This window comes from Paenibacillus sp. KS1 (assembly GCF_001680695.1).
Lineage (GTDB): Bacteria > Bacillota > Bacilli > Paenibacillales > Paenibacillaceae > Paenibacillus_B > Paenibacillus_B suaedae.
In genome coordinates this window covers 1-57,671 of record NZ_MAIS01000018.1, presented here as the reverse complement: position 1 = coordinate 57,671, position 57,671 = coordinate 1, and the positions used below count along the sequence as shown (strand labels likewise).

The following is a 57,671-nucleotide window of genomic DNA, read 5'->3' as shown; positions in this document are numbered from 1 at the left end:
GACCGCAGCTAAGCTGCGGCCTACTTCCATTACTATGATTAGCTTGTTAATCAGGCTTCACTATAATCACATCTGCCTAACTTTATTTCACAGACTGTTGTCCTGCAATACGGCCGAATGTAATGGCGTCCGCAACTGCGTTGCCGCCGAGACGGTTCTTGCCGTGGATGACACCGGTTACTTCACCTGCTGCGAACAAGCCTGGGATCGGTTGTCCCTTCTCATTCAATACTTGAGTCGTCTTGTTGATCACCACGCCACCCATTGTATGGTGAACGGATGGAACTGCTTTTTCAATATAATAAGGGCCCTTGCTCATGTCCTTCAGGCCAGCACGATGATGGAAGTCCTTATCATCTCCTGCTTTTGCGAAGCCGTTGACCCGCTCAATTGTTGCCTTCAATGCAGCCGGATCGATGTTGAAGAACTTTGCAGCGTCTTCAAGCGTGTCCGCTTTATACAGCATGCCTTCTTTCACGAGTGCGTCGTATTCGTCCTTATGCACCTCGTGCGTCTTACTAATATTCGCAATATCTTCGTTCCACAGTTGGTAAGCGTATTTTCCCTCTTGCGCCAAAATTGCCTTGGAAATTACGTCGCGGCGTTCAAGCTCTTCAACAAACCGCTTACCGCTTTGGTTTACAAGGATTGCGCCATCGAAGCGGCTGTCCGCTACGAGCGAAATAACACCTGTTACTGGATCGCAGACCGGATACGTCTGAATGCTGTCCATGTTCGTTAATGCTGCCCCTACATCCTGAGCCATCACGATACCGTCGCCTGTAGAGCCAGGAGCATCTGTTGTCATGTATTTCTCGTCATACTCCGGATTATATTTCTTACGCATTTCTACATTGGAGCCAAAGCCGCCGGATGCAATGATAACGCCCTTGTTTGCATGGAACGTCAGCTTGCTTCCTTTAGCACCTGTTGCTTCTACGCCGATTACTTTGCCAGAGCTGTCTGTGAGCAGCTTTTCCACTTTCGTATCTGTCTTCAGCGGAATGCCAGCCCCATCCAAATGCTTCTTCAGCTTCGTAATCAGCTCTGCTCCTGTATGTCCCTGTGGAATAAGCGCGCGCTTCACGGAGTGTCCACCGAATTGGAAGAGATGATCCGGCAAAAATTCAACCTTGATTTCATCCTTCAGCCATTCTGCTGCCTTGGTCGCATTTTCGGCCATCGCGCGCACCATCTCAGGATCACCGACGTTGTCACCGCCTTTTAGTGTATCCTTAATAAACAATTCGACATCATCTTTGATGCCAAGCTTCTGTTGAACCCATGTGTTCGCCGCATTCATTTCCCCGCCGGAAATCAACGTGTTGCCGCCAACGGTTGGCATCTTCTCCAATAGTACGACAGAAGCCCCTGCCTTCTTCGCTTCAATTGCCGCACTGAATCCTGCTCCGCCTGCACCAACCACAACGATGTCATAGGTTTGTTCCGCAGGCTCCTCGGATTTGTTGGAGGAATCGGCCTTCTTCGCGATGAGCGTAATTCCTGCTTTAGATACAGCATCTTTGACTGCGTCAATGAAGCCATGGCTTGTCATGCTGGAGCCGCTGATTGCATCTACTTCAGCCGTATTCGTGCTGATCATATTTTCTTTCAATTGTTTATATACAGGCTCGGCCAGAACTTCATTCTCCTTCTGTTCGAGTACCTTAATGTCCGTAATTTCATTGTTGTCAAATGTAACCTCTACCTTGATCGCACCGTGCTTGCCATCACCTTCCCCGACAGATGTAATGGTATTTCCTTGTTCCTGCTGTGCGGTTCCTTGCGATTCCTTGCTACTTCCATTGCCACAAGCTGCTACCATTACAATAAGACATAAAATGAGCAGCCAAGTTCCGGCCTTACGAATGCTCTTCATGTTGTTATACCCCTCGTTTGTATATACTGGTGATCCGCTGCGCATGCGAAAGATGTACCGTACATGGATAATAGTAGCATATATTTTGATTGTTAAAAGTGAAAGTTATCACTTTCACCTAGTATATCTTTTATTTTCATATTTTCGCTGTAGACTTTACTTCATGTACTCGGATTGCAGCAGTCCCATATGGATAATATCGTGCCAAGCTCCATTGCGGAATAAGGCCTCTTTTATAACCCCCTCTTGCTTGAAGCCTATTTTCGAGTACAGCCTAATCGCTCTCTCGTTAAAATCGAACACCCGTAAGGACAATCGATGCAAATTCAACTCATTGAAGGCATAGTACAGTAAAATCTGCAATGCTTCCTGACCGTACCCTTTCCCCCAATAATTCGGTTCTCCGATATCGATAATCAGCTCCGCATTGCGATTTTTGTAATCGATTGAAATGAGCGACATGATTCCGATGGGCGTATCCGTGTCTGCGTCACCAATGATATACGATTTCGAACTCGAAGATCCAAGTATAACAGTGCGAACAAAAGCATCAGTATCCTCAGGAGCATATAAATCCATATGCGGATTCGTTGTCTCCATCACCCTTGCATCGTTTCTCCAGCTATGATACACCTGTGCATCCTGCTCCGTCATTTTGCGCAATCGGATTCTTTGTGTTGTGAACATAGGAATGCCTCCCTGCTTCTCTCTTGTTTAGAAAACTAATAATAATTGCTTTATCCCTATTATCAGCCTTGCAAAAAGAGGGAAAAAGGGTATAATTCTTGCTTACATGTCCCCTTTTAGTGAGGTGAGTCAATTGCTTCAACTGGATTATTTATCATTGCGCGCCTATCTCTACGAGCGTGAACATGAGCATACCGCAATGCTGCGGCTGCAAGAACTGGAGAATGTATGGCATTGCAGCCGGAAAAATGCTAAACGAAAGCTACATAAGCTGGTATCTGAGTATGATTGTACTTACATTCCCGGACGCGGCAGAGGAAATCAATCGGAGATTTGCTTCGCTACGGATTTTTATGAGGATCTGCTTGATTTCATCCAGCTCTGTCTTCAGCAACAGGACATGGAGCAGCTGCTTCAAGTGCTTCAGCTTCCTTTTCCAAGGCAGTGGATCGGTGATTTGCAAAAGCCTATACAAGAGCAGTTGGGGCTACAGTCTACAACATTAGGCAAGGATGTGTTACATGCAATTACGACCTTTCCGGTAACGAATCTTGATCCTGCGTTTGTATCGATCACCTATGATTCAATGCTTTCCGCGTTGATCGGGGATACACTGCTCCGTTATGATGCCGATCAGAATGAGCTTGTGCCTCATTTAGCTATTGGGTGGGAGGTCGATGAACAGGGGCTAACATGGACGATATATTTGCGCAAGCAGGTATGGTTCCATCACCATCGCGCTTTGACGAGTCGGGACGTCAAGTTCAGCATGGAGAGGCTCATGCATTCAGCCTCTCCCAATCACTGGCTTGCCCGGGATATCGCATCTATAGATTGTCCTTCGCCACTCGTGGCTCGCATTATACTACATCACTCGAATCCTTTGTTTGGACGCTATCTGGCGTCAACACCGATGATCATCCTGCCCGAGGATGGTGAGAATACGGACAGCTTCTTTATCGGCACAGGGCCATATCGAATTGTATCCTGCCAGCAGAATCGAGTTGTACTGCATGCATTTGATTCGCATTTTCGCGAGCGCGCTTATATGGATGAGATCCATTGTTGGCAAATGCCCCCGGAACGGGCACATCTTATTCAATATGACATCCCTAGCACTGGAACAGTTCCTTTCAATGCGGCATATGATCGCCCTACGGAACTTGGATATCGGTTTGCTATGTTTAATACGAAGCACTCTTCTACCATGCGGGATCGCATGCTGCGGAAAGCGTTGAACGAATTGCTGGACATGGAAACCATGTGGAAGGAGTTAGGCAGAACTGGGCTTATCCCAGCCTCTCATTTTTTCCCGTGGAGAAGCACACTGGTCAGGAAAAGTCTAACAGACGCAAAAAGATGGCTAGCCTCCAGCTCCTATAGCGGCGAAAAGCTGCGGTTATATATGCTGGATATCCCAGAGGCATGGGAGGAAGCAGGATGGATTCAACAAAGGGCGCTCTGTATCGGGATCCATATCGAACTTCATCCCTACTCCTTTAAAGATGTCCATGATTCGACGAACGATCCGCACATGGATATCATCCTGTCCGGTGAGGTATCATCACTAGATCCACATCTGTCAGTGCTTGCTGCTTTCCGCAGCGATGCATTGGCTTTCCGTCGTTATTTGTGCGATGAACAGCTCGAATGGATTGATTCCCAATTCGTTTTGTTCCAGCATGAAAATGCGGAGGAGAGAGAAAGACGAATTGATCGCATCGTTCAATACGTAGTTGATGAAGCCTGCATTGGTTTCATGCATCATCCGCAGCACGTGCGCCCCATTCATCCTATGCTGCAGCCTGTTCAATATGATTCATTTGGATTTGCTGACCTGTATAAATTATGGACTCCACCGTTGAAAAATTAATATATACCCAACAGGAGCGCAGTGTGCATTGTCTTATTTTGTGCATACATGCTCCTGTTTTTTTATTTGCTTGCGTATTGCCTCAAAAATGACAAGGATTGCTCCAATGCCTTCATTCCAGACTCGGTATCTAACTTAAATTGGAATTCATGCTCGGTAATCGCCTCATTCTGCTAGAAAAAGAGCGAATGAACCGGGGCATTCACTGCCTCCAGCCTTGCAGCCAGCTCTCTTCCGTGCTCCTCAAATGAATTTTTGTTGCCATCGGTAATAAAGGTTGGCGGATAATCCTTCGTCACAAAGTTCACAACCGAAGCTAATTTCACCTTCTCCACTTCATGCCAATTCTTCTCTCCGATGTAGCTCCAAGCTACTTGATTCAAGAAAAATTGCACAGGCAGCGAATACTTCGTACTGTGGAACAGTTGAAGATCGAATGGGCCGCAATACAGCAGCATTCCCTTTATTGTGCCTCGTGGCACTGCTTGCTCCATACCCATTTGACGTGCTAAATCTGAGTTCGTCTGAATGGCAGTATAATTGCTGGCAATCTGTGCTCCTGCCGAATCTCCGGCAAAGAACAGCCGATTCGTATCAATTGGGAAGCGATCTGGATTCGCCTTCACATATTGATAACATTCATCCAACTGCAAAATAGGTGTTGGATATTTGGCTTCTGGTGCGCGCTCATAATTCATCGCCAATACCACATAACCTTGACTTGCTAACATGGTGGAAAAAATCGCAAGATCCTTCTTATCCCCTCCAACATACGCACCGCCATGCACCCAGATAATAGTCGGATAGGATTTCGCTTCTTCGGCGCTTGATGATTGTGGCAAGTATATATCGAATTGGTTGTCCTTATACCTCGATGGATAGGTCAAATCATGCTGAACCTGCACTTGGCTGCTATACGATGCGTACCCTGCTGGCTGGGTCGCGATTGGAGTCTCAAATAGTTTTCTTACAAACAGCGCCGTTAATGCAGGTGTGCTGTTCACCAATATGTAGGGAATCAAAATTATGAGAATAAGGGAGATCAGAAGCCAGATTCTGCGTTTTCGCGGTTTTTTCGTATGTCGCATGACCAGCCCCCCTTTGTCTATTTATCCATTATAACGCATAAATCATTCCACTCAAAAATCACAAAGAGCGCATAGCCTAGCTATCTAGACTATCACGCTCTTGGTTATAAGCCAATGCTACATTGACGTGTATAACGGCAACGATATCATTAAGATTGAGTTTTTATCCATTTCGCCATGTCAGTAATAACATCAAGCGGTACGTTGCCCGGCAGCTTATATTCTTCTCCGGTCGATGGTTTATCATACGGTACAAAAACATGGTTCAGCTTCGGATACAGCTTGTATGCGACATTGGTACGAGCCGACAGCGCCTTCTTCCAGCCGTCTAAATGCTCCTTGCCCACTTGGACATCATTGTCCCCTTGGATGAGGAACATTGGAACTTGCTGAGTCTTCGCAATGTCTCCGCCATAATAGTCGCGGAAATCAAACCACCAAGAAGGTGTGCCGATTGGCAGATTTGCCGGGTAGTTGTCGACTGTATATTCTTTATTTTTTATGATTTGAAGGGACTGCTTCCAAGCTGCTACTTGTGCTTCCAATTGAGCAATTGCCTGCTCTGGAAGCTTCGACTCCTTCGCACGAGCCAATTGGCCTTCGAATTGCGTCAGCATGAGATCCTCAAGCGGGCCAGATGGCCCTGCTGCAACTACAGCTCCCCGAATTGCCTTCGCAGTATCCTGAGCAAGAATTCTAGGCACGAGCATTCCGCCTTGACTGTGGCCAAGCACAAAGATCTGCTGCTTGTTCAGCCGCTTGTCTTGGGCCGCCCATGCAACCGCATGAAGGGCATCATCTATCGTCTCTTCCTTCACCGTAAAGCGTGGAACTGCGGTGGACTGATACGAATATTCACGCGTCCGCTTCTCATAACGAATCGTTGCAATCCCCTGCTTGGCAAGGCCGACGGACAGGTCACGGAACATCTTGCTGCTGCCGATCGATTCATCTCGATCATTCGCACCCGATCCATGTACAAGCACCAGAACCGGATAATTCCCGTCTCCTGACGCTGGCACTGTCAGTGTGCCCGGCAGCTTGAATTCCCCTTCTCCGATTACGATCGACTCTTCTCTATAAGCATCCTTATCATCATAGGATGGGGCTTGATATTGACCTTGGGGTACGAAATTGAAATACATATCATCCACCAAGCCGTCCTTAGCATAACGGAGCACCACGGATAATACCGAGCCTTTATCAGTCTTGAATGAGACGGCAGCATTACGATGCACATCATTTTCAGTTTGCGTGACTTGGATCAATTGGGTTGGTTGTCCGAACATCGTCGTAATTTGCTTGGCAAACATGCCGATCGGGTACACGTGACCCGCTTTCTTGAGTGCCGGAGTCAGAGAAGATTGGATCTGCTCCACCATTTCCGGACGGTCAGCAGCTGCTGCGAATTGCATGACAAATTGAGACGCACGCGTCTTCCAGTCCGACATTTCTGCTTCCACTTTCCCATTTACCCATTTCGCTTGAATGTGCAAGGCTTCACACAGATCGTTCCAAGGTACAACCAGAGTTCCTTGCTCCACTCTAGGTGCTGCAGTCAGCTTCAACGGTTGGCCGCTAATCGTCGATTCAACAGATCCGCTGCGTACGATCCATACACGATCCCCATAAGTAACCGTTGCTTCTTTCGTACTCTGATCCCACTTTACATAAGCTCCAATTGCGTTCGCCGCTTGCCGCAGTTGCACCTTGCTAGCAGCTTCCTTCTTTTCTGATGCCGCTTCCTGCTTCGTCTCCTCTGCAAATGCAGTTGGGACTGCGCTCCCGAGCAGCAAGCATGCTGCCATCATCCATTTCCAAGCTGATTTATTCAATTGGAATCCTCCCGGCCACAGAATTAGAACTCATTAGACATTTAGATAAATGTCTAAATAAAAGATATCACAACACCCAATTCCATGTCAAAAGAATCCATAACCCCTCTCCCCCTAACATTGGCGGGGATAGTCGCTATGAATCCAGCTCATATTAACAACACATTCGGTTCACGATTGAACCGAGTGCAGCACGGCTAGACAGATGCTTGCATCTATCCAGCCGCAAACTTACTATGCCTTATTGGGCTCATTTCAAGAGGAGGCTATCATCCATGTCCATTCCAAAACATCGCCGGGAAAACGCCGATAAAATCCGCAAGCAAACACCGCATGCGCATGGCAAGGTGAAATCATTCAAGGAGCTTGTTGAGGAGTAACATGCATGATAAGGGGCGACTTGGGCATTTCGCTTATCTCGTAATGATGCAGCGAAGCTTAGTCCCCCTCCTTCCCTAATGGTATGAAAATTGTATCGTTTCACAAAGAATTAATTGATTTGAAGGCTGATTTTCCTTCTAGGTGCATAAGCTTGCATGGAGAGGTATTCATTGTACGCAGATCGCAGATACATCGTACGCAAAGTCTGAAGATTGGAAACTTACTTCTCTGGATTGTTCTCTGATTGTTCTTTCATACGTGCGAATACGAATTCATAGCTGTGGTTGCCATGATTCAAGGATCGCTTAACGCGGGAAATGGTAGCCGTGCTTGCATTCGCCTCAGCTTCAATCTCACTGTATGTGTTATGGTTGTGCAGCATCTTCGCAACCTGGAAACGCTGAACCATCGTCTTAATTTCATTTACTGTGCACAAATCATCAAAGAAAGCATAGCACTCTTCAATCGTCTCCAAAGATAAAATCCCTTGGAAAAATTCATCTAACGCTTTCCCCTGCAGCTCTTCTATTAACATATGTCTACCTCCTTGAGTACTGACTGGCTGATTTCCAATCTCATCATGTTGAAGGTGGGATTAGAAGGTCATTCATATGACATATCCAGTTATGTGATTTTTTTCTCCAAGTATCTGAAATAGGTATAACATATTATAGCATTATTTTTCATTAGTAATTAATACCACATATTTCATAAGAAGAGCAGCACCTTCCATAGAAAAAAAGCTGGCTCTATGCACCAACTTTTCTTCTTATCGTTTGCGATTATGCTGCTTTGGAAGCTTTGGAAGCTTTCGTAGATTTTCCCAAGAAACCGTACAAAATGTTGAGAAGCGGTGCCACAATACAGAAAATAGCGAACGGCAAATATTCAAGTGTCGATACGCCGAGTGTCCCTGTAATAAATACCCCACTGACGCCCCAAGGAATTAGCGCATTAAAAGCTGCTCCGCCATTGGCGAGTATTCTCGTCATTTCCTTGCGTCCCACATCAATCGCATCATACTGAGACTTGAACGCTTCTCCCGGTAAAATAATGGACAAGTACTGCTCTCCAAGGAGAAGGTTAATCCCCATAGAGCTTAGCGCCGTCATCAGAATCAGCTTTCCTTTTGTGCTAACAAATGAAGAGATGCGAGAAATAATCGTTTTGATGATGTTCATTTCTACCAACAGCCCGCCTAATGATAATGCAAGCAAAATAAGGGATACAGACCACATCATGCTCTGGATACCGCCGCGAGACAACAGCTTGTCCACGCTCTCAACGCCTGTGTGCGCAACGTAACCATCCTGCATCAGCTTAGACAGGCTTGCCAAGCTTGTGTCTGGATGATAAATAAACAGAACTCCGATGGTAAAGACGATGCTTAGCAGCAAAGTCGGAATGGCCGGAATTTTACGCCATGCACATAGGAAGAGCACTAATACCGGAATCAAGGTCCATGCAGATACGGTAAATGACGAATTCAAGGTCTGAACGAGTTCGTTAATCTGTTCGCCTGTCGTCAGCACCTTCGCATGCCCTACAACTCCAAAGAAGAGAAGTGAGATCAGAAAGGCGGGAATGACGACACGCATCATATAACGAATGTGATCGAATAAATCGACTTCACCAATGGCGGATGCCAAGTTCGTCGTATCCGATAATGGCGAGACGTTGTTCCCTAAGAATGCGCCTGAAATGATTGCCCCGGTCGTAATGGCGGGATGATATCCCATGATCTGACCCATTCCGAAGAAGGCAATACCTACGGTTGAGATAGTTGTAAATGAGCTTCCTACTGTAATTCCCACGACTGCACAAATGACAAAGACAGAAGGCAAAAAATATTTTGCGGACAAGATGCCAAAGCCATAAACCATGATCGTCGGAATTGTTCCTGCTGCAATCCACACGCTGATTAAGGCTCCAATTAGCATAAAGATGAGAATAGGGATTAACCCGGGCGTAATGCCGTTCGATATTCCTTTGTGAACGCGATCCCAAGATATGCCCTTTATTTTAGCGAAGACGATAATAATCCCCAAGGAGAATAGTATCGGAATTTGTGGATCCATGCTTAAGCCGATAATACAAGCTCCTATAATGGCTAATAAAACAACTAAAAGAAATAGGCTTTCTTTCAGTGTAACCTCTTCTTTCTTCATATAAGCCGAACTCCTTCATGACCATCTATTGCAAATGCTGCGCTCGCAAAATGGGGTCTATAGATTGGACATATCCTATGCTGTCTTAGCGATTCATGCGTTGTTCAGCCTTATTATACGCACCATGCCATACAGGTCCTACAAATTGATTAAGCGCGAATCCGCCTCCAATGCCTGCTGTGACGAATTGCTTCGCTGCAGCTACCGCATCCTTGACCGACATCCCCTTCGCAAGACCCGCAGCGATAGCCGCCGCAAATGTACACCCTGCACCATGATTATGATTCGTATCCAACTTCTCAGCTTCGAACATCGTGAATGATCGACCATCGAACAGGAGATCAATGGCTTTCTGATCTTCCAATGTCTTGCCACCCTTAATGACTACGTTCTGTGCTCCAAGCTCATGGATCTTGGCCGCAGCTTCCTTCATATCCTCTAGCGTGCTGACTTTGCGAATTCCCGCAAGCTGCCCCGCTTCGAACAAGTTCGGTGTCACAACTGTTGCTTTAGGAAGCAGAAGCTCTCGAATGGCTTCGCCGTTTTCCGGTTGAACAACTTCATCCTCGCCTTTGCACACCATAACTGGGTCGATGACGACATTCGTGATGTCGTGCTGATCAATAACTTCTCTAAGCAGCTCGATGACAGGAATGGAGCCGAGCATGCCTGTCTTCATCGCATCTAGTTTGCCCCCAGATAGTACAGTTTTAATCTGATTGCGAACAAGTTCAGGATCAATCGGATATACGGCATGATGCCAGTTGTTATCCGGATCCATGGTTACGATGGAAGTAATGGACGAGAAGCCAAATGTTCCATATTCTTCAAAAGTCTTCAGATCCGCCTGCAATCCTGCGCCGCCGCTTGAATCTGAGCCAGCAACTGTTAATACCTTCTTGATGTTTGTCATATCCGGCACCCCTTGGATAAAGAGGAATGCGCAACAACCGAAGATTGTTACGCATCCCATTTTTATTAATGTGAATCTTACATTTCGTACATGTAGATTTTTTCAAGCTTGTCTTGCATTGCTTTCTCAATCTTAAGCGCATATTCTTCGAATACGTCTTTGTCATGAGCATATGGAGACAATGCACAAGCACGAAGGATTGTAACCTTACCTGCACGATCCCATTCTTCTCTGCTAAATCCAAGACTGTTGACGAATTCCAATGGGCTGTTGCCATAGTCAGGAATTGCGAAGTCTGTATGAGATGTAATGAATTCGTTGCTGTACAATCCGCCCTTCACATAGGAAGCATAGTCGAAGAAGTCATGGTTCAACTTGTTCATTTTCTCCAAGTCTGTGTTGCCTTCTTCGTTAAATACATAGTCATCCATGTTGAAGTCTGGTTTAGTCAATGGATGAAGTTTAATCACTTTGCCATTAACGTTGAATGTTCTTTCCTTCAAGAAGTTGTAGAAGCGGTAAGCCCCTTCGATGCTCGCACCCATCAATTTACCAAAGCCTGTAACGTTGAGTGGCAATACTTTGTGTGCTGTCCATACAGCCGCTGCTGTTGCACCTGCTTTGGAACCTTCGAGAATATACGCACCAAGCAATGCTGGGATATCTGCACCCTTCTCGAATACGTATGTTGCGAAGTAAGAGATCGCGTCGCGCATTCTGATATCTTGAATAACGATTGCACCTGCAGAGTAAGGGATATAGCCCATTTTGTGCGGGTCAATTGTAATGGATTCAACTTTGCTCATTGCTTTGAAGGCTTCATATACATCTTCTGTAAGCCATTCGTCCTTCAAGCTCATATCAGTGAAGATATTGTGTTTCTTGAATACTTCATTAATTTTGTTGTATTCGATAAATTGATCATTCTCATCCAAGAAGATGGAGCGTGCATAGCCGCCGTAAGCTGCATCGACATGGATATAGAAGTAGATGCCTTCTTTCGCCAATTTTTCACGAAGAGCAACGATTTTATGAATATGGTCGATTTGACCTTCTTCTGTACTGCCGACTACGCCGACAACCCCAAGGATTGGCGTATTTTCTGCTGCCAATTCACGAATGCGTGTTTCCAGCTTCTCAATATCCATATGATAGCTGCTGTCTACATCGACTGCTTCAACAGCATCCAAGCCGATACCGATAATGTCGGCTGCTTTCAACCAGGAATAGTGTTTTGTTTGCGGAATCAGCCATTTACCAAGCTTGTCCAAATAACGACCGCTGCGTGCGGATTTTGCTTTGATGTCGTCCAATTGATCTTGAACTTTGTCCATGATGTCCATGATTTCTTGCGTAGACATGTTGAGCAATTCCCATTCGGATTTGCCTTCTACATGCTCAGGCGCAACTTCTTTAATCGCAAGCGGCAAGGACTTGATGTTACGTGCATACCAGAGACCTTCCAAGTTCGCGATGGAACCATCAGCACAAATGTGGCCCCAGCTATGTCCTTCGCGATAGCTCATCATTTTGCACAATTCATGTCCAACTTCTTCTTCCATCTGGGATGTACCTGGAGAAGATTCATAAGCTACGTTGTTACCGTTCCACAGCATTGCTGCTGTATAAGCAATAATTGCTGGCATCAATGTTTCCGAGTTCATATGACCCCAGAAACGTCCTGCTGTATGCCATGGCAAGGATTCGGAACGAAGCTTGGAAGACAATTGATCGAATACGCTGCGCATATGGTCTGCAGTATCTCGGAAGCTCTCAGAGCTCTTATCGAAAGGAGAGATGACTGGCAAATCTTGCGGTTGATAGTTTTGTCTCCAGCCAACATGCTCGTCCACAATTTTATTCAATACTTCTTTGAAGAGATTAACGTTCTCGCCTTTAGAACCAAGGAATAATGCTTTCAAGTTAATTTCCGGAATTTGATAGTTCATGTTCTATTCCTCCCGTGATGTATAAATGAATTGAATGTGATGAAACGAATTGATGAAGCACTTAATTTGTGAAACTATTCACTCTTTTTCCAGCTTGGCTTCTTGAATTTATATATGATAAGGGCGATGCCCACCATAACAATTGTTGCGCCTACTTGATAAATGATATAACCCGTTGTTTGGCTTGGTTCGAGAATAGATGGTGGAATCAAGCTAACAACCAATGTTATGCCTACGCTCAACAAGGCCAGCAAAGCTACGAACCACATCAAGCCATTGCCTTTGCTGCCAAGTCGGAATGGTCTTTCGACTTCAGGCATTTTGTAACGAAGACGAATTGCTGAAATTGCGATAAAAGCATATACGAGACAATAGAGAATTGTCGTTGTAATTGTGATAATCAAGAACGCACTGTTTACGTCAGGTACTACGATATAAAGAACGGAAACTAACGAGATAACAATCGCTTGAATCAATACGAACGAAATTGGAATACCTTTTCCATTTCTCTTTTGGAAGAATGGCGGCAAGTTACCATCTTCTGCGACCTTGATCATCGATTTACTTGGTCCAAGTACCCATGCACTAAGCTGAACGAGTACACCGATCAAAATCATTGCCGAGATAATATTAACGAAAATTGATGGAATGCCTAAGTCTTCACAGAAGATCAGGTAAGGCTGCGTAATGTTCGCAAGCTCCATTTTCCCCATTGGAACACCGTTTGCTACAGTAAGACCTGCAATCAGGTTGAAAATAACCAGCAAGATAACGGAAGCGATAACTGCAATCGGATAGTTGCGTTTCGGATTTTCGATGTTATTCGCATGTACAGAGGAGATCTCTACACCAGCGAAGATAAAGATGATACCGGACAAGAATGCCAAGCTTCCCAAATCGCTTAGATTCGGCAACAAATTGCTTGCTTTGAAGTCAGCCAAGTAACCTTGTGGGTTAATGCCATTTTTGATCATGTACATAATACCCAGGATTACGAGAATAACGAATGGGATATATACCCCGATAATTGCGCCCCAGTTACCTGCAATTTTGACCATATCGAACTTCAAGTTCAATAATGTAACGCCCCAATATGAAATCAGGATAACTGCGAATATGAAGTAATTGTTTGATGATAAATCGGGAACATTAATGACGTATCCAAATAGAACCCCTACTGTGGATGCGACCATTACCATCCCGAAGAACATTTGTACCCATAAGAGCCATGAGGTAACGAAGCCCCATTTCTCGCCCAAAGCGTTTTTAACCCATACTTGCGGTCCGCCCTCTTCAGGGAACCCTGTTGACAGCTCGGCTGACATCAACGCGATTGGCAAGGCGAACAATACGGCTGCAACCAACATATAAAAGATTTGAGTCCAGCCGGTGGCGGCAAGTGTCGGCACACTACGAACAGTACCGAAGAACGCCATCGTAATCCCAATTAACCCGAATAGCGTCAACTTTTTTGAATTGGCCATTGATCTATCCTTCTTTCTCTCAGTTGTCTAACCTTTTCAATCTTCCTAAATTATTCAAATCAATGAATAAGGTATGAATTGAAACTATAGGAATGCAATTGAAACGCTTCGAGCTCACCCCTTGATCATATGAAATTATTTATATAGTTTTGTTAATCGATTAACTTGCACCGTCAGTATACGCCTCATTTTTTTGTTCTGTCAATTCGATTCAACACCTTGTCACATAAGGTTTTTTCGTCATTTTCCAGAATCTTGTTAGCAGATACTTTAAAGCTTTTTCCAGCAATTCGATGAAGGCTTTAAAGGTTTTTCGCTTCTATAGGTAAAAGCATTTCCAGGGTGAAATAGTGAATATAAATGCGGTAAATAGTATTTTTATATATACATCAATTCATCTTCTCTATCATTTATTTATTGATATTGAACACACATCCTTTCAATCATGAAATAAAAGCACACATGGGGATTGGTTGCCTACTAGAAGATATCACTATCATGCGTTGGGGAAGTTGTTCTTATTCCCTAAGGTTGAACGTAATTGAGGGCAAAACTGGATTGGGGAACAAAGAGTGAAGAAAATACAAAAGGGAATACTTATACATGCTGGGGAATATGTTTACCGGTTTGCTGGAGTAAGGGAAACCTCTCAGAAATAGATAATACCCTCTCTATTTCTATTTTTTATCAAATTCCAATCAAATGCTTGAAGTACGCAGATACAAATGAAGAGGATTAATTTGGTAAGTAATTATGTTGAAATCGGCTATTTCTTATATCAAAACATGTACCCTTTCTTATTTTCCTATGATAATCCTCATATTTTAATTGTGAAATATATCATAGCCAAACATTTCAATTTTTGATCTTTTTATGGCCTTTATAGATTAATGCGCTCAATCTGCATCAGAAAGTGTATAATTTCTCTTCAGCTCCCACTTTTTTGAACCAAGCAGCATTCATTGGTGACGTTCCGTACAAAGAAAGGACTGGATTTTGTCTCAATCCAGTCCTTCAAACTTCTATCATCTATATAAATTAAATGATGACTCTATTTCTTAGGATGATGATCTATTTGAGCCGTATCCCAGGATACCAATCGAGCATGATTTCGAATGCAGCGTTCGCTACGACATCTTCTGTTCGGTACTCGCTCAAATCATATACAGGATCAGGCTTCAACTTCTCCATATATTCCTTCATCACTCTGCTGTATCCAATTAATCTGCGAGAAGGGAGTAGGGTACTTGGCTCACTACTCTCCAACCTTCGTTGTCCCCTATTCACTACAAGCTTGTCCAAGCCTTCGTCCATCTTTTGAACAGTCGCCTGCTGATCGCCCTTTGGGTTCACAACCTTCACGTTCACGGTCACATGGTCTACAGATTCTTTATCCAAGGCTCTGCACCATAGAGACAACCACGACTCTGCCTTAATATAATACCTGCCTTGAAAATAACTCTTAATTGTTGGAAGCAGAATATGTAGCTTAGGCTGGCAACTCTCTTCATTTCGTATAATATCCAACATTCGAAAGCAGCCTAGCGATATCTGCTTTACCTGTTTATACTTGCATAATCGATTGAACGCAATTAGCATACGGTCAAGTTCTTCATTCAGTTGATCGAGAGCCACTTCGGCAATCCCGAGATCGAGCATAAGCCAATTGACTTGCATGTCCTGATTGATAGCCGATATAATGCGATGATTCAGTAAAGCACTTTGCAGCGATTTTTTCCACGATTCTGGCATTTGGTTATCCTGCCCCCTAACTAAAGGAGATAAAGGAAAGAGAATAGCTGTAGCAGCTATTCTCCAAATTTCATGAGCAGCTATTCTCCCAATTTCACGAGGCTGTAGCTCTTTTTCCCTTTACGGATAATAATGAAGCGGCCATCGAAGGAATTGTCCACAGTAACTGTCATTTCCAGATCCGTTACTTTTTCTCCATTCATCGAAATTGCACCGTTCGCAATATCTTCACGCGCTTGACGCTTGGATGGTTCGATACCAAGATCAACGAGCCAGTCTACAATGTTTTTCTCTTCCTTAGAAGCATGGAATGTAGGCATATCTTTGAAGCCTTGCTCGATTTCATCTGCAGTCAGCGCTTTGATATCTCCGCTGAACAAGGCAGCTGTAATTTTCTGAGCTTGTACCAATGCTTCTTCGCTATGAACGAATTTGGTCATTTCTTCAGCAAGTACACGTTGAGCTTCACGTTTATGCGGCTCAGTTTGTACTTTCTCTTCCAACGTCTTGATTTGCTCTTGCGTTAAGAATGTGAAGAATTTCAGGTATCTAATTACGTCACGATCATCTGTGTTTGCCCAGAACTGGTAGAACTCGAATGGAGTCGTTTTGTTCGGATCGAGCCAGATGGCACCGCCAGCAGTTTTACCGAATTTCGTACCATCTGCTTTGAGCATCAATGGAATTGTCAAACCAAATGCTTTAGCTTCTGATCCTTCTTTTTTGCGAATCAAGTCAAGGCCGCTTGTAATGTTACCCCATTGATCCGCGCCGCCGATTTGCAGTTGTACGTCTTCATTAACGAACAAGTGATGGAAGTCCATCGATTGAAGAATCTGGTACGAGAACTCAGTGAAGGAGATCCCCGTATCGAGACGGCTTGCTACGATGTCTTTCGCCAGCATCGTGTTGACGCTGAAGTTCTTCCCGTAGTCGCGAAGGAAATCAAGAATTGTTACGTTATGAGTCCAATCGTAGTTGTTCACCATGCGCAGGCCAGTGTCGCCTTCGTTCAAGAATAGCTTCTTCATTTGCGCAGTCAATGCATCTACGTTATTTTGGACTTGATCCATCGTTTGCAGCGTACGCTCTGTTGTACGGCCGCTTGGATCGCCGATTGTCCCTGTTGCTCCACCAATCAAGATTACCGGACGGTGTCCTGCAAGCTGGAATCTCTTCAGCATCATGAATGGAATCAAGTGTCCGATATGCATGCTGTCCCCAGTAGGGTCAACACCACAGTATAATGATATCGATTTCTCGCTTGTTAATTTACGCAAACCTTCAGCATCTGTCTGTTGATTAATGGCACCGCGCCATTCCAATTCGTCGATAATGTTCATCATTGTGATTCAGCTCCTTGGTGTGAATTTATATTTGATAATTGGGAATGTAAGTTCAAAACGCTACCTTATAGGTTTAGAAATACAAAAAAATCGTCTCCTTGTCTATTGTAGACATAGGGACGATTAATTAACCGTGTTACCACCCAGCTTGCATGAACAGTGCTGCAGCCACTATTCATACCACTCTCGGCAATGATATCGATTGCCAATCCGCTTAGCGTTACCTAAGAACCTCCAGAGTGTAATTCGCAATTCATTGTGTGTACCAGGTCGCATCAACCCCTGGCTTTCTGAGAACAGTGACAACATTGCTACTTCGCTCTTTCATCGGGTTATTCAATATTAGATTACTGACAATCTTAGAACTTATTAAACCGTCTGTCAACACCATTTTTTTGAAATTTTAAAAATTGAAGAAGTTCGGAATCAGGGATCTTTTACGCCTCTGCTACTGTCCGTTCGCAATTAGTATAACTTAAACGGTATGTTCTATACAGCTGGATCAACGTTCAAATCTTCCATTAAGCCCACAACAAGGTCTTGATACAATAGGTTTGATTTGCTCATGGACTGGGATTGGTATTTGATTAACTATCGGCACAACGAGTTAAAATGTGTGTACTTGAGTAGATAGCTACGACAACTATTGACCAGCCTGTGTTTATGAAGATAGATCATAGCAGCAAAACCAAATGCGGAGAAAAAAATGGACTCTGTATCAAGTTGACATAGTAAGGGAAGTAGGATTGAGATTGATTCTTCATAGAAACAATCTATTATACCTAAAGCCATCATACAAAATATAGAAAAGACAATATACAATTGAATAAACATTTAAATATTTGAACGTAGAGCTCATGAAAATACCGTCAGGATGATCCCTGACGGTATTTTGGGTTCTGCGCGTATTCGTTACTTATTCAACATCATATACAGCATCTTCGAGATTTCCGCTCTCGTTACTGAGCCGCGCGGATCGAAACGGTTGTTGTCTTTGCCGTTAATGATACCCGCTGCTTGCAGCTTCGTCACCGCATCCTTCGCCCAGCCGGAAATGCTGCCCAAGTCAGCAAATGCTGGCACGGAGGACGATCCCGAAATTGGCTTCTTCATGTATTCTGCCATTTTGTTCAGAATCACTGCCGCTTCTTGGCGCGTAATCGGCTCCGTCGGACGGAATTTGCCGTTGCTGCCCTGTACCAATCCCAGTTCAGCCGCTTGGCTCACATAGCCTGCATAGTAACGGTCTGCCGCTACATCCGCGAATGGCGTCTGTCCTTCTGCTGCTTGGATACCCAGCGCACGGATGACAAGCGTCGCGAAATCCGCTCTCGATACATGCAAGTTCGGGCGGAATTGGTTATTCTCCATCCCCCTAATGATATTCTTCGCAGCCAGCTTGAGGATGTACTCATCAGCCCAACCGCCAGTTAAATCAGTGAACTGCTTGTGCTGCTCAAGCACCGCGAATTGCGCCAGTTGATCCGTCGTGAAGCTAATTGTGCTGCTATCGAATACGCTAGGGATCAGCTCAGCCTTGCCGCCAACCAGATGATACAGGTTCGCATAATCTTGCTGCAAATGCTTCTGTTGCTCTGCCGTAAGCGTACGCTTCACTGTAATCGGACCGCTGAACTTCAATACCGTTGTCTCCGTCTTCCCTTTTACCGTTACAAGCTTGAGCGTGAATACTACGCCCGTCGACTTCAGTTCACCGTTCGAGCTGATTGCCGCGTTGATTGCCGTCTGGATTGAGGAATTCATCGTCGGATCAATATGAAGTACGATGCGATCCGCATCTGCGATGCCATTCGGCAAGGAAGCTGCCGGAATCGTCACGGTAAATCCAGATCCCACAATTTCAATACTCAATTTGCGCTCTTTCGCTTTCTGCACACCAGCCGCATCCAACACGAGCTGAGCCGCTTGTTCCGAAGACGCTGCCTCGAGCTTAATCGCCACTTTACCGTGCTCTGCTTCATTGACTGCTTTTTCAAGCGCAGCGCGATCTACCGCATAAGCGCCATCCGCGCCAGGTTTAATGCTCATAACCCCTTTGTCCGAAGAAGTCTCCGGCTTAGGCTGAGGTTTTGGATCAGACTTTTGTTCTGGCTTTGGATCTGGTTTCGTAGTACCTGGGCCTGGATCAGGATTACTCACCTTACCTGTATAGAAGCCCCAAATATCCGATAACACTTGACCGCTGTTGCCGTCTTCTGCCTTCGTATACCATTGATAGTAGCTATCGCCTTGGAGACCGTTCCAAGTAAAAGCTGCCTGCTGGCCGCTCTTCACGTTATTCACTTTGCCGATCGGTAATTCACTATAGACCTTCACGCCAATGTAGTCGGTTGCGACGCGTTTGATCTTCGGCTGTAATTCCAAATCCAGCGAGAACTCGTCTTTGCCAGGATAGAATTCAGGATCATAATAGTTATAATCGTCCAAATATGGCGAATACGTCTTGATGTGAAGCTTGTTGTTCTTCATGTCGAACTGCATCAGACGGATATAGCCGAGACCGCCTTCCGGCGCGCCTTGATAGTCCGCGAGCATCTGATAGACTTTGCGCTTCTCGCCGTTGTCGTTTTCCAGCTCATCGATCTTCAGCTGCGCATCGTGATAGTGTCCGGACAATGCCGCGATGACGTTCTTGTTCGGCTTAATGACTTTCTCGAAAATCTTATCGGCAATCGGGGCACGGTTATTGGAAACGAGCATGTATTCATGCAAGCACAAGATCGCCTTACGCTCCGGATATTTCGCCACGACTTCATTCATCCAGTCAATTTCCTTGTCTCCCAGACCCCAGCCCATGTAGACGATAATAAAATCATTGCCTCCGGCCGAGACGAGATCGTAGTGTCCGCGATTGTTCTGATAGGACTCGCCGTACGCTGGCATATCCTTGAATCTCTGTTCTCCGAAATACTGCCAGTACTTCGTATAGTCGTTGTCTTGGTGACCAACGTCATGGTTACCTGCAAGCACGCCGTAAGGAATGTTGGCATCTTCCAACACCTTCATATCCTCGTCCGCTTCCTGCCATTGATACTCTTGATAGGATTTATCGACGATGTCTCCCGTATGGATGACATATTTAATATTGTTGCTCTCTTTGTTATCCTTCACCCAGTTCACGATTTTTTTGTAAATCTGAGGATAACTCTGCGAGTAGTACTGCGTATCCGATATCCATACGAAAGAGAAATCATACGGATCTTGGGCCGTATAAGACTTCAGTTCCTTCATCTCCGCGATCTCATCTTGCACGATGATCTGGATTGTTTGTCCCATTGCATAGTCTTCGACCTTAACCGTGGACTTCAATTCGAAATCCTCTGTGCCTGCAATGCGGGTAACGAGCTGCACCCATTTCTTCGCGCTCTCGTTCCAAGCATACAAGCTGACTTTACGTCCTTCGATTGATTTGCCCTTCCAGACGATATCGACGCGGTCTGTCTTCTGAACCGCTGGGTCAAGCTTAATCTCATAACGTTGGTATGGGAATTGCTCCACTGCGTCATTGACTAAGTAATCGCCGTCTTCTGCGCTGATCTTACGGTAATCCTCTGCCGTTAATGTCTGCTCTCCTTCCGGAATCATGACCTTCGGCGGTTCGTTATCGGATGCGTTCATGAAGCCTGTGAATCCTTCTGCAGTACGGTTGCCATCATATTGGAAGCCTCTGTAGAACGTGACGTTCATCGGATCATTCGTCGGATCCTGCACTTTCACTTTCAGACCCACGCTGCCGCCCAATTCGGATTGACCCTGCGTTGGCGCAATCAATTCCGGCTTCAGCGGGTTTTCCTCCGGCGTCGTGAACGTTACCGTGCGCTCCGCTTGATTGCCCACCTTATCGGATGCCGTAATCGTCAGCGTGTGCTTGCCCGCCTTCATGCTGCCGGAAGATAAAGCATATGGAAGCTTAATATCTTGGTTATCCAGCTTCACGGCCACTTGGTCTACGCCGGCAAGCTGGTCTTTGATCTCCGCATCCAGCTTAAAGTTGCCGCGGTACTGCTTGCCTTCTTCAACATTCGGCTTGATCGAAGGCGGCGTATTGTCTACGGTGACATTCGCCGTCACGTCAACGTTTTTGCTATCGGTCACTTTCACCTGATGCGCGCCGTCCGCCACTTTGGTCGTATCCCAAGCATAGGCGCTCGACTGGAAGTACTTCGCATCCAGATTGAAGTTGAAGCCGATTCCTTCCATTTTCCCAGGGCTGTCGCCGATTTTGATTTCTTTCCCCTTCACGTAGAGTGGATCCCAAATCTCGGTACCGTCCGCTAGCATTAAGCGCACGTTTCGTACTTCAAAATCGTCTTTATTCTCTTCCTTCCGGTCGTCGAATGGGCTTGTCTTCGATCCTGCACGAATATAGATCACGTTATCCGCACCAATGTGGAAGCGGCTCGCATCGATTTTAAAAGTCAATGTCGTATACGTCGGGATCGGATCCATGAACGTATAGAGAATCGTCTTATCCTTCTCGCTCTCCGGTCCCATCGTGACGGCATTCTTGAAATAATAGTCCACGTTCTTCGCTTCGAAGACAAAGTATGCGTCATGCTCTAATGCATCGAACGAACCTTGAGTAATTGCTTGGCCGTCTACGCTTAACTTCAACGTATTTGCAGGCGCTGTCTCCGACGTCCCTTTCAACGTCTTCGTGCCGTTTACGATATCCCCGTTCTTCACGTTGAGACGGAGCGGATCATGACCCGGCTTGCCGGTGATGTCCACCTTGGCCTTCGCCGTCTCCACCTCATTTGTACCATCAGATACCATGAAATAATATTCAATATACTTGCTGCCGATCAGCGTAGCTGCAGGCACGAGATAATGATACAACGAATCGGTGAAATTCTGCGTTAGCGCATAACCGGTATATTCCGCCTCTTTGTCCGTGCGGATAAAGACTTTTACCGTCGCCACTTGCTTCTCATCATCCGCAAAAGCCTTCAGATCAAGGTTCTGCGATTGCTCGACCGACGTTATGCCAGAGCGGTCTTCTGCCTTTGGCGGCGTCGTGTCTTGCTCGACATGTACAGGCACGGCCGGAACGAGCGCCGGATCGATCACGCCAGGGGCAGGCGCCGCGAGCCCGGAACTTGTCTTGATCATCGTGATGCTGCCGTCCATTGGATATTTGAATAGAATCGCTTTGTCTTCCTTAGTCTCGTCGCTCACGCCGCCTTCATATACGGTCGTTGCGTCATAATTGGCATAAGAAATTTCTTTGCCCGTGTTCGTCTTAATGACGATACCACGACGACCCGAATTCGCCATGCCGTCACTCATGATTACGAACAAGTTCGTATCCTCAACCAAGTTTGTCTTGTGGAAGTTGTTGAAATCCGCAGCCGTATAGCTATTGTTCGCTCCGTTCTTAATCCAGAACACGACCGACTGCTGAGAAGGAATCATGAAATCTTCTTTGGTCGTAGGCCATTTCAAATCAGCTTCCGGCCCATCATCAGGATATCGATAGTTGACCTTGTAGTTCTTAAAATCGATCGGTGCATCGGTATTGTTGTACACTTCAATCATTTCGAATGCGTCCGATGACGTGTTCGGTACGTTCGTCGTGTTCGGGACGATCTTCGTTACGAGCAAGGATGGGACCTTCGCCGCGTTAAATGGCGGAATATTGACATCCACGGTGTAGCTCTTCTCGACGTCTTTCACACGAATGGTGTAATCGAGCGTGGATTCAACGAACGCATTCGCCGGAATGGTGACGCTATAATCATTGCCATTAGGTTGCAGCTGCTTCATTGCCAGCAGGGTGTACTTCGCCTGCGATGGCGACTTGTACAGCAGCTCCACTTTGTCAATTTTGACTTTATCCGGATTGTTCAGCTTCGTAGTAATGAGTAAATCTTTCGCATCGACTTGCTTCGCCGAAGTATGCTCGATTTGAAGCTTGTCCCCTTGTACCGGCGGTAAAGATTCGATCTCGACCGCATATGTACCCGTACGCTCCGGCTGCTGATTTCCGTCCACTGCTTCAATATAGTATTGAAGCAAATTGCCATCAACGACCGCTTGTCTCGGAATCGTAGCTGTATGCTTCACGCCGTCAGCCGACGTCATCACTAGCGGCGTATAAGCCGTCTGAACGTCCGTCTTATAGTAGACGGAAGCGGTAACCGAAGTCAGGTTTCCTGTGATGGACGCATCGATCGGCACATCTTGATTTACGAGCGTCTTGCTTGCCGGCACGTGATCGAAATTTAGAGTCGTAGCAGTATGCGGTTCCCCGATATCAGAAGGGAATGCTGGCACTTGATTCGCCTCGACGGTTCCGGGGGAAGCCGGTTGCGATTCCGCTGCGCCTACCATCCCCATATTCTTGCTTGCATCCATTGGATAGCTATAGTGAATGCCATAATTTTCTTTGGACTTGGTTACCGAATATGCCGCTTTGGCAATCTCGACACCACCTTGCGTATGAATCGCTATGCTGCGGTCTCCCGTATTCGCCATGCCTCCGCCCGCATCAATCCGGAACAGGTTCGTATTTTCAATCAAATTGGACGTATATCCGTTAATTGTATAATTGCTGTTAAATGCATCAGCCGGCTCGTTCGTATTACTGCCATTCATGATCCAGAGCACGATCGTCTGATGCGGCTTGATGATCACGGGCACTTGCTTATCTGTAAGCGACCAGTCATTGTTGCTGCCGTTGTTATACACGACTTTGTAATCTCTGAAGTTGATGTCACGGTTCGTATTATTGTAAATCTCAATACTCTCATAGCCGTCGGCCGAATTCACATTCTTCGTATCCGGCACCAGCTCCGTAATTAATAGCTTCGGTACCTTGGTATAATCGAATCCAGGTGAAGCTTGCGCCAATGCGGGCTGCAGCACACCAAGCAGCATGCTCCCCAGCAATGCCAGAGACATCCATTTTCTGCGTATTCGCATGTGATCTTTTCTCTCTCCTTTGTTATCTGTTACAGAATGGTAGATGTATTGCTACTGAATTCTACCCCCAAATTGTAATATCCAGGTCATCCCCATATGGAGTGTCTGTAAAAGAAAGTGAAAGCAAAAAAAAAAGAATCACACGATCTAAAGCTTTGATTTTCCCATTGAGCTTCGTAACTAGGGCACCAGGATGACGACACAACGTGAAACATTTATCTACATGTAGACAAAGAAAAAGAAGCTGCTCACAAGTTCTCAGAACTCATGAACAGCCTCTCCACTAATTGATTTATCTAGCATAATGGAACAGAAATGGGACAATGCTTATTGTAAGCCTCAAATCTGCTGATACATAAGGGATTACTCCCCATTGTCTCTGCATTGAGCAATAATTGTTCAATCAGCAATAGAATCCTCCGCTAAGCGCGGTCGACCATCTTCGAATTGCTTCGAAAATGATTCTATTACATCATGCCGCCCATTCCACCCATTCCGCCCATGCCGCCCATATCAGGCATGCCGGCTTTTTCTTTCTCAGGCTTGTCAGCGATAACCGCTTCAGTTGTCAAGAACATAGCAGCAACGGAAGCTGCGTTTTGCAACGCGGAACGTGTTACTTTTGCTGGGTCAACGATACCTTGAACGATCATGTCAACCCACTCGCCAGTAGCAGCGTTGTAGCCTACGCCAACTTTTTCATTCTTCAAGCGCTCAACGATAACGGAGCCTTCTTGACCAGCGTTGTCAGCGATTGTACGAACTGGGGACTCAAGAGCTTTCAGGACGATGTTCACGCCTGTTTGCTCATCGTCGGATGCTGTTACAGCTGCAACTGCATTGTATACGTTCAGAAGCGCAGTACCGCCACCTGCAACGATACCTTCTTCAACTGCTGCACGAGTCGCGTTCAAAGCATCCTCAATGCGCAATTTGCGCTCTTTCAATTCCGTTTCAGTAGCCGCACCAACTTTGATAACTGCTACGCCGCCTGCCAATTTAGCAAGACGCTCTTGCAGCTTCTCTTTGTCGAATTCGGAAGTTGTTTCTTCCAATTGCGTACGGATTTGGTTCACACGCGCATCGATGTCCGCTTTGTTGCCAGCTCCATCTACGACGATTGTGTTTTCTTTTGTTACGCGAACTTGGCGAGCAGTACCCAATTGATCGATCGTAGTCGATTTCAATTCGAGACCAAGCTCTTCTGTAATGACTTGGCCGCCAGTCAATGCGCCGATATCTTGCAGCATTGCTTTACGACGGTCACCGAAGCCTGGAGCTTTAACAGCTACGCAAGTGAATGTACCGCGCAATTTGTTCAGAACCAATGTAGGAAGTGCTTCGCCGTCTACATCTTCAGCGATGATAACGAGCTGCTTGCCTTGTTGAACGACTTTCTCCAATACTGGCAAGATTTCTTGGATTGTCGAGATTTTCTTATCTGTGATCAAGATGTACGGATTGTCCAGAACAGCTTCCATCTTGTCAGTGTCTGTGATCATGTATGGAGAGATGTATCCGCGGTCGAATTGCATACCTTCAACCACTTCAAGCTCTGTGTTGAATCCTTTGGATTCTTCGACAGTGATTACGCCATCTTTGCCAACTTTCTCCATCGCTTCAGCAATCAACGTACCTACTTCATCGTCAGCTGCAGAGATCGCTGCAACTTGAGCAATGTTTTGCTTGCCTTCGATCGGCTTCGCAATGTTGTGCAATTCTTCAACTGCTGCACGAACAGCCTTCTCGATACCTTTGCGAACTACCATTGGGTTCGCGCCAGCTGTAACGTTCTTCAAGCCTTCGCGAATCATCGCTTGAGCCAAAACTGTAGCTGTAGTTGTACCGTCACCAGCAACGTCGTTTGTTTTCGTAGCTACTTCTTTAACGAGTTGTGCACCCATGTTTTCGAATGCATCTTCCAACTCGATTTCTTTCGCGATTGTTACACCGTCATTCGTAATAAGCGGAGAACCGAATTTCTTCTCCAATACAACGTTGCGACCTTTTGGTCCAAGTGTCACTTTAACCGCATTTGCCAAAGCATCTACACCACGAAGCATCGCACGACGTGCTTCTTCAGAGAACAAAATATCCTTAGCCATTAGTGAAACCCTCCTCAATTCGTATCAATATGTTCATTCATTCATCTTCATGTATGTGATTCAGCGGTTCCCACTCTGGAACGTGATCATGTGATTGCAAAATGAGCGCATACGCTCTCCGGCTCTATTCGCCGATTACTGCGTGGATGTCGCTTTCTTTCATAATCAAGTATTCTTTGCCTTCGAATTTGATTTCAGTTCCAGCGTATTTGGAGAACAGCACGCGGTCGCCTTCTTTTACTTCCAAAGCCACACGTTGGCCGTCTTTCCACACTCCGTTACCTACTGCCACAACTTTACCTTCTTGCGGCTTTTCTTTGGCAGTGTCCGGCAATACGATTCCGAAAGCTGTAGTTTCCTCCTTCGCAATTGCCTCGATCAATACGCGTTCACCTAAAGGTCTGATCATGAAAAATAGCCTCCTTTTAAACAAGAGTTATAAAGTGAAGAATCCGATGCCCGATAGTACGGACAAAGGCTCCACAACAAAATTAGTAATGTGTTAGCACTCGATAGTGGTTAGTGCTAATAACAATTCTTATGATACTGATTTTAAGATTCGATTGCAAGGGGGTATACGCTTAAAAATTTTTAACTTTTTATAACCACTATGTCTCCTAAGCTTATGAAGACAGGCTGTTTTCAACAAAAAATGCAGGTAAGAAAAAGTGCAAATCAAATCACACTCTCTCTACCTGCATTTATAACTTAGGCGATTGTCGCATCTGCAGATTCATCGAACTCTTTCTCCCAAGCAAGCTGTTCTGCTATCTGTTTGCGATATACAATCGAGGACAAGAACACACTTAACTCATAAAGGATGAGCAGCGGTATCGACACCAAGATGTCTGAAATGACATCCGGCGGCGACAGCATCGTACCTAACACAATTAAGATAAAATACGCTAAACGGCGCATTTTCCGCAGCCGAAGCGGATTTAACAGCCGTATTCGTGTCAGGAACATAATCACAACTGGCAGCTCAAACAGCAGCGATATCGGGAGCAATATATTGAACATGAACGAGAAATATTGCGTAATCCCATACGTTGCTTGCAGATCCATGTGCTCATTAATACTAGAAGTAAACTCGAAAGCCATCGGAAAGACAACAAAATACGCAAATGACAGCCCTAACAAAAATAATACGAACACAAAGGGCACATAACGAAGAGCCGCTCGCCGCTCTATCACTCTCAAGCCGGGACTGACAAAAGCCCACAGTTGATACAGCGTAATCGGCAGTGTAATCGCCAAAGCAAAAATAAAGGCGAACTTCATATAAATATTGATGCCATCCCAGAGCGAAAATCCATGCAGCGGCATATTTTTGGCCGGCTCGACACTGCGCAGGTAGGTATAGATCGGATCAGCTAGTATAAGTCCGCCTACAAGTCCGATAACAAGCGCCACCAGAATGAGAACAATCCGTTTGCGCAGTTCGACAATGTGCTCGACCATTGTCATTTGGTCTTCCTTTTCTATCGACATTGCTACACCAGCCTGTTCATCACATTGTTGCAATCTTCGCTAGGCCGCAGCCAAAAGGCCTGTCACCAGCGAAGCATTATTCCGGCAAACGCCGTTGTGATTCGGTTTGAGTCGCCGACGCCGTAGGAGAAGGCTGTCCAGACTTCTCTACATCTACATACTGCACTTCCTTGCGAGCAGGCTTGGATTCTTCGTCATCGCCCATAATATCGCGTGCACCTGCTTTGAACTCCCGTAATGTGCGGCCAAATGCGCGCCCAAGCTCAGGAAGTTTATTCGGTCCGAACAATAACAAGGCAATAATCAACAGCAACAGAACACCAGAAACCCCGATTCCGTTAAACACCTTGTAATTCCACCTTTCATTGCCTCTATAAAATGAAATGCTATGATATACATCATAACATACTAGATATGTAGAAAATACCAATGAACTGTAACAAATTTATGAAAATCATTCCAAATTCGGCACACTACTCGAATTCGTCCGCACTGCTCAAATTCCCGCTAACCGCGTACAAAGCATGCGGCAACTGGTCGATAATCGCCAGTAAATGATCGTGTACACCCTTTGGACTTGCAGGCAAGTTGATAATGAGTGATTTGCCTCTTATTCCACAGACTGCACGAGACAGCATTGCCTTGCGAGTTCGCTGCATAGCTGCGTAACGCATTGCTTCTGCCAATCCAGGAACTTCCTTATCAATCACCTTCATCGTCGCTTCAGGCGTCACATCACGCGGAGCTAATCCATTTCCTCCGGTGGTAATAATTAAGTCCGCTTGGAAATAGTCAGCCATCTCAATTAATGATGCTGAAATATCATTGACCTCATCCGGCACAATCCGGTATTCTACAACCTCACCATGCAATTCTTCCTCGACTAGCTCACGGATAACCTGTGCGCTCGTATCCTCCCGTTCGCCACGTGAACCTTTATCACTTGCTGTTAATATCGCCACTTTCCAAAGCATGTCCATTCCTCCTTCCGCCATTCGCCAATTCATCATAATAATCTCTTGTTCCATGCTAAAGCTCGTTTATATTTTCTCAGCTGTGTCTGTCTAGTCCAATATAAAAAGTCGCAGTCTAATCAAAAATACCATGAGTCTGCTACTGCAATCCAAGTTCGAGCTCTTCCTGCGAAATCCTTCCTCGCTCGCAAAAAATTATGCCTTCTTCGGAAATAAGCAGATCCACCCCAATGTCATGGGGCTCCATCGGAACATCATCAGTAATCTGCCAAGAATAGACACAGCTTATCCGCACGACCGAGAGATCCCCTTCGAGATCTTGATTGTTCGTGAAGCTCTCCATATAAGACTGCCAGAAGCGATCATAATATCCAGCCCCTAATCCGAGTCTGCCGCCTGCAGCATCAAACGCAATACCAGGTACAATAATCACGTCTAGACTTGTCCATTCTTCACTCGGCAGCAAGTCCGTATGTGCCTCAGGTTCACGGATTCCGAAGCAGCCATCCGTAAACGTCGTCTGGTCATCCCATCGATGCAGTGTCATTGTTCGTGTAGCAGGGATCGTTCGCGGCAAGTAAATCTGATCTCCAGCTTCTAAACATGCAGCAAGCAAGGGTTTAATGTCCAACTCTCTTCCAAATGGCCAATAGCCAAAGATCCGAAGAGGGCGCTTCAAATGTTCCCGCAGCTGCGCAAAATAGGCAGAAGCATGGTTGCATACTTCTGCACTGGATACATCGTACTCCTTCTCCATTACCGCCTTTCGACGCTGTTTGAATCGTTCTCGTAGTATGCCTTTATCTGCCGCTTGCTCCAACTGTACCCCTCCTCGTCTGCGTGACACTCTTCCATGCGACGTATATCATCAATGTATGTTCATTTTCTCTTATTTTCACTCATTTTCACCATTTTCAACCTTAGTTTACCATCCTTACTTCATTTCCGCTAGCTATGCGCATGCATTCTCCATTTTCGATACCAACTGCTTTCGTTATTATCATCACCATAGATGGAAAGACTTCGCACTTTTCCGCATTTTCATGTAAACTTAAGGGGATATGTTCAATTCTGATTGCTCTTGTAGCACGGATTGGACAACCTCTTAAGACATGGTAGTTTGCCCAAAACGGAGGAGATACCGATGCTGCTTCAAGCGAACGGCATATGCAAAAGTTACGGGATTACCCCCGTGTTATCCAACATTACTTTTCAAATTTTAGAACGTGAGCGGATTGGCTTAGTTGGGGTCAACGGCGCCGGCAAGTCTACGCTCCTGCAAATGATTGCGGGAGAGCTCACACCTGATGATGGCATCATATACAAGTCGAAGGAAACTCGAATCGGCTATCTTGCCCAACATACCGGTCTCCATTCAGAACGGACGATTTGGGAAGAGATGATGTCCGTATTCTCTCACCTCATTGAGGCTGAGCAGGAGCTTCGAGAATTAGAGCGTCTTATTGCTGACCCTGCAACTGCGGAGAATGAATCTCGATATGAAGAGATCTTGCGTCGATATGCGGAGCAACAAGATTGGTTCCGCCAGCATGGCGGCTACGAGATGGAGACGCGTGTGCGAAGCATCTTGCACGGCATGGGATTCGGCCAGATGGATCCGAACACGATTCATATTCACACGTTGAGCGGTGGACAGAAGACGAGATTGGCACTTGCCCGAATTTTGTTGCAACAGCCTGATTTGCTCCTGCTTGACGAACCTACGAACCATCTAGACATCCATACCCTTACATGGCTCGAAGGTTACTTACGCTCCTACCCTGGCGCTGTCCTTGTTGTATCGCATGACCGATACTTCCTAGATGCGATGGTGACGACGATCATCGAGATCGAACGCCATCAGGCCAAGCGGTATACAGGCAATTATTCGAAATATATCGAGTTGAAGGCAGCCGAATATGAGCAGCAAATGAAACTCTATGAGAAGCAGCAGGTTGAAATTGCAAAGCTTGAAGACTTTGTACAGCGCAATATCGTGCGTGCCTCAACAACCAAGCGTGCACAAAGCCGTCGTAAAACACTCGAGAAAATGGAACGAATTGATAGGCCATTAGGGGATCTGAAGCGTGCAAGCTTCAGCTTCGAGATTACTCGTCAAAGCGGGAAAGATGTGCTGAAAGTAGAAGAAGCATCTGCATCCTATGACCATAAGCCTCCATTATTCCGCCACGTAAGCTTCGAATTGAAGCGTGGAGAAATGGTCGCACTCATTGGCCCGAACGGAATCGGCAAGTCCACCTTGTTGAAAGCATTGACTGGCAAGCACGATCTATTAGCTGGACAGATCCAATGGGGCACGAATGTTACGATTGGTTACTATGATCAGGAACAGACGAATTTGAACCCGAATGTAACCGTCATAGAGGAAGTATGGTCTGCCTATCCGCATATGGAGGAAGTTCGTATTCGAACTGTACTCGGAAGCTTCTTATTCAGCGGAGACGATGTACAGAAGAAGATCGCTTCCCTCAGTGGTGGGGAAAAAGCTAGAGTAGCACTAGCCAAGCTGATGCTCCTACAAGCAAATGTGCTCATACTCGATGAGCCGACCAACCATTTGGATCTATTCAGCAAGGAAGTGCTCGAATCCGCTCTGATTGACTATGAAGGCACACTACTCTTTATTTCACATGACCGTTACTTCCTGAACAAGATGGCTGAGCGCATCGTGGAAATGAGTGCAGAAGGAACGTGTCATTTCCTAGGAAATTATGACGACTATGTAGAGAAGAAGCAGCAGCTGGAAGAAGATAAGGATCTGCTTTCCACAAATCCATCTCAGCCGAGCAAACCTGCTTCATTCCAGAGCAGTACGGCGGAAGGCAAATCAGAAGCAACACCTAGCGGATTATCAACGTATGAAGCAGATAAGCAGTCGAAGCGAGAAGAACGCGCACGACAACGTAAGCTGGAGCAAATCGAGAAGCAAATTGCCGAGTTGGAAGCAGAGATTGCTGCTCGTGAACTAGAACTTACCGAACCCGAAGTGTTCAATGATTATGTACGCGTCCAGTCGATTCAAGAACAATTAGATGCGTCCAAGGCCGCACTTGATGAAGTATATGCCGAGTGGGAGCTGCTTATGGAGGCATAAGAAAGTTTATCCTCAATACGTGTTGAAAAGGGATCTCCATTGGGATCCCTTTTTTTGTATACACTTCAGGCACCATACAACTTATCCATATGAACTATGTGATAGAAACTACCTTTCCGTTCGTCAATTCCACTAACTGCTCAGGCGTTAATTGAAAGACAGCTTTGGGATGGCCTGCTGCGGCCCATATCACTTCATATTTCATCAGTTCTTCGTCGATCAACGTCTCAATCGATTCCTTATGGGCAAACGGCGGAACTCCTCCGATCACATAGCCTGTATGTTCTCGGACAAAATCAGCATCTGCCTTGCCAATCTTTTCGTTCAATAGATAACTGATCGCTCTCTCATTTACGCGATTCGTCCCACTTGCCACAATCAGCAAAGGGAGGTCTGCAGCCTATCTGCGAAATATAATTGACTTTGCGATTTGCGATATTTTACACCCGATTGTGTTTGCGGCTTCTTGCGCGGTTCTCGTGCTATCCGGCAGCTCAACAACCTGATTGGGCAGACCCCTAGCTGCAAGCTTGTCCTGCACGATCTGCGCACTGTTCTTAAGCTCATCCATTCCAACACCTCCATCACAGCTCGGTGAATCAATTTTACTCTGAATGGTTACTTACAAGATGGATGGTCAGTGCTGTATAACATCAGCACCGACCCATCATTTATCGCGAGTACGATAAGCCATCCCGCAGCATCCATGCCCTACATTTCATTCCACCAATTGGAATTTTCATGAAGAAATGCAGACCTTAAGGCCACATTCACGTAAATCACAGGTTATTCACAAGAATCATCTTTATGAAACAGCAATCAAGTTTTCATTTCTACTCATTTTTTATTGGTAGAACAGTGTTTTGATTTTGTAAACCAAGATTATCCACTGTTTTATCCACATTATCCACAATTCCAGTGTATTCCATTGCAGATGTTATTCTTTTTTTCACCAAAACTAGATCCTTAGTCCTGCATGGCCGAAAGCGTTCTATCCACGTTTTCAACGGAATATGTGGATAACTTTGTCCACACACCGTTAGGATACCTCCACAGTCCCCACCTCGGCAATAGGGTCTGACTCAGCCACTTGGCCTCGAACGGCTTGATTGCATGCTGCAACATAGGCTTGTGCAGCCGCCATTACAATATCTTGGTGCATCGCGCTGCCTTGGTAGCGGCATTCATTGCACGACACGGTCACTATGGCCTCGCCCGCAGCATTCTCCCCGGAAGACAAGGAATGTAGCTCTAAGTCTTCAAATTGAATCGGCTCAGAGAAGGACTGCGTAATAGCCCGTATCACGGCTTCAATCGGCCCGCTGCCCACACCGGCATAAGTATGCTCCATTCCGGTATCCTGCTCCTTAACTACCACGGAGGCAACACGACTGCGGGAGCTTCCCGCTATTACTTGAACATCAAGCAATTCAACAGCCTCCAGCTGTTCATTCAACGTCTCCCCGATGCAATGAAGCAGTTGTTCATCCGTCACAACCTTCTGCTGATCTGCCATCTGCTTGAAGTTCGCATATACCTCTTCCAACTGATTCGTATCCAATGAGACTCCATATTGGGCAGCTCTATGCTTGAGTGCATGGCGTCCCGAATGCTTGCCCAGAATAATCATATGATGGGGAATGCCCAGCTCAACAGGATCCATGATCTCATAAGTGCTGCGGTTTTTGAGCAATCCATCCTGATGAATACCAGACTCATGCTGGAAAGCGTTGCGGCCCACAATCGGCTTGTTGAATGCAATCGGGAAATGCATCATGCGGCTAACCATGCGAGACGTTTCGTATAAGTGCTCTGGCTTGATCAGCGTACCCGCCCGCAACACATCATTCCGCGTATTCAGTGCCATCACGAGCTCTTCTAATGCACAATTGCCTGTGCGTTCCCCAACCCCATTTACTGTTACTTCAATCTGAGTAGCTCCTGCCTGAATCGCAGCGATGCTGTTCGCAACAGCAAGACCCAGATCATTGTGGCAATGGGCACTAAATTGAGCTTGTTCTGCCCCCCGCGCGCCTTGTCTCACCTTGCGGAATAATGCCCCGTACTCCTCAGGAAGAGCATAGCCAACTGTATCCGGCAAGTTAATAATTGTGGCTCCTTCTTGAATAGCAGTCTCTACAAGTTCAATTACATAATCAGCGTCTGCACGTGTCGAATCCATAGCCGTGAACTCGATCTGATCTACAAATTGCTTGGCATAGGACACCATTTCCCGTGCCATTTGCTTCACTTCTGCCCGAGTCTTGCGCAGCTGATATTGCAAATGAATATCCGAAGCGGAAATAAAGAGATGGATACGCCTCTTCGCTGCATCCTCAGTTGCGCGAACCGCAGCATCGATATCCTCTTTTACCGCACGTGCAAATCCACAGATTTCGACCTCAGGGAACATTCTTGAAATGCGCTGTACTGCCTCAAATTCCCCTGGGCTGGATACCGGAAATCCCGGCTCCATGACATCTACACCCAATGCAGCGAGTCTTCCCGCCAGTTCCAGCTTCTGATCCAACGTGAGAGCAGCACCTGGCGCTTGCTCTCCATCCCGCAGCGTAGTATCGAAAATTCGAATCATATTGCTATTGTTCGTTGACATAGAAAGTCCTCCTTCATATGGAAAGGCTATAGGTAATCAGCATAGAAACTCGTTATTCATCTTCAAACGGAAATTATTGTTCTGTCGTCCAGTCATATTCCAAAAGTGAAAATGGATACAAAAAAACCTGTCGTCTCCATGTATCAGGAGACGACAGGTTGTATGCCGCGGTACCACTCCGATTGAAGGCCATATAAGATGCAGGCAGCAGCCAGCTCCTATTCGAGACCTTCCTCTCATGCCTGATAACGGCAGGTACCGTAACCGCTTATCGAATATAATCGGAATATAGTCATATCCAATCATGCTCGTTCAGCTGTTCCACTCCCAGGCGAGTTCAGACTTTACCGTCACTGCGTCGCATCACCCCGCAGCTTGCTGTGAGACAGTTCAACTCTTACTACTCCTGTTCATTGTGTATGAATACTATGTTATTGTCTTGTCGTTCGATTAAGTTGGGTAACAATAAAAAAACCTGTCGCCTCGTTAGAGACGACAGGTGATCTGCCGTGGTACCACTCTAGTTGATGAACTCCATCTTCGCGATAGATGAAGCCTCATCCGCTTCATGCACATGTCGATACACGCAGGCCACAGCCTAAAATAATATATCGTCATGTACGCCCGATGACGGGGGCTTCCGTATCTGCGTACTTCATTCCGCCGATCCGCTCACAGGCGAGTTCAGGCTTGCTGCCACTGCGTTGCACCATCCCGCAGCTCTCTTCATTTGAACAGCAATTTCCCTACTACTCCTGATCTTAGCGTTATACCGTATTTCCCATTCCATGGAAGGATTTAGGTTTGATGATTATTATATTGCCCTCATCTGAAATCGTCAATACCTAATTATCGACGCTTGAAAGAAGCTGCATTCTGCAATGGATTACACGAACCACGCTTCTAAGGAGAACGATGGCTCTGCCTTGAAGTCAAGCGGCGTAGACTGACCATGCTTCCACTTCAAATAAGCAGCTGCTCCGATCATTGCCGCATTGTCCGTACAATATTCGAATGGCGGGATGAGTAGTGGAATCCCCTCAGCAGCACAGCGTTCTGCCAATGCGGCCCGTAGGCCCCGGTTGGCGGCAACCCCTCCGCACAGCAGAAGCTGCTTCGCGCCGTATTGTTGAACAGCCCGCATCGCTTTGCCAATCAGCACGTCGATGACAGAGAGCTGGAATCCACGGGCAATTCCTGCGTAATTCGGCTCGTCCCCCTTCATCTTTGCCTGGTTGACCGCATTCAGCACGGCAGATTTCAATCCACTGAAGCTGAAGTCGTACGATTCGGGATCAAGCCAAGCTCGGGGCATCTCGACCTCCTCGGTTGATTCAACTGCCAGCCGGTCGATATGCGGACCTCCCGGATATGGGAAGCCGACTGCCCGTGCTACCTTGTCATAAGCCTCGCCTACTGCGTCGTCTCTTGTACGCCCGATTACCTGAAATTTTCCTTCTTCCTCCAAGAGCACAAGTTCTGTATGACCACCAGACACTACGAGCGCCATGCATGGGTACTCAATCTCTTCCACTAGTCGATTCGCATAAATATGACCAGCAATATGATGAGTTCCAATGAGCGGAATATCAAGTGCCATAGACAGTGATTTGGCTGCAACAACGCCAACAAGCAGCGATCCGACTAGACCCGGCCCTTGTGTTACCGCAATTGCATCTACATCTGCCATCGTAACGTCTGCTTCCTGAAGCGCCTGCTCCAGCATCACCGTAATCGTCTCGACATGCTTGCGAGAGGCAATCTCCGGAACAACTCCGCCGAAGCGGCGATGAACGTCGATTTGACTGGACACCATATTGGACAGCACCTCTCGTCCATCGCGGACGATAGCTACTGAGGTCTCATCGCAGCTTGTTTCAATAGACATAATGAGGCAAGAATTATCTTTAATAGATTGGTTCGTCAATGATTTCACCTGCTTTAATCAGTTAGCGCCTTAGGGTCTTGCATAGGGAGCCGTAGGATCCAAGTCTGACCACATAATAAGCGCGTCTTCTTGGTTATCGGAGTAATAGCCTTTGCGCACGCCTTGCGGAGTGAAGCCGAACTTGGCATACAATCGCTGTGCGACATGATTCGAGACACGCACCTCAAGTGTCATTCGCAGCATTTCAAGTGAGTGCGCCAGCTGAACTAGCTCTTGCAGCAGCATTTCTCCGAGCCGCTGCCCTCGATATTCTGGATGTACAGCAATATTCGTAATATGCGCCTCATCCAGGACGGTCCACATTCCTGCATAACCGATAATACGCTCACCCGCTGTCATCACGATATATTTTGCAAATAAATTGTTCGTCATCTCATTACGGAAAGCATCTTGTGTCCATGGCAACGTAAATGAAGCATGCTCAACCGCGAGCACACCCGAGATATCATCAATCGTCATACGGCGAAATTGAACATGTTGAGCTTGTTTCAGCTGAGAAGAGTGATTAACATTCGCCTCGTCCTGACCAGCATGTCGCGGCTGTGACACAATTCCAGCCTTCTGTTCTTCAGCTTGTCCCATTCGAAGTACGCTCCTTTACGATTGTTGTACAGCCTTGGCTGCCGCCTGCTCCTTCGCAAGCAGCTTCGATTCCGCTTCCGTCAATTGTGTGTAATTCGGCTCCAGTCGGTGTGTGTCACCAATCTCACCTTGATGGAATGCCTTGCTTCCAATTCGGCCGATCCAATGGGCCTTCATCATACAAGGAACCGCATGTATCCGATCTCCGAATTGTTCTTGAAGTGCTGCAATTCGTTCCATATGCGGCTCAATCTCTCCGACGAACCATACATGTTCAGGCATATCAGCCGCCTCTAAATCAGTGGATTGCAATACGTGTGCCACCTCTTCAGCCACCTGACTGAACAATCGAATTCCATCCTCTTGCACGCGATATCCGAGTTGTGCATCCCATTCCGGTTCTTGTCTAGAAGTCTTATCATCTACTTCGACAACGCCTGTATCTGTCCCTGTGCGGAACCGAGCCGTATATACTTGGCCTCTCCTAGCGTCCACTAACGGATAAACCCAGTCTCTGCCTATCTTTAGGGCCCCATCTGAGAATTTTTCCTTATGAACAGCTTCTAGTCCGCTTAGAGCTAATGCATGCAAGCTTGACACGCCTACAACCGGCTTACCCCATGCCCAGGCCATGGTCTTCGCAGCTGTAACGGAAATTCGTACACCTGTATAAGAGCCTGGTCCAATCCCCACTGCAAGGAGAGAAAGATCGCTCCCCTCCCAACCCAGACCCTTCAGCATGGATTGCATCGCTGGGACCAGCTTCAAGGAGTGATTGCGTTCAGCCTGCGATTCAAGCTGAGCTGCTGGTCTCCTATCTTGAAGAAGCGCTAGAGCCATAGTAGAAGTAGAGGTATCTAACGCTAACACCTTGACTTGCTCATGTTGTACTGCCATGATTCATACTCCCATCCGTTTCAATTCATTCACCCATGACACGTACGGCTCCCCGTATCCAGTCAATCGAATGATGCGATCTGTCTCTCCCTCATTCTGAATGAACAAGTGCAAATGCTGCGGAGGCAAGATCGGGGTAATAATGCTGGACCACTCCACCAAGGATACGCCTTCTCCATAGAAGTACTCATCCAGCCCCAGCTCGTCCGCTTCCGCCATCGATATCCGATATACGTCCATATGATATAAAGGCAACGTATCGCCTTCGTATTCCTTAATAATCGTAAAGGTTGGGCTGTTCACGACACCCGTAATGCCCAGCGCCTTCGCTACAGCCTGTGAGAACCTCGTCTTGCCTGCGCCTAAGTCCCCATCAAGCGCGATTACAGTTCCCGCATGAAACCGTTCAGCCAGCCGGGAAGCCAGTCGTTCCGTATCCGCTTCGCTGCTTGAGCGGAAGGCAAATTCCGCAATTTGATTCATATTTGTCCTCCATCACGATACGTATAGTAACTAAGTTATCATTATAGCATAAATTCAACATCTCCAAACCGAGATCTACCTTAGAAACATGCGAAGTCATCGTACAACCATACCCTTAGGAAAATGATTTTTATGACCCTACATGCAATCCATGGTACACTCCCCTCACCATCCTAAAACCATTTTCACCTGCCAAAAAGAAAGGCATAAATCAAATGTCTAATAGACAAAAAGACACCTGGATGCCGCAGGCGCCTTCTCCCTTCTTTTGTTTCCATCATTCCATACAAAAGGCGTTATTGCTTTTTCTCCTCAACGAGGCGGTCTACCGCTACCGTCTGCGTGTTCAATGGACTCGTTCCCACTTGAACGGTCGCCATACTATTCGCTACATCCACGCTTTCAATCCACACAGACTGCTCCCCATCCAAGCGAACGGGCACAGTATCCTTCATCTCTAATATTTGCTTCGCACGGTTGGCATCCATCGTCTTGTCCCATCCTCCTTCATTTTCCACGCCGCATGCGGCACATCCTGCCTGCAGCCACCTTCTGTTAAGATGGCTCAGCGCTTCCTATTTCATGCATGATTCTGAATGGGTAACCCCTGTGCATCTGTCACATACTGAGATCAGGCAATCATTTTACATTTGTCATGCTTACTAATGTGATCATCAAGTATCGATAAGCAAAGGAGGCACAGCATGCATACGGTTTGGAAAGGCGCCATAAGCTTCGGCCTTGTACACGTCCCTGTCAAAATGCATACCGCAACCGAGGATAAGGATATATCCATGCGCATGATTCATAAAGAGTGCGGAAGCCCGTTATCCTACGTTCGATCCTGTCCGGTATGCGACAAAGAGGTAGCCTGGGACGAGATCATCAAGGGATATGAGTATGAGAAAGGCCGTTTCGTCTTATTCGACAAAGAGGAATTGGAGCAGCTGCAAGAAGAGGCCAACCGTGCTATCTCCATCATTGATTTTGTCGATTTGCAGGAAATCGATCCAATTTATTACCAGAAAACGTATTACCTCTCCCCAGACCAAGCTGGGGCGAATGCGTATCAACTTCTGAGGGAAGCCCTCAATGAGACTGGCAAAATAGGAATTGCTAAGGTTACCCTTCGGGCTAAGAGCAGTCTTGCTGCAATACGTGTGTTGAACAATTGCCTCGTAATGGAGACGATGCACTACCCCGACGAGGTCCGGGCATCGACTCAAGTACCGAATGTTCCGGAACAGGTACAGGTGAACCCTAAAGAACTCGAGATGGCCAAGCTGCTTATTAGCCAATTATCAACTACCTTCGAGCCTGAAAAATATACGGACGAGTACCGAGCACGCCTATTGGAACGTATCGAACAAAAAATTGCAGGACAAGAGGTTCGAACCGCTCCAGCTGCTCAGCCTACCGCTAATGTCGTTGATTTGATGGCTGCATTGCAAGCTAGTATTGAGGCAATGAAATCACCTGCACCGATTAGCACGGATACAGGCGTAAGCCAGCCAGTAACAGCAAGCAATGCAACAGCTACAGAAGGTGCATCGACCCGGAAACGAAGAACAACAAAACGAAAATCAGAAGCGGTAGCACAGGAAACAAGTACCGTGCAGACCGATGCAAATGCAGCTGTGAACGATTCAGCCTTGTCCGAAGAAGCTCCTCGAAGCAGACGCAAGGCTCGCAGCACTTCCACACGTGTTCCAGCTAAGCAAGCAGCTAGCGGAGAAGCTGCAGAACCAGCATCTCCTGCGCGTCGACGCAGAAGTACTAAGAAATCGAAGGAAGGCTTGAGCTCATAATGAGAGAGAATGGGCCGCGTAATCTGACTGCAACGTCGATTGCCAATTCTAACGTTCCCTCACAATCAGACTTACTTTCTGTACCTTCTAATCAAGGTACAGAACAGACGAAGGAATCTCTTTCAGCTGCGTATCGATTGCCTGTGCCTCCCATGTCCCCGCTGCTGTCCTCCCATATCCCGACAGGAACAGGATGGACGCATCAACTGAAGTGGGATGGGGTACGCATATTAGCTTTATGCTCTCCTGGGAGCGTACAGCTGTACTCGAAGAAATTGCTTAACAAGACCAGTATCTACCCAGAAGTAACCGGTATACTCAATCAATGGTCGAGAACGCTTCAGCACCCTGTGCTCTTGGATGGAGAAGTCGTTGTAATGGATCCTAAGATGCTGCGCCCGTCATTCCCGCTTGTGCTTCAGCGGGAGCGGACAAGAGCGCAAGGAGCAGGTAAAGCGTTGCAAGCCATCTACGTACTCTTCGACCTGCTCGCATGCAATGGGAAGGATGTCCGAGCATGTCCCTACTCTGAGCGTTATGAACGCCTTATTAGCCTGCCAATACCATCATCAGAACGTTGCTTCGTAACGGATTGCTTCGATGATGGCGACGCCTTATGGCAGTGGGTCAACGAGCGTGGGTGGGAAGGAATCGTCAGCAAGCGATTGGATTCGCCCTATGTAGAAGGGAAACAGCATCGAGATTGGATAAAGAAGAAGAAGGATATGCAGCTTGAGTCTTTCGCAATTGGCTATGTGCGTAAGGACAATCGTCCTTCAAGCATTGTCTTGGCGGATTCTGCAGGGCAATATATAGGCAAGGCCTCTATCGGATTGGACGAGCTCCGCAGACAACTGCTTACGGCATGGGCAATCAAGCATCCAGCAGACCGTCCAACAACACAAGGGCTGCCTGCTTCCTTATCGAAAGAGCAGATTATCTGGTATCGACATCCTATCCCTTGTCTTATCGGTGCTCTAGAATACACAGACGCTGGCTTGCTTCGCCATCCGCGCATCTTAACGCTGCCATTGCTTAATACCTGAAATTCCAAAACATTTTCAAACACGGTACCTGATAAATTCGGCTATAGCGCGTTGAAGAGTGGCCATAGAGCGGCCATCATTATGTGCGTGAAGGAGGTTTCATATATTGGGAACTTCGAAGGGGACTATCAGTCGAGCACAGACTTCTTCCGCGACATTGAACATCGGCGGAAATCATGTGCAGATTACCAATCCTGACAAGATGCTGTTCCCCGAAATGGGGATTACTAAAGGACGATTCATACAGGAACTTGTAAGGCTTAGTCCTTATCTGCTTCCAGCATGTGAAGGGAGATACTTAACGACAATACGTTACCCCGATGGCGTGAGCGGGAAATTCTTCTACCAGAAAAATGCCCCTGAGCCCACTCCGCCTTATGTTCAAACGGCTGTATCAGAAGGCATTTCTTATGTGGTGCTCAATGACATTACAACACTGCTCTGGCTTGGGAATCTGGCATGCATCGAATACCATCCCTCCCTGCATAAGGTTCATGACCCGCTTCCGACGGAGTGGATTATTGATCTCGATCCATCTGTAGAAGAGGAGCCTCGAATCATGGAGGCAGCCTCGCTCGTCGGTGATATGCTGGAGCAGCTGGGGCTCCGCTCCGTGCCGAAGACCTCCGGTGCAACTGGCGTACAGATTGTAATCCCCATCGAGCAGGGCCCTTCCTTTACTCAGTTAAAAGAACTGGGACATGTGGTTGCGGCTTATTTATGCGAATGTCACCCGAAGCTGTTTACGATTGAGCGATTCAAAAAAAATCGCGGCACTAATATTTATATCGATTACATGCAGCATGACAAAGGACGAACCATCGCGGCTCCCTATACACCGCGAGCAACGCGATATGCATCCGTCTCCATGCCGCTAACTTGGGATGAAGTCAGACGAAATCCGATGCCTCGGGATTTCCATCTGCTTAATGCTGCTGATCGCCTGCAGCTAACAGGCGATCTCATTCAGGTTGAGCCGAAGCAGCATATTGAACCAGTATTGGAAGCACTATCAAGCCACATTGCTGCGTTACAGAAGCGGCGATAGCAGCCGAGCCAACGCCTCGGCTGCCCGTTGCCAGCGGGAACGATGAACAAACTTCGTATAATCAATTTCAACACTGTCATCAAAATCCTTATAGAAATCCTGCTCCAATCGTTCAATTGCCTGCTTGTCGAACAACACCGCATTGATCTCAAAATTACTAAAAAAGCTGCGCATATCCAAATTCGCAGTTCCGACTGAACCCAGCGCGTTATCCATAATAAATGCTTTTGCATGGGCGAAGCCTTTCTGATATTGATAAAAGCGAACCCCGGACTGCATGAGCTCCTCCACATAGGATAAGGAGCCCCAATCTACGATGCGTGAATCCGACTTCCCCGGAATAATAACCCGCACATCAATTCCGCTTACCGCTGCCGTCTTCAATGCAAGCCGGATGCTTAAATCAGGAATGAAGTATGGCGTTATTATCCACATCCGTTCCTGCGCCGAGCTTAATGCTCCGAAGAACAGCTCTTGAATGGCATCCCAGCTTGCGTCTGGCCCGCTTGAAATCATCTTCACCTGCTCACAGCCTTGACAGGTATGTTCAGGAAATAGATCCTGCCGATCATTTGGCGGCTCCTTCACAAAGGACCAGTCGTGCAGAAATACGGCCTGAAGCGCGTAGACACCATCCCCTACTACCCGCAAATGTGTATCTCTCCAAAACCCAAGCTTGTGGTTCAACCCTAAATAATCGTCACCGATATTAATACCGCCAACAAATCCAATCGTCCCGTCAATCACGACAATCTTGCGATGGTTCCGGTAGTTGAGCCTGCGCCGAAAGAAAGATACCCACACAGGAAGGAACCAATGAAATTCCACGCCTGCCTGCTGGAGCTTGCGCACATATTTGCGCCGCAGCTCAATGCTTCCTACCCCATCCGCAATGATGCGCACCTTGACGCCTTCCTTCGCCTTCGCAATCAATGCTTCTTGAAACATCGTGCCAATACCATCATCTCGAATAATATAAAATTCCATATGTATATGACGCTTCGCCCCGCGGATAGCATCCAGCATCGATTCAAACGCAGCCTGTCCATTCGTTAATACCTCAGTCGAATTGCAGCTGGTTATCGGGCTGGGCGACAAAGTAGAAATTAAAGAAAACAAACGTTCATGCTTAAGCATATCGCTGTTGTTCAATTCCTCAACCTGATCAATAATACTCAACTTAGACAGCTCGCTTTTATTAACGTATTCTCCCCACAATTCATGCTTGCGCACACGTCTACGAGCCGTATATTCCTGAGCCAGAAAGTAATACATGACAAATCCAATGAGAGGAAAGCAGAAAAGAATCAATAACCAGGCAACTGCTTTAGATGGATGCTTGTATTCTGTGAGTACAATCGTCACGATTTGGAAGAAGTACACAAGCAATATTACGATGACCCATATCATGAATTCGTGCAACCTCCGTAATGTGACGTCTTCTATTTATACCATATTCCTATCCATTCCAGATCATTTGATGGTTCACACGAACAGTCCTGCGTTTTTTCCATTGTATCCTCTTGTACAATAACCACACTCCATGTACAGTAAATATTACCACCCCAACACTTTCCATGGAGGATCAGTCGATCATGAACCGCAGAATTCGATTGCGCGTATTTGCACTAGGTATGATCATGGTATTTGTTTTTCTTGTCTTAATCATACGCACGTTCTGGATTCAAGTCATCAGTTATGATTTCTACATGGAACGCAATATAAAGACCTGGGCACGCAGCGAGGTTCTTCTGGCCAAGCGAGGCACAATATATGATCGAAACCACAAACCGCTTGCTCTCGAAGCCTCAGCATATAATCTGGTAGTATTCCCGCAGGAGATTGAGCAGCTGAAGCAGCAAAGTCGTGTTGCTGACGGGCTTCACCAAATAACAGGCAAACCTCTTCCTGAGCTCAATGATCTCATTAGCCGAACGAAGCAGCGCCAAGTCGAAGTGCGCACAGAAGGCTGGCTCATGGACTATTCGAAGCTCGATGAATTCCGCACCCTCTTCGGCAAAGAATTGGATTATGGAGAGTGGCTGCACTTCCCTGATTATGGGGTTGGATTAATGAAGTCCTCCAAGCGTTATTACCCCTATAATCAATTAGCCGCTCACGTACTCGGATATATCAATAAAGAAGGACAAGCTGTATCCGGCATTGAAGGCAGATTCAATGAACAGCTGCAAGGCGTTAATGGCAAGGCAGCATTTCTGAGGGATAATCGCGGCAACCCCATTGCACTGGCAAGCCGTTCGACAACATCGCCCATTGACGGCAAGTCCGTAACGCTTACGATTGATATCGAGGTTCAGCGGTTCGTAGACGAGGCCATGACTCGTGTCATGAAGCAATGGCAGCCTGCCAGAGCCATGGCTGTTGTTATGGATCCGTATTCGATGGAAGTGCTGGCTATGTCCTCGAAACCGGATTTCAATCCGAACCGATACTGGGATATATCGAATATTGGCGCCTTGACGAACGATACCATACATTTCGGATACGAGCCTGGATCAACGTTCAAGATCGTTACGCTTGCGGCTGCCATTGAGGAGAACGTATTCCGACCGGACGATACATTTGTCTCTGGCTCGATCAAGGTTCCCGGCAACGTCATTCACGATGTGAAGAAGGATGGCTGGGGAACAATCAGCTACCAGCAAGGATTGGAGAAGTCAAGTAATGTCGCCTTCGTCAAACTGGGCCTGGAGAAGCTCGGTAAGGAGAAGCTGTACAACTATATTGACCGCTTCGGATTTACACATCCAACAGGCATCGAATTAAGTGGAGAGGCAGCGCCTCTTGTTCGATTTGAGCGTCCCTCCGAGGTTGCAACCGCGACCTTCGGGCAAGGTAGTGTTCGAGTAAACACACTCCAGCTTGCTGCCGCTTATGCCAGCATCGCGAACGGCGGGAAATGGATGCAGCCGAGTATTCTGAAGAATGACTCAGCTCCTAACGCTCAGACTGAGCGTCAGGTCGTCTCCCCTGCCACTGCAAGAGAGGTCACAGAGCGCTTGGAGCAAGTTATCCTAAAAGGTACTGGCAAGCCTGCTATCATTGATGGCTATCGGGTAGCTGGCAAGACCGGAACTGCACAGAAACCAGCCAAACGAGGCTATAAGAAAGGAAATTGGCTTATTTCATTTGTTGGCTACGCACCTGCCGATAACCCGAAGGCTGTCGTCGCAATTGTAGTGGATGAGCCCGATCTTGGGGGTGACTTCACCTTGGGTGGTCAGGTCGCTATGCCCGCCTTCCGCTCCATCATGCTCAGTACGCTTCAATATATGGGGATTAAGCCCGATCCAAGTCTACTCCCTACTAACGATGAAGGTTCTGAACCACCGGTCAAGATCAACAGCAAAGTGGAAGCGAAGAATACAGCTGTCGTAGGAAATTATAAATCAAAACCGGTAAAGGACTCCGTGCAGGCTATCAAAGATAGACGCATGCATGCCGTTGTTCTTGGAAAAGGTACGCAAGTGCTTGAACAATATCCGCAGCAGGGTGAAGAGCTGTATGAACAGCAGCCAGTCTATTTACTAACAAGCAAGGAGAAGGACATTCCCCTCCCTTCGCTTGCCGGATTGTCGCTGCGAGATGCACTTACCATCTGTCAGTTGCTTGATCGCAAAGCCACCATCATCGGAGAAGGGTATGTCGTCAAGCAAGAAGAAAGTACGGCCGGAGAACAACGATCTGTAACACTCTATTTACAAGCCGAAAGCTATCGAAATCCACAACAAGGCTCTACTTCTTCTGAAACTTTGGCGCCAACCAAGACAGAGAACAAGTGACGCGTCCACGAAAAAAGGTATGTTTTGAGGAATCGTTGAATAGAGATCAATAGACAACTTCCTTGCGAGCATACGAATCGTGCGCGAGCAGCAAGCTAACCCGGGAAGGGGGAATGCTTGATGACGCGTCTAAAGTTGAGGTGATAGGATGAAACGGCATTGGTGGAATGGATCGATGACACTGCTTGTCATTCGTGATGCAGATCAAGCAGTGAAGCAGGTCAGTGTATCGAAAATGCTAGTTGTCTCCGTCCCGATTGCGGCAGTCATATCGATATCTGGACTCTTTCTGGCTATGCAGTGGAAATCTACCGCACATATTCAAGAGCTTCAGGGACAAGTGACTTCCCAGACTATGGCCTTGGACGTCACCGTTAAGGACAAAGACGAGGCCATTCGTCTTCTGAAAAATGAAGTCATCCGCTTGTCTTCCCAAGCAGAATCCGTCAAGGATCGTTTGGAGCAGATGAGTTCCCTGGAGAAGCAGCTTCAGCAATTCGTCGAAGGATACATCGCTCCTTCGGATGCATCCAAACATTCAGCTATGCTATCCGCCCCCTCACAATCCTCTGGTTGGAATGAACGCATTCAGGTTGGCGGCGAAGACATCGAGGCAAGCACGGATCAAATTCTAAATTTGGCAAACCGCTCTCGCATCGATCTCAAGCAAGTAAGTGACATGTTGAATACAATGCAGCGTTCTGTTCCGACTACCTTGAAGCAAGCACAGAACAGACAATCGACGATCGCAGGAACGCCGTCCATCTGGCCGACGAAGTCACGCCGCATCACATCCAGCTTCGGCTATCGCCAAGATCCAATGCATGGCCGAGCCGCCTTCCATGCGGGACTCGACATCGGCGGCGAGCTGGGCGACCCCGTCTATGCCGCAGCTGACGGCAAAGTCATTGAGGCCGGATTTCAGCCAGCACGCGGCAACTATATCGTCATCCGCCATGTCAATCAACTAGACACCTGGTATATGCATCTACAGTCGATCCTCATCGACGTAAATGACACAGTGGCGAAAGGCGACCATATTGCCAAGCTTGGGAATACCGGAAGAAGTACAGGGCCTCATCTTCATTTTCAAATTGTACAGCGCGGCGAACCGATCGATCCGTTTCCTTATGTACGCAACGCTCTGTACGAGACTGCAAGTTCCAAGAAATCTATCCCTACTCCTCTTATTCGCACCAGACGTTCAAGCGAACCATTGATGTCTCTCAGCACTCGTGCCGACTCGTATCCGATTTATCAATCCTAGCTTCGTCATCCCGATCCATTTCAAGGAGGTTATGCGAGCATGCTCCGTCGCTCAACACAACAACCGAAGCACAGTGACACGTATATCGCACCTGGGACTCAATTAGAAGGCGCAATCCGCTGCGAGGCAAACATCCGCATTGACGGCAAGTTCACAGGAGAAGTGACTTGCAGTGGTACGATTACAATTGGTGAACATGGAGAGGCACACTCTACCCTTACCGCCAATCATATTATTGTAGCAGGCAGCGTAGTTGGCGACATTCACGCAAGCGGCAAATTAGTAATTTCCTCAACGGGGCAAGTCTGCGGCAATTGTCTATCGGAAGTGCTGTTAATCCAGGAAGGCGGATTGCTGAATGGAACAAGCCTCATGGAACGTTCATCCGAATCTAGCTCATCCAAGAAAGGCAGCAAGGAGAACCGACAAGAGGCGGCCAACGCATCTAGTCATGAAGAAAACGAGAAGCAAGCGGGATAACCGCTTGCTTCTCGTTCTATTATGTATTTATATGTTTACCCCTTTAGTTGGTTGCGCATCGATTCAGTTATTTTCTGCAATTGTTCTTCATCAGGGAAGAAGTAGTAGATCCCATTGATCATCTTCCCCTTCCCCTGCAGCACCTGCTGCTCCACTTTCGTCAACTGTGGCCGATAATGAAGCATCAGCTGCTTCCAATCGTCAAATTGCAGGTTTGTACGGATATTCTCCTTTAGCTGTGCGAGCAAATCCATCCAATGTCCTGCTGAGTCAAGTTGGGCCGACTTGTTCAGTATCGCCTGCAGCACTTGGCGCTGTCGCTGCATGCGGCCAAAGTCGCCATCTGGATCCTGCTTGCGCATCCGAACATATACGAGAGCCTCTCTCCCTTGCAATGCAACCTTGCCCTTCGGGAAGGATATACCGTCGTCCGCGAACGCTAAGCGATTCTCTACTTCTATACCGTTCAGAGCGTCTATCATCGATACAAAGCCATTCATATTTGTCTTCACATAGTAGTGCACAGGCACCTTAAAGAGCTGTTCCACCGTGGCAACTGTCATTGGAACTCCGCCAAATGCATAGGCATGATTGATTTTATCAACCGTATGGTGGCCTACGATTGACGCCCTCGTATCACGAGGAATGCTGAGCAAGGTCAAAGTACCGCTCTGCGGGTGAACCAGAACCAGCGCGAGCGAGTCAGATCTCCCCTTATCGCCAGGCCGCTCATCCGTTCCGATCAGGAGCAGCGTGAAGGGGCTCTGCTCGGATAAATTCGGCAGACCCATAGCTGCCTGTGTCGATGCTGGCACTGTCTCGTTCCTATCTCCCACAGCATGCTTCGTCGAATCAGATGTCGGCTGCTCCAGTAATGGCCCTCTTGTTCCTTCCGGGAGCGGTTCATACATCGCATCAGCCGTTCCCTTCAACGTATTCCATACGATAAGAAGAACGGTAGATACAATTAATATCATAGCTCCAAGTAAGATAAGAACGACCTTGTGCCATCTTCGCAATGAGTTCCTTCGTACTATCAAACAATCTCCCCTCCCCTTGCTCCCCTCTATTCACCTTGATCGTTCGTGCAAATTTGAACCGACCGGCCAGATCGCGCAAGCAAACAACGAATAACGAGATCCATCTTATTCACTTGTGCGATCTGCCCTTTCACCCTATTACCACTCTATTTCTCGGGAGGAGCATCCTTCTGCAAGAAATGCCGTATTGCCTCATTCCAATGTCGAAGCAGCGAGAAGTCATTAAGCCTCAACGCTAGTGGCTCCAACACTGAATATTCAGGTCTGCGAGCAGGCCTTGGAAAATGAGAGGTGGGCACCGCGCGTACGATCGTAGACAAGCCTGCCTCCTTGATAATTGCTGTAGCGAATTCATGCCACGAGCAGCTTCCGCTGTTCGTAATATGATAGGTTCCATATTTGGTAGTGTAGAGCAATTCGACTATCTTCTCCGCCAAATCAAGCGTATACGTAGGCGAACCTACTTGGTCATTAACGACTTGCAGCACTTGTTCCGTCTGTGCCTTCCTTAGAATCGCTTTGACGAAGTTGTCCCCATACAAGCCGAAAACCCAAGAGGTGCGTACAATAAATGCAGCAGGATGATGATTTCGCACAAATCTCTCGCCTTCCCACTTCGAACGCCCATAGATATTGATGGGACGAACGGAATGAAACTCATTGTATGGGCAGTCACTCTTCCCATCAAATACATAATCCGTGCTGATATATACAAGTGCTGCACCAATACGGTTAGCCGCTACGGCCACGTTGCGCGTCCCGTAGCTGTTAATTCGATACGCTGTGTCAGAATCCGACTCAGCCAAGTCTACCTTCGTATACGCCCCAGCGTGGATAACATGTGTAGGACGCTCCTTCTCCATCACCGTCCGCACCTGCTCCGCATCCGCCACATCCATATCGTGATGCCCGTAGCCAACTGCCGATATGCCATGGCGATGCAGCACAATCAGCATCTCCATTCCAAGTTGTCCACCTGCTCCTGTAACCAGCACCTTCATCTCTTCCTTGTTCACTCGGCAGCACCATCCTTATTGCAAGAATTGGGGGCTGCCTTCCAAGTAGGAAGCTCGGCATCTTCTAACATCGGATGCTTGGCATCCTTCTCGGACAAGATGGGCTTGCTTACAGGCCAGTCAATATGAAGCGCTGGATCGTTCCATGCAATCCCTCGGTCGGATGCCGCATGATAGGGAGCATCCACCTTATATAGAACCTCTGTATTCGGAACGAGCGTACAGAAGCCATGTGCAAAGCCTTGCGGGACGAGAAGCTGCCGACGATTTGATGCGCTTAAGATAGCACCAACCCATTGTCCGAACGTCGAAGAGCCTTTGCGAATATCAACCGCAACATCATAGACGGCCCCGACTGCAACCCGTACCAGCTTCGTCTGCGCATAAGGATCCAACTGATAATGAAGACCTCGCAGTGTGCCAGCACGCACGGATAAGGAATGGTTATCCTGCATGAACGAATAATTAATACCAAGCTCTTCCCACTTATGTGCGTGATAGCTCTCCATAAAAAATCCGCGTTCATCCTCGAACACATTCGGCTCGAGAAGAAGTACTTCGGGTAATTTTGTCTGACTGACCTTCATCCTGACAACTCCCTTTTCGAGAGATAATTCGTGACTGATTGAAGAGGCTTTTCGCCCACTCATTACTATTCTATGCCGTTCACCCTCTTATTGACATTCAATGTGGGGAAAGTGCGACATATATCCATCAATCACATATTCGGGATGATTCCAGTTCTACGGTCAGCCGAACCATTGGACGTGCGCCCAAGCAGGGTCGGGGTTATACAAAAAACATTGATTATACGTATTCATCATTTTGGAAAAATGCGGACATGCCTTCGTAAGTTGAATGTTTAGTCGTGAGGTAAGCATTGCTTTCTGCTGAGGGGTTAATATAAATTTGACGGTGTATTGATATTCAACCTGTTCTTGTTCATGCTTCCGTTCTTTGCACACAACGTTTCCGCGAATGGACATACGGTCGTTGTCAAAATCACATGTAAATGCTAATGAATAATGGTTCGATATTGGCAAGCTCAAATGAGTAATCATCGTTAAGCAGTTCGGGCTAAGCCCGACAAGCTTAACTTCACAGCTTCGCGCATGATGAACAGGCTCCTGATGCACGCGATCTATTGTCATCAGAACTGGAACCGGCTTGGGCAAGATAATGAATAGTTGCGACGGATACGCAGTAGACCAATTATTCGTCATGATATTCCTCTTGTACAATCTGAACAACAGAATGACTCGCAGCACATTCCCACCTTGCACGCAAAATGCCTAATTGCAACATGATGTCCGTAATATCAACCGTTCGTTTCTCTGTCAAGGACTCTCTTTCAAGCTGCTCAACTGTCATGTCATGCCTCACTCCTATCACCTCGTTCATTCACTGTCGTATCGGTTCCACCTGTTGCAGCGGAATTCATCCACTCTTCCTTACGCTTCCTTATGCCGATAGCGCTCATTCGATAAATAATCAAATAGAATACGCCCAATATCACGGCTTGCAAGATGGCAGCCGCCAGCGGGGACAATTGCAGCCATACGACGATTAGCAAACCTAGCGCCAATGACAGAAAACGAGTAACCGTCCACCAAAAATTCCAATGCTGCAGGCGAAGGGATTCTAAAATAACGGATACCGGAGAAAACAAAATATTTACACCGTACAATAGCGCGTAGACCGGCACATATTTAGCAGCAGGCTCCCATGCAGCGCCGAACAGCCATACAAATAACGGCGGGCCTACAACCGCGATTACAAGAATAGGTACTACTCCAATTCGACATAGCTTGCGAAACGTATCCCGGAATAATTGCTCGAGCATCTGCGGATTCTCGCGTGCATGCTTCATCGATTCCGCGTAGAACACTTGCGAGATAGACATGCTCAGCAGCAGTATAGGCCCTCCCAGCACCTTATCAACGAGAGCGATGGAGCCCGCTTCCTTCAACCCGTAATATCCCGCCATGAAGAGCGGCAGCATTTGGAGTGTCATCGAGGTGAATACTCCTGATCCAGTCACATAAAGCGCAATTTTGCGATATCGGCTGACCATCTTCTTCATAATGCTCCAATTCGCTTGACGGGCCCATTGGCCAGGCCGGAATTGCTTATGAAATAACGTGTACAGTGTTCCCGTTCCTGCTACGCGTCCAAATACTTCGCCCAATACGAGCCCGACTCTGCCCAATCCGACGAACGGAGCAGCCAACTGGATAAGGATTCCCCCCATCCCCTGCACCCATTTCGTTCTGGCTAGCGGTCCATAGCTTCTCGTTCGGAGCGCCCAATAATTTAACGTATTATAGAGGCCGTAACCGAAGAAGGATATAGGAAGCAGGTACACGATCATTCCAATTCTGAACGAATCAGTTATCATCGGCGCAAACAAAATAATCGCTGCCAAGAACACACCGGTGAGAAGAACGAGAAGCAAAAAACAAAAAGTTACGATATAGGGGATATGCTCTTCGTCCTCCTCCATCGGTATCGCTCGTTCAAACCCCAAGCTTCCGAACAAAACAGAAATCGCCAGTATAGACATATAAACAGCCAGCTCACCGTATTGCTCAGGTGTATACAAATGTGCCAAGAGGGGGGATAGAACAATCCCTATTCCTTGGGCGGCAGCCGTCCCGCTAAGCATAATAATAACGTTCTTAACAAAGGATCCCTGGCCGGTGAGCACGCGCCAGCGCTTGATCGCAGTATGGATAATATTCATTCTCGTAACCTTCCTTTGTCATTCCGCTAGAATTGGCGTGCTTGCGATAGAGGGATAACAAACGACTGTCCTGCCTGAATATCGTAGATGAATCTATCGCCGATCTGTTGTTGAATAAAGGTCGTATTGCCAAGACTGACGACCACATGACTGCCTTCCTGCTTGATTACACTCTTAATCGTATAAGCCGCATTCCGTACAGCTGCAGAGTTCGATGAAGACACCGAATGATTGTCAACATACACCGTAGCACCTACTAGTTTCTTCACATCGAACGATGCCATATTTTCAAATTTGAGTTCCAAACGATTATCAAGGCTCCACCCTGTTGTAAAGCCAGCAACTTTCCCTACTAAGCGCTCTGCTTCCGATTTGGACTCCTGCTTGCTGCCATCGTTCTGCAGCCACGTTCCATCGTGTGCATACTGAACCTTCGCCCCCTTAGACGACATACTTGTCAGTCCAAAAAAGCCCTTGAATGACAGTCCGTTCTCCAATTGGTATTCCCGATTCGATTCGAGACTGCAAATAATCGTATCTTTCCGACCATTTTGGAGGGCAACCTCAATGGCCATCGCTTCCCATTCAGGAACAGCTGTGCCTTCATGGGTTACGCTAAGCCTTCGAATTGTTTTGATCGTTCGTTCCTTCGCGAATGGCTCCAGAATCGAAGTGAACAAACTCTCCCCGCCAGGACGCCGTGTTAATAAATAATCGAGTCGCCGAGGATTCCCCGGCTTATTTTGGGGCGGATCTCCCTGGGCAACTGCTGCATCTGTATACGAACCAAGCATCGTAACCCGCAAATTCGGCTTTACCTGCGTGCGGTTGTATGACACGGACTTCGCCGACTTCCACTCTGCATAAAACTGGCCGATCGGATCCTTGTCCTTACGGACATTGTACAAATAGTTATATCCGCTCTTGCTCTGCTCCGAATAGGCGGGATCTGCAAGAGGAATCTGTTCGCCAGCATAAGTGCCTGACTTCTGCTCCACTAATTTCAGCCCACCTGTCTCGACCGTTCCTTCCATGCCGTGAAAGCTTGACACTTGTTCACCCGCCCCCTTGACGCGGAAGAAATCAACGGCATAGGCAAGTCGATCATCAATGGGAATAAGAGCGAACGTCCTTCGATATACATCAGCCCCCTCGTACGCATAGGGCGCCTCCACATCGATTAATTTGGCGTATTTGCCGTCATCATAATGACGTGGTATGCCAACCCATGAATTAGGCTGCTGTCCTTCCTTATTGAACACAACTGTATTATGCGATATGGTGTTCGATTCCCAGCGTCTGCGCAAAATGTTATCGTCAGCGAAGGTCACGTAACCTAGATCCGGGGCCATATCTAGACCGAACCCATATAACCCGATATTCAGCGCATCCCGATGAGCGTGGGATGTGCCATTTCGCCCATAGTACAGCCAAGCCTCAATATCCCCATGCCTCAAAGCTGTGTATCCATATCCCGTTAAATTGATACTTTTGAACTTATAGCTGCCCTGAGATTGCACGACTTTACGGAACTGAGCAAGCAGTGCTTCCATCTTCGGTTGAAACAAATCATTTGTAATCCCTTCCGTTCGGTTTCCATTCAATAGAAATGCTGCCTGGGCAAATAAAGGATCGCGATATTTAACAAATGCCCTCCATACCAAGTCCCGCTTCGCCCAAATATTATCTTTGCCTATCGAGCCGGAATCCCCGATATTGGGTGTGTCCTTGCCTTGCATCACAAGATCAAGAAAGGCATAGAACATCTTCTTCACCTTCGGATGCTTATACAAATCCGCGCTTGGGACGCGCTCATAGCTGTCCAAAATATCCGCCAAACTGTTCATTCGTTCCAACCAGGTCACATTGTATTCAGGGGAAGCTTCATCACCATAGCCATCGCGATCAATACGATTCGCCAGAACGTCATAGACGCCTCCGCCACTTATTCTCCATCCGCCGCCCGCTACACGCTCCAACTGCCCTGACTGCAGCGCAAATTGAATCCACTCCGCAGATTCAGGAAGCTGATCCAAGGTAATAGCCGCTAGTGCAATCACATTCTGATGAGATCCGAAGTTACCTGAGATCTGCGCTTTCTTGACAGCAGGCACAATTTGACGAATGATACGATTCTCAAAGTTTTGCTTTATACTGTCGGCTGTTCCCTTCGATGAGGGAAGGCTGTAACGATCGGCTTTCTTTTGCAAAAAGGGCAAGTATGGAGCAGTCTTCTTCTGGAGTACGGGTAAAAAGGCATCGTAACTGAGGAGCAGCTGCTCCGTCAGTGTAACTTCAGCAATTGATCCCAATACTTTTCCCTGTCCCGTCCCGCCGTGCGCATTTTTGAACCCATCCTCCCACCGATACACGGAGACGTCCATATCAGGATACACATCGGCTACACGATCTAATAGAATCAGGCCGCTATAAGCGTACTTCTCATTTCCCGTATATAAGTAGGCTTCACGCAGCGAACGCAATGCATCAGTTAACCACTGACTCCATACCCAATGATTGTAGAACGCGATGAACGTATACTTGTTGCCTTTTTCATCAACATATCCACTGCCGTCATCGACGCCAAATGCCGTGCCTTTGTCCGGATACAGCGTATTCACCAAATATTTGCGGTCGGCGCGCTTCGGATCAAATCCTCCCTTATCATCTAAGCCGCTCCGGTAGTATGAAGCGAAATCATTCGTTGGGAACATCATTCCATTCGATTTATCCTTTACTTTCCACGGCTGCGCCACAGGATCAATTTCGTAGCTTGAACGGTCATCACGAGGCCCCTTCTGACCACCTATCACACTTCCCATTTCTTCATTCACATCATAGCTTCTCGGCAAGGTCTGCGTGGTAATCATCGACCATAGCTCTTCGTAGCTCAAATCTATATATTTTTGTGCCCTTCTTATGCTTGCATCCCTTTCATCCCGCGCCCATTTATACATTTTCACATTGTCCTGAACAGCTTGGCGTTTCTCTGCTGTATAGTAATTGCTCCTGGACTGACCTGCTGCATGCGGACTGTTCATAAGCACGAAATCGATACAAAAATATAGTACAGCAATAATGAAAGAAACGATAATTAACTTCCATTTCCAATCAATTCTATAAGTTGTCATATATGTAATCTCCTTGCTCATATATCGTGACATTTGCTGTCATCACTTTCTAGTAGGGCGTTTCATATTGTATAAAAAACAAGCTACTATTCCGATAGAAGAGGATGTGTCCGCCTATGATTAATCCGAACTTTGTTACTCCGCAGAACTTCGGAGCTTTGTATGATGGAGCAGCAGACGATACCACTCCAGTCAATAAAGCGCTGCAATTCGCTGCGGTCAATCAGATGAGCGTCTACTTTCCTCCCGGCAAAGGTGCTGTAGTCTCCCAAGCAATCACCGTGCCAGCCGGCGTCAGACTTATTATGGATGCCCCGCTTATTTATAAGGGAGACAACACTCAACCTTGTCTGCTGATCGGCAATGCCATCGAATCTACCACCATGATGGATTACAAATTGAATGTCCGAAATGCTCAAGTATCCGACTGGAACAACGAAGGGAACATCGGCATCATTCTGACCAACTTCATCTCATGTAATATCGATATTGTAGGAATCGATGGCTTCACAATCGGTCTGCAAGCTAAGGGAAATAGTAAAGGATTCTCCTTCAACAAGCTGACACTTGGACAAATCATGAATAATAAGATTGCGCTGGATTTGTCGGCAGTTCGTTCTGGCTGGGTCAATGAAAATTTATTTGAGAATGGAAGGTTTGGATGCTGGAGTCAGGTCAATACGAATGCAAGCCGTTACGGAATTCGCATTGTATCGCCTGATAATTCGTACTTTTACAATAACAACAATGTCTTTATCAAACCTAGCTTCGAGCTTGGCCAATCCTACCTTACGGGCAATGCCGAAGCAGTCCCGCTTCTGATCTATCACGGTGAGCAAAATAAATTCCAAGATATGCGCAACGAGGACAATAATACAACCTTTGTACGGGTGTTCAACTCGTCTTCGAATAACGTGTTCAATGTCGGTTATGGAGAACTGAACGGAAGCAATATCGATGATCGAAGCCGTTATCCGGTATCCGTGTACTCCTCACGCAAATCCAAGCTAATCAATACAAAAGGAAACATGATCTTCCTATCCGGTCCCCTGAATAAAATAGCCTGCTACTACAATGGGAATAGCTTAGTCAATATTCCACGCGTTAATGTCGCCACTTCTCGCACGTCCACAGTTCTGAAATCGGGAGCAATGACGCTCGCCAATGAATATGTAGAGCTTATTCAGCCAGCAATCGGCGTATTCATCAACACCTCCAAAGCCAAGCGATTTATTGTACAAAAAGATACGATCACTGGATATGGGGGACGCGTCATTGTCATCTGCTACGATGCAAACGGCAACATTCTAGGAAGCACTATTCAAAATGAAGCAACAGTCAAAGGCTCCTCCAACGCAGAGCCCTACTTCAACACAACCGCACCCGGGGGTGGAGCAATAGGCGGTTATATTACCGGCTCTGACTCCAACAAAGACTTCTATTTCCGTGTTCATTCTGATGTCACTATGATACGCGTCTTGTTATCAGGAGGAACACAGCCGCTGCGCATCAAGAGTTTCTGCATTTACAGCATCGACTGCACGGCAGCGGTCTGGTCTGGCTACGAAGAGATCATACCTGGTGTGAATCTTGGCACGCAGCCGCCTACTGCAGGACAATGGGATAAAGGGCGAATGATCTTGAACGATAATCTCTCGCTGCTCGGCACCGACGGCAGCAAATATGTCGTAGAAGGCTGGCAATGCATTCAAGCACCCAATCAGTGGATAGAAAAAAGATCCTATACAGGCTTATAGAGGTTGTTCAAAAAGTCCGCTTT

The 57,671-nt window shown here is 46.9% G+C and carries 44 protein-coding genes and 3 other annotated features; of the genes, 10 read left to right on the top strand and 34 right to left on the bottom strand.

Features of this window, described 5'->3' with window-relative positions:
* Nucleotides 1-82: 82 nt before the first annotated feature.
* The gene (locus tag BBG47_RS08470) at nucleotides 83-1,879 is read right to left on the bottom strand and encodes a flavocytochrome c (RefSeq protein WP_065291375.1); all 1,797 of its coding nucleotides are present in this window, start codon (nucleotides 1,877-1,879) and stop codon (nucleotides 83-85) included.
* Between the two features lie 156 nt (nucleotides 1,880-2,035).
* On the bottom strand, nucleotides 2,036-2,566 hold the full coding sequence (locus BBG47_RS08465; RefSeq protein ID WP_065291374.1) for a GNAT family N-acetyltransferase: 531 nt from the start codon (nucleotides 2,564-2,566) through the stop codon (nucleotides 2,036-2,038).
* A 133-nt stretch (nucleotides 2,567-2,699) separates the two neighbouring features.
* Here BBG47_RS08465 and BBG47_RS08460 point away from each other — a divergent pair, with 133 nt between their 5' ends.
* Nucleotides 2,700-4,439 carry an ABC transporter substrate-binding protein gene (locus BBG47_RS08460; RefSeq protein WP_083189166.1) on the top strand — a complete coding sequence of 580 codons (1,740 nt, stop codon included), beginning with the start codon at nucleotides 2,700-2,702 and terminating at the stop codon, nucleotides 4,437-4,439.
* A gap of 173 nt (nucleotides 4,440-4,612) precedes the next feature.
* On the opposite strand, the gene BBG47_RS08455 is transcribed toward BBG47_RS08460, so the two are convergent.
* Nucleotides 4,613-5,527, bottom strand: a complete 915-nt coding sequence (locus BBG47_RS08455; RefSeq protein WP_217492501.1) for an alpha/beta hydrolase — start codon at nucleotides 5,525-5,527, stop codon at nucleotides 4,613-4,615.
* Between the two features lie 149 nt (nucleotides 5,528-5,676).
* Entirely contained in the window at nucleotides 5,677-7,362 is a 1,686-nt protein-coding gene (locus BBG47_RS08450; RefSeq protein ID WP_251488684.1) for an alpha/beta hydrolase family protein, read from the bottom strand.
* Between the two features lie 275 nt (nucleotides 7,363-7,637).
* On the opposite strand from BBG47_RS08450, the gene BBG47_RS30660 reads away from it, so the two are divergent.
* On the top strand, nucleotides 7,638-7,742 hold the full coding sequence (locus tag BBG47_RS30660; protein ID WP_005543954.1) for a DUF6254 family protein: 105 nt from the start codon (nucleotides 7,638-7,640) through the stop codon (nucleotides 7,740-7,742).
* Between the two features lie 221 nt (nucleotides 7,743-7,963).
* Here BBG47_RS30660 and BBG47_RS08445 read toward each other — a convergent pair whose 3' ends face one another.
* The 14 genes from BBG47_RS08445 to BBG47_RS08380 form a co-directional block, all read right to left on the bottom strand.
* Nucleotides 7,964-8,278 carry a YerC/YecD family TrpR-related protein gene (locus tag BBG47_RS08445; protein WP_065291372.1) on the bottom strand — a complete coding sequence of 105 codons (315 nt, stop codon included), beginning with the start codon at nucleotides 8,276-8,278 and terminating at the stop codon, nucleotides 7,964-7,966.
* Between the two features lie 247 nt (nucleotides 8,279-8,525).
* Complete coding sequence (nhaC, locus tag BBG47_RS08440; protein WP_065291371.1) at nucleotides 8,526-9,911, bottom strand: Na+/H+ antiporter NhaC; 1,386 nt, start codon at nucleotides 9,909-9,911, stop codon at nucleotides 8,526-8,528.
* 85 nt (nucleotides 9,912-9,996) lie between these two features.
* On the bottom strand, nucleotides 9,997-10,824 hold the full coding sequence (gene pdxK / locus BBG47_RS08435) for a pyridoxine/pyridoxal/pyridoxamine kinase (RefSeq protein ID WP_065291370.1): 828 nt from the start codon (nucleotides 10,822-10,824) through the stop codon (nucleotides 9,997-9,999).
* Nucleotides 10,825-10,901: 77 nt separating this feature from the next.
* On the bottom strand, nucleotides 10,902-12,773 hold the full coding sequence (tdc, locus tag BBG47_RS08430) for a tyrosine decarboxylase (protein WP_065291369.1): 1,872 nt from the start codon (nucleotides 12,771-12,773) through the stop codon (nucleotides 10,902-10,904).
* Between the two features lie 74 nt (nucleotides 12,774-12,847).
* On the bottom strand, nucleotides 12,848-14,257 hold the full coding sequence (tyrP, locus tag BBG47_RS08425) for a tyrosine-tyramine antiporter (RefSeq protein ID WP_065291368.1): 1,410 nt from the start codon (nucleotides 14,255-14,257) through the stop codon (nucleotides 12,848-12,850).
* 1,071 nt (nucleotides 14,258-15,328) lie between these two features.
* Nucleotides 15,329-16,009 (bottom strand): protein rep, encoded by a 681-nt coding sequence (locus BBG47_RS08420; RefSeq protein WP_065291367.1) that lies wholly within the window; start codon nucleotides 16,007-16,009, stop codon nucleotides 15,329-15,331.
* 80 nt (nucleotides 16,010-16,089) lie between these two features.
* Nucleotides 16,090-17,352 carry a tyrosine--tRNA ligase gene (gene tyrS, locus BBG47_RS08415; RefSeq protein ID WP_065291396.1) on the bottom strand — a complete coding sequence of 421 codons (1,263 nt, stop codon included), beginning with the start codon at nucleotides 17,350-17,352 and terminating at the stop codon, nucleotides 16,090-16,092.
* Nucleotides 17,353-17,467: 115 nt separating this feature from the next.
* Nucleotides 17,468-17,692 (bottom strand) — a binding site (T-box leader).
* 575 nt (nucleotides 17,693-18,267) lie between these two features.
* Nucleotides 18,268-24,300 carry an S-layer homology domain-containing protein gene (locus BBG47_RS08410; protein WP_083189165.1) on the bottom strand — a complete coding sequence of 2,011 codons (6,033 nt, stop codon included), beginning with the start codon at nucleotides 24,298-24,300 and terminating at the stop codon, nucleotides 18,268-18,270.
* Nucleotides 24,301-24,767: 467 nt separating this feature from the next.
* Nucleotides 24,768-26,405, bottom strand: a complete 1,638-nt coding sequence (gene groL / locus BBG47_RS08405) for a chaperonin GroEL (protein WP_021254325.1) — start codon at nucleotides 26,403-26,405, stop codon at nucleotides 24,768-24,770.
* A 124-nt stretch (nucleotides 26,406-26,529) separates the two neighbouring features.
* On the bottom strand, nucleotides 26,530-26,814 hold the full coding sequence (gene groES, locus BBG47_RS08400) for a co-chaperone GroES (protein WP_021254326.1): 285 nt from the start codon (nucleotides 26,812-26,814) through the stop codon (nucleotides 26,530-26,532).
* Between the two features lie 299 nt (nucleotides 26,815-27,113).
* Nucleotides 27,114-27,896 carry a twin-arginine translocase subunit TatC gene (gene tatC, locus BBG47_RS08395; protein ID WP_065291365.1) on the bottom strand — a complete coding sequence of 261 codons (783 nt, stop codon included), beginning with the start codon at nucleotides 27,894-27,896 and terminating at the stop codon, nucleotides 27,114-27,116.
* 76 nt (nucleotides 27,897-27,972) lie between these two features.
* The gene (locus BBG47_RS08390) at nucleotides 27,973-28,242 is read right to left on the bottom strand and encodes a twin-arginine translocase TatA/TatE family subunit (protein WP_065291364.1); all 270 of its coding nucleotides are present in this window, start codon (nucleotides 28,240-28,242) and stop codon (nucleotides 27,973-27,975) included.
* 127 nt (nucleotides 28,243-28,369) lie between these two features.
* Nucleotides 28,370-28,870, bottom strand: a complete 501-nt coding sequence (locus BBG47_RS08385; protein WP_028531653.1) for a MogA/MoaB family molybdenum cofactor biosynthesis protein — start codon at nucleotides 28,868-28,870, stop codon at nucleotides 28,370-28,372.
* A gap of 139 nt (nucleotides 28,871-29,009) precedes the next feature.
* On the bottom strand, nucleotides 29,010-29,690 hold the full coding sequence (locus BBG47_RS08380) for a 5-formyltetrahydrofolate cyclo-ligase (protein WP_083189164.1): 681 nt from the start codon (nucleotides 29,688-29,690) through the stop codon (nucleotides 29,010-29,012).
* A 324-nt stretch (nucleotides 29,691-30,014) separates the two neighbouring features.
* Between BBG47_RS08380 and BBG47_RS08375 the strand changes: the two genes are divergently transcribed.
* Nucleotides 30,015-31,985, top strand: a complete 1,971-nt coding sequence (locus tag BBG47_RS08375; RefSeq protein ID WP_065291363.1) for an ABC-F family ATP-binding cassette domain-containing protein — start codon at nucleotides 30,015-30,017, stop codon at nucleotides 31,983-31,985.
* 94 nt (nucleotides 31,986-32,079) lie between these two features.
* Here BBG47_RS08375 and BBG47_RS30655 read toward each other — a convergent pair whose 3' ends face one another.
* The 8 genes from BBG47_RS30655 to BBG47_RS08335 form a co-directional block, all read right to left on the bottom strand.
* Nucleotides 32,080-32,361 (bottom strand): YbaK/EbsC family protein, encoded by a 282-nt coding sequence (locus BBG47_RS30655; RefSeq protein WP_254659787.1) that lies wholly within the window; start codon nucleotides 32,359-32,361, stop codon nucleotides 32,080-32,082.
* Nucleotides 32,362-32,385: 24 nt separating this feature from the next.
* Nucleotides 32,386-32,556 (bottom strand): YbaK/EbsC family protein, encoded by a 171-nt coding sequence (locus BBG47_RS30650; RefSeq protein WP_254659786.1) that lies wholly within the window; start codon nucleotides 32,554-32,556, stop codon nucleotides 32,386-32,388.
* A 468-nt stretch (nucleotides 32,557-33,024) separates the two neighbouring features.
* Nucleotides 33,025-34,599, bottom strand: coding sequence for a 2-isopropylmalate synthase (locus tag BBG47_RS08360; protein ID WP_065291361.1), 1,575 nt, complete (start codon nucleotides 34,597-34,599; stop codon nucleotides 33,025-33,027).
* A 143-nt stretch (nucleotides 34,600-34,742) separates the two neighbouring features.
* Nucleotides 34,743-35,022 (bottom strand) — a binding site (T-box leader).
* A 62-nt stretch (nucleotides 35,023-35,084) separates the two neighbouring features.
* Nucleotides 35,085-35,371 (bottom strand) — a binding site (T-box leader).
* Nucleotides 35,372-35,485: 114 nt separating this feature from the next.
* Entirely contained in the window at nucleotides 35,486-36,487 is a 1,002-nt protein-coding gene (tsaD, locus tag BBG47_RS08355; RefSeq protein WP_065291394.1) for a tRNA (adenosine(37)-N6)-threonylcarbamoyltransferase complex transferase subunit TsaD, read from the bottom strand.
* Between the two features lie 69 nt (nucleotides 36,488-36,556).
* Nucleotides 36,557-37,006: a ribosomal protein S18-alanine N-acetyltransferase gene (rimI, locus tag BBG47_RS08350; RefSeq protein ID WP_065291393.1), complete on the bottom strand. Its 450-nt coding sequence runs from the start codon at nucleotides 37,004-37,006 to the stop codon at nucleotides 36,557-36,559.
* Nucleotides 37,007-37,144: 138 nt separating this feature from the next.
* On the bottom strand, nucleotides 37,145-38,026 hold the full coding sequence (gene tsaB / locus BBG47_RS08345) for a tRNA (adenosine(37)-N6)-threonylcarbamoyltransferase complex dimerization subunit type 1 TsaB (RefSeq protein ID WP_065291360.1): 882 nt from the start codon (nucleotides 38,024-38,026) through the stop codon (nucleotides 37,145-37,147).
* A gap of 3 nt (nucleotides 38,027-38,029) precedes the next feature.
* Nucleotides 38,030-38,509, bottom strand: coding sequence for a tRNA (adenosine(37)-N6)-threonylcarbamoyltransferase complex ATPase subunit type 1 TsaE (gene tsaE / locus BBG47_RS08340; RefSeq protein ID WP_065291359.1), 480 nt, complete (start codon nucleotides 38,507-38,509; stop codon nucleotides 38,030-38,032).
* A 296-nt stretch (nucleotides 38,510-38,805) separates the two neighbouring features.
* Nucleotides 38,806-38,997 carry an H-type small acid-soluble spore protein gene (locus tag BBG47_RS08335; RefSeq protein ID WP_065291358.1) on the bottom strand — a complete coding sequence of 64 codons (192 nt, stop codon included), beginning with the start codon at nucleotides 38,995-38,997 and terminating at the stop codon, nucleotides 38,806-38,808.
* 216 nt (nucleotides 38,998-39,213) lie between these two features.
* Here BBG47_RS08335 and ku point away from each other — a divergent pair, with 216 nt between their 5' ends.
* The 3 genes from ku (at nucleotide 39,214) to ligD (ending at nucleotide 42,411) form a co-directional block, all read left to right on the top strand.
* Entirely contained in the window at nucleotides 39,214-40,317 is a 1,104-nt protein-coding gene (ku, locus tag BBG47_RS08330) for a non-homologous end joining protein Ku (RefSeq protein ID WP_065291357.1), read from the top strand.
* The gene (locus BBG47_RS08325) at nucleotides 40,317-41,363 is read left to right on the top strand and encodes an ATP-dependent DNA ligase (RefSeq protein ID WP_083189161.1); all 1,047 of its coding nucleotides are present in this window, start codon (nucleotides 40,317-40,319) and stop codon (nucleotides 41,361-41,363) included. Before ku ends, BBG47_RS08325 begins: the two co-directional genes overlap by 1 nt.
* Nucleotides 41,364-41,466: 103 nt before the next feature.
* Entirely contained in the window at nucleotides 41,467-42,411 is a 945-nt protein-coding gene (gene ligD / locus BBG47_RS08320) for a non-homologous end-joining DNA ligase (protein ID WP_483310706.1), read from the top strand.
* Here ligD and cls read toward each other — a convergent pair.
* On the bottom strand, nucleotides 42,394-43,821 hold the full coding sequence (gene cls / locus BBG47_RS08315; RefSeq protein WP_065291356.1) for a cardiolipin synthase: 1,428 nt from the start codon (nucleotides 43,819-43,821) through the stop codon (nucleotides 42,394-42,396). The genes ligD and cls overlap by 18 nt on opposite strands.
* A gap of 185 nt (nucleotides 43,822-44,006) precedes the next feature.
* Between cls and BBG47_RS08310 the strand changes: the two genes are divergently transcribed.
* The 3 genes from BBG47_RS08310 to BBG47_RS08300 all read left to right on the top strand — a co-directional run bounded on the left by BBG47_RS08310 (nucleotide 44,007) and on the right by BBG47_RS08300 (nucleotide 47,961).
* Entirely contained in the window at nucleotides 44,007-46,214 is a 2,208-nt protein-coding gene (locus BBG47_RS08310) for a penicillin-binding transpeptidase domain-containing protein (RefSeq protein ID WP_065291355.1), read from the top strand.
* A gap of 148 nt (nucleotides 46,215-46,362) precedes the next feature.
* Nucleotides 46,363-47,481 carry a M23 family metallopeptidase gene (locus BBG47_RS08305; protein ID WP_065291354.1) on the top strand — a complete coding sequence of 373 codons (1,119 nt, stop codon included), beginning with the start codon at nucleotides 46,363-46,365 and terminating at the stop codon, nucleotides 47,479-47,481.
* Between the two features lie 39 nt (nucleotides 47,482-47,520).
* Nucleotides 47,521-47,961 carry a bactofilin family protein gene (locus BBG47_RS08300; protein WP_065291353.1) on the top strand — a complete coding sequence of 147 codons (441 nt, stop codon included), beginning with the start codon at nucleotides 47,521-47,523 and terminating at the stop codon, nucleotides 47,959-47,961.
* Nucleotides 47,962-47,996: 35 nt separating this feature from the next.
* Here BBG47_RS08300 and BBG47_RS08295 read toward each other — a convergent pair whose 3' ends face one another.
* The 7 genes from BBG47_RS08295 to BBG47_RS08270 form a co-directional block, all read right to left on the bottom strand.
* The gene (locus BBG47_RS08295) at nucleotides 47,997-49,001 is read right to left on the bottom strand and encodes an LCP family glycopolymer transferase (protein ID WP_065291352.1); all 1,005 of its coding nucleotides are present in this window, start codon (nucleotides 48,999-49,001) and stop codon (nucleotides 47,997-47,999) included.
* Between the two features lie 146 nt (nucleotides 49,002-49,147).
* A complete protein-coding gene (gene rfbD, locus BBG47_RS08290; protein ID WP_083189159.1) occupies nucleotides 49,148-50,017 on the bottom strand; it encodes a dTDP-4-dehydrorhamnose reductase in 870 nt (289 codons plus the stop codon).
* Entirely contained in the window at nucleotides 50,014-50,604 is a 591-nt protein-coding gene (gene rfbC / locus BBG47_RS08285) for a dTDP-4-dehydrorhamnose 3,5-epimerase (protein ID WP_065291351.1), read from the bottom strand. Before rfbC ends, rfbD begins: the two co-directional genes overlap by 4 nt.
* A gap of 162 nt (nucleotides 50,605-50,766) precedes the next feature.
* Nucleotides 50,767-51,240: a hypothetical protein gene (locus BBG47_RS08280; RefSeq protein WP_065291350.1), complete on the bottom strand. Its 474-nt coding sequence runs from the start codon at nucleotides 51,238-51,240 to the stop codon at nucleotides 50,767-50,769.
* On the bottom strand, nucleotides 51,230-51,388 hold the full coding sequence (locus BBG47_RS29860) for a hypothetical protein (RefSeq protein ID WP_161627364.1): 159 nt from the start codon (nucleotides 51,386-51,388) through the stop codon (nucleotides 51,230-51,232). The genes BBG47_RS08280 and BBG47_RS29860 overlap by 11 nt, the downstream gene beginning before the upstream one ends.
* 1 nt (nucleotide 51,389) lies before the next feature.
* On the bottom strand, nucleotides 51,390-52,760 hold the full coding sequence (locus tag BBG47_RS08275) for a lipopolysaccharide biosynthesis protein (protein ID WP_065291349.1): 1,371 nt from the start codon (nucleotides 52,758-52,760) through the stop codon (nucleotides 51,390-51,392).
* 26 nt (nucleotides 52,761-52,786) lie between these two features.
* Nucleotides 52,787-55,891, bottom strand: a complete 3,105-nt coding sequence (locus BBG47_RS08270; protein ID WP_065291348.1) for a heparinase II/III domain-containing protein — start codon at nucleotides 55,889-55,891, stop codon at nucleotides 52,787-52,789.
* A 116-nt stretch (nucleotides 55,892-56,007) separates the two neighbouring features.
* Between BBG47_RS08270 and BBG47_RS08265 the strand changes: the two genes are divergently transcribed.
* Nucleotides 56,008-57,648 carry a hypothetical protein gene (locus BBG47_RS08265; RefSeq protein ID WP_065291347.1) on the top strand — a complete coding sequence of 547 codons (1,641 nt, stop codon included), beginning with the start codon at nucleotides 56,008-56,010 and terminating at the stop codon, nucleotides 57,646-57,648.
* Nucleotides 57,649-57,671: the final 23 nt, after the last annotated feature.

Excerpts from the sequence above, each read along its gene's own strand:
- BBG47_RS08375 (WP_065291363.1), top strand. The coding sequence starts at position 30,015 with ATGCTGCTTCAAGCGAACGGCATATGCAAAAGTTACGGGATTACCCCC.
- BBG47_RS30660 (WP_005543954.1), top strand. The coding sequence starts at position 7,638 with ATGTCCATTCCAAAACATCGCCGGGAAAACGCCGATAAAATCCGCAAG.
- BBG47_RS08275 (WP_065291349.1), bottom strand. The coding sequence starts at position 52,760 with ATGAATATTATCCATACTGCGATCAAGCGCTGGCGCGTGCTCACCGGC.
- rfbC (WP_065291351.1), bottom strand. The coding sequence starts at position 50,604 with ATGAAGGTCAGTCAGACAAAATTACCCGAAGTACTTCTTCTCGAGCCG.
- BBG47_RS08420 (WP_065291367.1), bottom strand. The coding sequence starts at position 16,009 with ATGCCAGAATCGTGGAAAAAATCGCTGCAAAGTGCTTTACTGAATCAT.
- rimI (WP_065291393.1), bottom strand. The coding sequence starts at position 37,006 with ATGACGATTGATGATATCTCGGGTGTGCTCGCGGTTGAGCATGCTTCA.
- tdc (WP_065291369.1), bottom strand. The coding sequence starts at position 12,773 with ATGAACTATCAAATTCCGGAAATTAACTTGAAAGCATTATTCCTTGGT.
- BBG47_RS08465 (WP_065291374.1), bottom strand. The coding sequence starts at position 2,566 with ATGTTCACAACACAAAGAATCCGATTGCGCAAAATGACGGAGCAGGAT.
- tsaD (WP_065291394.1), bottom strand. The coding sequence starts at position 36,487 with ATGTCTATTGAAACAAGCTGCGATGAGACCTCAGTAGCTATCGTCCGC.
- BBG47_RS30650 (WP_254659786.1), bottom strand. The coding sequence starts at position 32,556 with ATGGATGAGCTTAAGAACAGTGCGCAGATCGTGCAGGACAAGCTTGCA.
- groL (WP_021254325.1), bottom strand. The coding sequence starts at position 26,405 with ATGGCTAAGGATATTTTGTTCTCTGAAGAAGCACGTCGTGCGATGCTT.
- BBG47_RS08310 (WP_065291355.1), top strand. The coding sequence starts at position 44,007 with ATGAACCGCAGAATTCGATTGCGCGTATTTGCACTAGGTATGATCATG.
- BBG47_RS08270 (WP_065291348.1), bottom strand. The coding sequence starts at position 55,891 with ATGACAACTTATAGAATTGATTGGAAATGGAAGTTAATTATCGTTTCT.
- BBG47_RS08335 (WP_065291358.1), bottom strand. The coding sequence starts at position 38,997 with ATGGATGCCAACCGTGCGAAGCAAATATTAGAGATGAAGGATACTGTG.
- tyrP (WP_065291368.1), bottom strand. The coding sequence starts at position 14,257 with ATGGCCAATTCAAAAAAGTTGACGCTATTCGGGTTAATTGGGATTACG.
- BBG47_RS08470 (WP_065291375.1), bottom strand. The coding sequence starts at position 1,879 with ATGAAGAGCATTCGTAAGGCCGGAACTTGGCTGCTCATTTTATGTCTT.
- BBG47_RS08385 (WP_028531653.1), bottom strand. The coding sequence starts at position 28,870 with ATGCTTTGGAAAGTGGCGATATTAACAGCAAGTGATAAAGGTTCACGT.
- tsaE (WP_065291359.1), bottom strand. The coding sequence starts at position 38,509 with ATGAATCAAATTGCGGAATTTGCCTTCCGCTCAAGCAGCGAAGCGGAT.
- BBG47_RS08305 (WP_065291354.1), top strand. The coding sequence starts at position 46,363 with ATGAAACGGCATTGGTGGAATGGATCGATGACACTGCTTGTCATTCGT.
- ku (WP_065291357.1), top strand. The coding sequence starts at position 39,214 with ATGCATACGGTTTGGAAAGGCGCCATAAGCTTCGGCCTTGTACACGTC.
- BBG47_RS08280 (WP_065291350.1), bottom strand. The coding sequence starts at position 51,240 with ATGACGAATAATTGGTCTACTGCGTATCCGTCGCAACTATTCATTATC.
- BBG47_RS08325 (WP_083189161.1), top strand. The coding sequence starts at position 40,317 with ATGAGAGAGAATGGGCCGCGTAATCTGACTGCAACGTCGATTGCCAAT.
- groES (WP_021254326.1), bottom strand. The coding sequence starts at position 26,814 with ATGATCAGACCTTTAGGTGAACGCGTATTGATCGAGGCAATTGCGAAG.
- tatC (WP_065291365.1), bottom strand. The coding sequence starts at position 27,896 with ATGTCGATAGAAAAGGAAGACCAAATGACAATGGTCGAGCACATTGTC.
- cls (WP_065291356.1), bottom strand. The coding sequence starts at position 43,821 with ATGATATGGGTCATCGTAATATTGCTTGTGTACTTCTTCCAAATCGTG.
- pdxK (WP_065291370.1), bottom strand. The coding sequence starts at position 10,824 with ATGACAAACATCAAGAAGGTATTAACAGTTGCTGGCTCAGATTCAAGC.
- BBG47_RS08445 (WP_065291372.1), bottom strand. The coding sequence starts at position 8,278 with ATGTTAATAGAAGAGCTGCAGGGGAAAGCGTTAGATGAATTTTTCCAA.
- BBG47_RS08410 (WP_083189165.1), bottom strand. The coding sequence starts at position 24,300 with ATGCGAATACGCAGAAAATGGATGTCTCTGGCATTGCTGGGGAGCATG.
- BBG47_RS08300 (WP_065291353.1), top strand. The coding sequence starts at position 47,521 with ATGCTCCGTCGCTCAACACAACAACCGAAGCACAGTGACACGTATATC.
- BBG47_RS08455 (WP_217492501.1), bottom strand. The coding sequence starts at position 5,527 with ATGCGACATACGAAAAAACCGCGAAAACGCAGAATCTGGCTTCTGATC.
- tyrS (WP_065291396.1), bottom strand. The coding sequence starts at position 17,352 with ATGAACATTATCGACGAATTGGAATGGCGCGGTGCCATTAATCAACAG.
- tsaB (WP_065291360.1), bottom strand. The coding sequence starts at position 38,026 with ATGGCAGTACAACATGAGCAAGTCAAGGTGTTAGCGTTAGATACCTCT.
- BBG47_RS29860 (WP_161627364.1), bottom strand. The coding sequence starts at position 51,388 with ATGACAGTTGAGCAGCTTGAAAGAGAGTCCTTGACAGAGAAACGAACG.
- BBG47_RS08360 (WP_065291361.1), bottom strand. The coding sequence starts at position 34,599 with ATGTCAACGAACAATAGCAATATGATTCGAATTTTCGATACTACGCTG.
- BBG47_RS08265 (WP_065291347.1), top strand. The coding sequence starts at position 56,008 with ATGATTAATCCGAACTTTGTTACTCCGCAGAACTTCGGAGCTTTGTAT.
- nhaC (WP_065291371.1), bottom strand. The coding sequence starts at position 9,911 with ATGAAGAAAGAAGAGGTTACACTGAAAGAAAGCCTATTTCTTTTAGTT.